This is a genomic window from Actinomadura sp. 1N219 (assembly GCF_044326405.1).
Lineage (GTDB): Bacteria > Actinomycetota > Actinomycetes > Streptosporangiales > Streptosporangiaceae > Spirillospora.
In genome coordinates, this window is sequence record NZ_JBIRAY010000020.1 from 57672 (window position 1) to 114062 (window position 56391).

A 56391-nucleotide genomic window follows, 5' to 3' on the forward strand; every position below is an offset into this window, starting at 1 on the left:
CACCGGACCCCGTCGCGGGCGGACGAGGTGGCGGCGGCCCAGGGCGTCCGGTCGGCGGACCTCCTCCGCGACGGGCTGGCCGACGTCCTCGTGGACGAGCGTCCCGACGCCGCCGACGAGCCGGAGCCGTTCTGCCGCCGCGCCTCGGCCGCCGTCGAGCGGGAGCTGTCCGGGCTCGCCCCCGGAACCTCGGCCGCCCGCCAGGCCCGGTACCGTCCAGCACCATGACCGAGGCCGCCACCCGATCCGCGTACGACTCCGTCGCCGTCCTCTACGCCGACACGTTCCGCGACTTCCTGGACGACATGCCGCTGGACCGCGCGCTGCTCGCCGCGTTCGCGGACCTGACCCGAGGCTCCGGCCCGGTCGCCGACCTGGGCTGCGGGCCCGGCCGCCTGACCGGGCACCTGGCGTCCCTGGGACTCCCCGTCTTCGGCGTCGACCTGTCACCCGAGATGATCGCCCAGGCCCGCAGGGAGCATCCCGGCCTCCGCTTCGACGAGGGCACCATCACGGCCCTCGACCTCGCGGACGAGAGCCTGGGCGGCGTCCTCGCCTGGTTCTCGACCATTCACACGCCCCCGGCGGAACTGCCGCGGGTGTTCTCCGAGTTCCACCGCGTCCTGGCCCCGGGCGGCCACCTGCTGATCGCCTTCCAGGCCTGCGAAGGCGACACCCCACAGCCCTTCGACCACAGGGTCGCCCTCGCCTATCGCTGGCCGCTGGACGCGCTTTCAGCCCTGCTCCGCAGCGCCCGCCTGACCGAGATCGCCCGCCTCCACCGCGAACCTTCGGAGCAGGAGCGCTTCCCCGCCGGCCACCTTTTGCTCCGCAAGCCGTGAGCGGGCAGGTCAGACCCTGCGCTCTTCGGCCTCGTCATCCCGGCGGCGCGCCGGGGCCTCGTCCCACACCCGATGCCAGGGCCGCTGACGGCGAATCCGGCGGGTGCCGCGACGGTGCCCGCCGCGCGGAAAGAACGAGGCGAGCACCCCGGCCGCCGCGACGGCGAAGAGCGCGGCGAGGACCCAGGCCAGGATCTTGGGGCCGATACATCCCTGCGTGCCCGCCCGGCCCCGCAGAGTTCGGATGATCAGGGGCGCGTCGCCCAGCACGGTGCTGTCCGCCATGTCGTTCGCTCTCTTTGTTCCGAGATGGCTAGCCCTTTATGGCCGTAACAGCATGTCATGAAACAACCACCCGCCGCATGACGGCAACCTGGAAGACCGAACACGTTCAGCCACCTGCGAACGCGGATTCGGGGTGACGTGCCGGGGCACGGGTCGGGCACGGGTTGGCGGCCGGTCGTTTGGGGTCTTACGATCTGGAGGTCGTCGTCGAGGAGGGGTTCCGTGCGAGCGCTCGTCATACAGCATGATCATGTCTCGCCGCCAGGGCCGGTGGGGGAGCGGCTGGAGGCGCGGGGGTTCGACATCACCGAGATGGTGGTGGTGCCCGAGGACCGGCACCTGACGCCGGACGTGCGGATCGAGTTCCCTGACCCGCGGGAGTGGGACCTCGTCGTCCCCATGGGGGCGCCCTGGTCGGTCGACGGGCCCGGTGTCGCTTCCTGGGTCGAGCCCGAACTGCGCATGCTCGCCGCGGCGCAGGACGCGGGAGTGCCCGTTCTCGGGGTCTGCTTCGGCGGGCAGGCGCTGGCGGCGGCCCTCGGAGGCGCGGTGGAGCGGGCTCCGCGCGCCGAGATGGGGTGGGTCGGGATCGAGACGGTCGATCCGTCGATCGTCGGGCCCGGCCCCTGGTTCCAGTTCCACTTCGACCGCTGGATCCTGCCGCCCGGCGCCGTGGAGGTCGCGCGGAGCGCGGTGTGCTCGCAGGCGTTCGTGCTGGGGCGGTCGATGGGCGTGCAGTTCCATCCGGAGATCACGGCCGAGCAGTTCGGGCTCTGGCTGGCGAACGGCGCCGCGAGCCACATGCGAGCCAAGGGCATCGACTCTGATCTGGTGATGGCGGAGGTCAAGTGGACGGAGGCGGAGTCGGCCCGGCGGACTCACGCCCTCGTGGACGCCTTCCTGGACCGGGTCGCTACCCGGACGCCCGAACCAGGGCGTTGAAAAGGGCTTGCTGAGCGGGGTCGGTCGCGGCCGTGTCCTCGGGATGCCATTGGACGGCCAGGAACCAGTGGTCCGGATTCGTCAGTTCCGCGGCCTCTAGAGTGCCGTCGGCGGCGTGGGCCGTGGGGGTCAGGGTGGGGGCCAGAGCCGCCGTCGACTGGTGGTGGTAGCAGGACGCGGTGACCTGCTCGGTCTCCAGGGTCTTGGCGAGAAGCGTGCCAGGGGTGACCGTCACGGGGTGGAGTTTGTGGCGGTGGTCTTCAGGCATGTGCTGCGTGAGGGTGCCGCCCAGGGCCGTGTTCACTACCTGGAAGCCGCGGCAGATGGCCAGGGTGGGGATGTTCGATTCCAGGGCGTGGACGGCCAGGGCCAGGTCGAAGGCGTCTTGCGCGTCGTCCACGTCGTAGAGGGCTTCGTGTTCGGTTTCCGCTCCGTAGTGGCGGGGGTGGATGTCGCCGCCGCCCGGCAGGAGGAGGCCGTCGCAGCGGCTCAGGCGGGACGGTTCGTAAGGGGCCGCCGGGTGCATGATGAACGGCTCGCCGCCCGCCCGGTAGACCGCCTCGACCAGGGCCTGGGCGGCCACCTCGGCCTTGTAGCGGAGGGCGGAGGCGGACGCGGAGAAGCGGGCCGGGAGCGCGATCAGCGGACGGGTCAAAGCTCGATCCAGGTGGTCTTGAGGTCGGTGTACTTGTCGAGGGCGTGGAGCGACTTGTCGCGTCCGTGGCCCGACTGCTTGACGCCGCCGAACGGGACGCTCATGTCGCCTTCCTCGTAGCAGTTGACCCAGACCGTCCCGGCGCGGAGGGAGCGCGAGACGCGGTGCGCGGTGGACAGGTCGGAGGTCCAGACGGCGGCGGCCAGGCCGTATTCGGTGTCGTTGGCCAGCGCGATCGCCTCGTCGACGTCGTCGAACTCCAGGACGGCGAGGACCGGGCCGAAGATCTCCTCGCGGGCGATCCGCATCTCCGGCTTGACCTGGTCGAACACTGTGGGGGCGATGTAGCGGCCGTCCGCCGCCGCGCCGGTGCGGAGGTGGGCGCCGTCCGACTTCGCGGCCTGGATGTGCGACATGACGCGGGCGTGGTGGGCGAGGGAGACCAGCGGGCCCATCTCGGTGGACGGGTCCAGCGGGTCGCCGGTGCGGAGGGACTCGGCGCGGGCGACGACGCGGTCGACCACCCGGGAGGCGATCGAGCGATGGACCAGGAGCCGGGACGGGGCCGTGCACATCTCGCCGGCGTTGAAGAAGATGCCCCAGGCGGCGGTGGCGGCGGCGGCGTCCAGGTCGGGGGCGTCCGGGAGGATGATGTTGGGGGACTTGCCGCCGAGTTCGAGCCAGACGCGCTTGAGGTTCGAGTCCGCCGCGTAGCGCAGGAAATGGCGTCCGACCTCGGTGGAGCCGGTGAAGGCGAGGACGTCGACGGACGGGTGCTCGCCCAGCGCGCGGCCGGCCACCTCGCCGGGGCCGTTGACGACGTTGAACACGCCGGGCGGCAGGCCCGCCTCGGCGGCCAGCGCGGCCAGGTGCAGGGCGGAGAGCGGCGATTCCTCGGCCGGTTTCAAGATGGCGGTGCAGCCGGAGGCGAGGGCGGGGGCGATCTTCCAGGCGGCCATCGTGAGCGGGAAGTTCCACGGGACGACCGCCGCGACCACACCCACGGGCTCGCGGGTGACCAGGGCGAGCGACGACGACGAGGTGCGGGGCGACTCGTCCAGTTGCTTGTCGGCGGCCTCGGCGTACCAGCGGACGCAGTTGATCACGGCGCGCAGCTCGATGCCGTACGACTCGCTGATCGGCTTGCCCATCTCCAGGCTGATCAGGAGGGCGATGGTCGAGCGGTCGCGTTCGATCAGGTCGGCCCAGCGCAGGAGGGCCGCCTTGCGTTCGGCGGGCGCGAGGCGGGGCCAGGGGCCCGTGTCGAAGGCCCGGCGGGCGGCGGCGACGGCGGCGTCCACCTCGGACGGCCCGGCCGACGCGATGCGGGCGATCGTCTTGCCGTCGCGGGGCGAGACGACGGGGACCGAGGCCGTGCCGGTGAACTCTCCGTCGATGTGGAGGCCGGTGTGCGGGACGAGCCCGGCGGCACGGGCGCGCCATTCCTCGTACGGGACGTCGGTCACGGACCCTCCTCTAGAGTCGTTTGTACCCGAACAGTAGCGTCGGCGGCTTGACCGCCGCCATCCCGGTTCCTAGATTATTTGGGACCAAACAAAATGGAGGTGGAGCGATGGCAACCGTCGCGGGCGTCGCCGTCGAGCCCGGACACTGGATCGGCGGGGAGCGCACCGGCTCCCACGCGACTTTCGCCAGCGTCTCGCCGATCGACGAGCGGCCGGTAGCGGAGGTAGCGCGGGGCGGGGCCGCAGAGGCGAACGCCGCGGTCGCCGCGGCTCGCCGTGCCTTCCCCGCCTGGGCCAGGACGAGCCGGGACGAGCGGGCGCGGCTGCTGCACGCCATCGCCGACGGCGTGGAGAAGCGGATCGAGGAGCTCGCCCAGGTCGAGACGGCCGACAACGGGGCGCTGATCCGCTCCCACCGGCGCGGGGTGATGCCCCGGGTCGCGCACAACTTCCGGTTCTTCGCCGACTGGCTGCTGAAACTCGGCCACGACGACTTCGAAACGCGGGGCCACACCAACCATGTGAGCTGGGACCCGGCGGGCGTCGCCGTGCTGATCACCCCGTGGAACGCGCCGCTGATGCTCGCCACGTGGAAAATCGCGCCCGCGCTGGCGGCCGGGAACACCGTCGTGCTCAAGCCCGCCGAGTGGACGCCGCTCACCGCGTCGCTGCTGGCCGACGTCACGGCACAGGCCGGGCTGCCGGACGGGGTGTTCAACGTCGTCCAGGGCTATGGCGCGGAGGTCGGCGGGCCGCTGACTGCGCATCCCGACGTCAACCGGATCAGCTTCACGGGCTCGGTCCCCACGGCCCGGACGATCGCGGCCGCGGCTGGCCCCAACCTGACGCCGCTGTCGCTGGAGCTGGGCGGCAAGTCGCCGCTGCTCGTGTTCGCCGACGCCGACCTCGATCTCGCGGTCGATCTGGCCGTCGAGCAGTACGACAACGCCGGGCAGGTCTGCCTGGCCGCGACCCGGCTGCTGGTCGAGTCGTCCATCGCGGACGAGTTCACCGCGCGTTTCGTGGAGAAGGCGTCCAGGATCAGGCAGGGCGATCCGCGCGAGGAGGCCACCGACGTCGGGCCGCAGGTCCATCGCCGCCATCTGGAGCGCGTGGACGGGTTCGTCCAGCGGGCCAAGGAGGCGGGGGCGCGCGCGCTCATCGGCGGCGGCCCGAACGAGGAACTGGGCGGTCTCTACTACCGGCCGACCCTTTTCACGGACGTTCCGGAAGGGGCCGAGATCCTCACGGAAGAGGTCTTCGGGCCCGTCCTGACGCTGCAGACGTTCGACACCGAGCAGCAGGCCGTCGCGATGGCGAACGGGACCCGGTTCGGGCTCGCCGCCACGCTGGCCACCGGTGATCCAGAGCGCGCGCGGCGCGTCACCGAGCAGCTCGTGGCGGGGACGGTGTGGGTCAACTGCTTCTTCGTCCGCGACCTGCAAGCCCCCTTCGGCGGGTCCCGGCAGTCCGGGGTCGGACGCGAGGGCGGCGACTGGAGTTTCGATTTCTACTGCGACCTGAAGAACACGGTGACGGCCCCATGGGTGAGATAGTCGGCGCGGGACTCCTCGCGCACGTTCCCACGATCGTCCTGCCCGAGGTCACTCGGCGCGAGCTGAACGGCGGTGAGGACACCACGCTCGTCCCCGGCCTGCAGAGGCTGCGCCAGGACGTGTTCGAGAGGGACGACTACGACACTGTCGTCGTCCTCGACTCGCACTGGGCGACGACGGTCGAGTTCGTCACCACCGCGCAGGAGCGCCGGGCGGGGCTCTACACGTCCGAGGAGCTGCCGCGCGGCATGTGCCGGATGCCGTACGACTTCCCCGGAGACCCCGAGCTGGCCCATGCGGTCGCGCGCTACGCCGGCAAGCACGGGACGTGGATCACCCCGATCGACGACCCGTACCTGCCGATCTACTACGCCACCGTCAACCTGTGGACGCACCTCGGCGTCCGCGACGACCCGTACCTCGGCGAGGCGGGGAAGCGGTGGATGTCGATCGGCGTGTGCCAGACCGCCGACACCGAGGACTTCCTGCGCCTCGGCCGCGCCCTCGGCGACGCCATCGCCGCGACGGACCGGCGCGTGCTGCTGATCGCGTCCGGCGCGCTGTCGCACACGTTCTGGTCACTGCGGGTGATCCGCGACCACGAGGCGTCCGGGCCCGAGCACATCTTCACGCCGGAGGCGCGGGCGGCGGACGAGCAGCGCATCGCGTGGCTGCAGAAGGGCGACCACGGCCGGGTGCTCGACACCATGCCGGAGTTCCTGACCTTCAAGCCGGAGGCCCGCTTCGGGCACTACCTCATGATGATCGGCGCCCTCGGGGAGCAGGCCTGCACGGCCCCCGGGCGCCTCTACAGCGAGTACGAGAACTCCGTCGGGACGGGCCAGGTGCACATCTGGTTCGACCGCCCTGAGACCGGATGGACCGCCTAATGCCCGAATACCGACGGATCCTCCTGGACGGCGCCGCCACCCAGGTCATCAGGGACGGCGACGCCCTCGTCAGCGCGGACGGCCGCTCCGTGCGCGCGGACGACGCCGTCCATCTGCCGCCGTGCGAGCCGTCCAAGGTCGTCGCGGTGCACCTCAACCACCGCAGCCGCGTCGAGGAGTTCCAGACGAGGCTGCCGCCCGCGCCGACGTTCTTCCACAAGCCGATCTCGGCGCTGAACGCGCACGGCGGCGCGGTCGTGCGCCCGGAGCGGTGCAAGTACCTCAACTACGAGGGCGAGATCGCGATCGTCATCGGGCGGACGGCCCGCAACGTCGCGCCGAAGGAGGCCGGCGACTACATCGCGGGCTACACGGTCGCCAACGACTACGGCCTGCACGACTTCCGCGACACCGACGCCGGGTCGATGCTGCGCGTGAAGGGCTCCGACACCCTCTGCCCGCTCGGCCCCGGCCTCGTCACCGACTGGGACTTCCACGGCAAGTACCTGCGGACGTACGTGAACGGCGAGCTGGTGCAGGACGGCAGCACCGACGAGATGGAGTGGGACATGCACTACCTCGTCGCCGACATCGCCCGCACCATCACGCTCTACCCCGGCGACGTGCTGCTGTCGGGGACGCCGGCGAACTCGCGTCCCGTCCAGCCGGGCGACGTCGTCGAGGTCGAGGCGGAGGGTCTCGGACGGCTCCGCAACCACATCGTCGCCGGGCCCGTGCCGATCCGGGATGACTGCGGCGCGCAGCCGACCGAGTCGGAGGAGGTCATCTCCACCGCGTTCGGCGGCGACTGGGAGTTCCGCGGCATCCGCGCTCCGCGCCGATAGCCGTCAGGGTCCGCGCGGGCGGCCAGCGGTAGCCCGCGCGGACAGCCCTCAGAACGTCAGGGCGCGCGTCAGGACGTCAGGGCGTCGGCGCGGCGGACGACCTCGCGGCAGAACGCGCCGACGCCGTCCGGGTCGTCGGTGAACTGGGACGGCTTGATGCAGAACGTCGTGAAGCCCTGTTCGAGCTGCGACGGGATGCTCTCCAGCGCCGGTTCGAGCGGGGACACCGAGTCGTCGTCGGGGAACACGGGACGGCAGCCGCCGATCATCTCCAGGTCGGCGGCGTCCCGTCCGGCGGCGGCCATCGCGGCGCCGAGGCGTTCCAGCTCTTCCGGCGTGGGGCGTCCCAGCGGGTGGAAGCCGTGCCCGTACTTCACGATCCGGTCGAGGAGCCGGTCGTGGAGGTGCTGCCCGCCGAGCCACATGCGCGGCCCGTCCGGACGGTACGCGCGGGGCTCGAAGTAGACGTCCTCGAAGGAGAAGTGCGCGCCGCTGTAGGAGACGGGGGAGCCGCGCCACAGCAGGTCCCAGATCTCCAGCTGCTCGTCGAGGATCCTGCCGCGCTTCCCGAACGGGACGCCCAGCGCCGCGTACTCGTCCCGGCTCCAGCTCACGGTCGGCTGGACGACGAGCCGCCCCTCCGACAGCAGGTCGAGCGTGCCGATGTCGCGGGCCAGCGCGAGGGGGTGCCGCAGCGGCGCGAGGACGGCCGCCGCCGCCAGCCTGATCCGCGTCGTGACGGACGCGATCGCGCCGAGCAGCATCAGCGAGCCTGGCCACGGGGTGAACGGGTCCTGGTTGCCGGGGTAGGCGTAGTCGCGCGGGTTGCCCATCACGCCCTTCTCGCCCGCGTCGGGGCCGAGCACGATGTGCTCGCTGACCATGACGGCGTCGAAGCCGGCGTCCTCGGCCTCGCGCGCCCACCGGACGAGGGTCGGCAGGTCGCGGCCGGTGGTGAGGGTCCAGTTCTCGCTGAGCACGAGCACGAAGCGCGGCGAGCGCGGCGTTGGCGTCATCCCGGCATCGTATGGGCCCAAACGAAACCCCGGCAAGGGGTCAGGTGCGGGAGCGGCGGCCCGAGCGGCGCGGCGGCGGGGGCGACTCGGCCCGCAGCGAGGCGCGCCGCCCGTCGCCCTCCTCCTCCAGGTGCTCGATGATCGACCGGAGCGTCTGCGCGAGGCCCCGGTTGTCGTCGCCGGTCAGCCCCTCCACCACGAACGCCTCCTCGGCGTTGAACGCCGGGAACAGGCTCCGCATCAGGTCCTGGCCCTTGACGGTGAGCCGGAGCAGGACGAGCCGCCCGTCCGTGGCGTGCGAGCCGCGCTCGATCAGGCCGCGCCCCTCCAGCGTCTTGACGACCCCGGTGAGCGTCCCCTTGGAGATCCCCGCCTCCTCGGCGACGTGGCGCGTCTCCATCTCGTCCCAGATCCACACCACCCACAGGACGACGAACGCGGTCCAGGTCAGGTCGGCGCCGCGCAGCACCGAGCTCTCGAAGTGCTGCCGGATCGCCGCGGCCGCCCGGTAGATGTTGGAGACCGCCATCATCGCGTCGTGCCGCAGCGGGACGTCGCCGAGCCGCCGCTGGATGGCCTGCTCGGTCTCTTGCAGTGTGTGGTGCCCGGTCACGGTGCGTCCTCCAAGGGGCCCGGCGCTGATGACCCTGTCACGGGCCGAAATGCGAATCTACCCTTGTCGGACGCCGTCCGACTCCGTACGATCCTCGCGACCCATTATTCGTGCGGACCCAAACGATACTCCGCGGGCCCGCTCCGGCAATGGAGCCGCGCATGGCGATCCCCGAAGACGTCGCGTCCACCCCGTCCGCCGGAACCGGCCGGCGCCGCATCGGCGCCCCCGAGATCGTGTTCTTCGTGGTCGCCGCGTCGGCCCCGCTGACCGTGGCCGCGGGCGGCCTCCCGACCTCGTTCGCCGTCACCGGCGTCGTCGGGATCCCGCTGCTGTACGTGGTGCTGGCGGTGCTCCTGACCGTCTTCACCGGCGGGTACGCGGCCATGAGCCGGTCCATCGCCAACGCCGGGGCCTTCTACTCCTACGTGACCAACGGGCTCGGGCGGGTCGCCGGGGTCGGCACCGCGTTCGTCGCCCTCATCTCCTACAACACGATGCAGATCGGGCTGTACGGGCTGTTCGGGTTCACCACGGCCGACTTCCTCAAGGCCAAGCTGAGCATCGACCTGCCCTGGTGGACGGTCGCGCTCGGCGGCGTCGCCGTCGTCTCCGTCCTCGGGTTCCGGCGCGTCGACCTGAACGCCCGCGTCCTCGGCGTGCTGCTGGCGGTCGAGTTCCTGACCGTCCTGGTCTTCGACCTCGCGCAGCTCGCGGACGCCCCGTCCGGCGTCTCGGCGACCTCGCTCGGCTGGGACGCCGCGACGTCCGGCGCGGTCGGCGCCGCGTTCTGCTTCGCGATGGCGAGCTTCATGGGCTTCGAGGCCGCCGCCCTCTACAGCGAGGAATGCCGCGACCCGCGCCGGACGGTCGGCCGCGCCACCTACGTGGCGGTCGCCGTCATCGGCGTGTTCTACGCGTTCACCGCCTGGGCGATGACGGTCGGCGCGGGGTCGTCCGAGATCGTCGGACGCGCGCAGAAGGACGGGCCCGCGCTCGTCTTCGTCCTGTCCGAGGAGCATGTCGGCGCGCTGTTCGCCGACCTGGCGCAGCTCTTCCTCGTGACGAGCCTGTTCGCGGCCCTGCTGTCGTTCCACAACGCGGTGGCGCGGTACTTCTTCTCGCTGGGACGCGAAGGCGTCCTGCCCTCGCCGTTGAGCCGGACGCACGACCGGCACGGCTCGCCGCACATCGGGTCGCTGACGCAGACCGCCCTCGCCGTCGTGGTCGTGATCGCCTTCGCCTTCTCCGGCAAGGATCCCGTCCTGACGCTCTTCAACTGGTTCACGAACCTGGGCGCGCTCGGCGTGATCCTGCTGCTGACGGTGACGTCGGCCGCCGTGGTGGCCTACTTCGCCCGCGACCGGCGGGGCGAGAACGCCTGGAACAGGCTGATCGCGCCCGCCATCGCGTGCCTGGGGCTGGGCGCCGTCTTCGTCACCAGCCTGCTCAACTTCGACGCCCTTCTCGGAGCGGAGAAGGGGTCGGCGCTGACGTGGGTGCTGCCCGGGCTCATCTTCGGGGCCGCGATTCTGGGCGTGGTGTTCGCCCTGTATCTGCGGAGTGCCCGTCCGGCCGCCTACGCCCGCATCGGCAGCGGCGGCTGAGTGCGCGGGGCGGGTCAGGCGAGGTGGCGGCCGCCGTTCCAGATGACGCCGACCTGGCGGTAGTAGGCGGCGATGGGCTCCTCGACCGTCAGCAGCGACAGCTCCTCGGTCGGGGCGTCGTAGAGCGTCAGGTCGGCCTCGCCCCGCCACGCCCGGCCCGCCTCGAAGCCGGCCGCGCCCGACTCGACCAGCTCGTCCAGCGCCGGGGCCCGGCCGGGCTCGATGGACGGCAGGTAGCGGTGGTGCGCCATGGGGTGCCCGTTGACGAAGCCGTTCGTCTCGGACGGCTCCCGCAACGTCACCACGGCCTCGGCGAGGCGGCGGTCGGCGGCGGCCAGCGTGGCCCCGAAGCGGCTTCCCGCGGCCAGGCGCGGGGCGGGGCCGTACGGGTGGGGACGCGTCTGGTGGATGGAGCCCAGCTTCTTCGGATAGCCCTGGTGCAGCCCGCGGGCGATCGCGAAGTCCTTGTCGACCCAGATGTAGACGCAGCGGGAGTACGTCCGTCCCTCGAAGGAGCAGCGGACGACGACGAAGCACTCCTTGTACTGCGCGCGGACCGGGTCGAGCAGTTCCTCGCCGGACTCCGAGCACGACTGCCAGTCGGCCCAGATGATCGCGACCGCGCCGGGGTCGTCGGCGGCGGGGGAGAGCGGCTCGGGGAGCAGCTCGGCGACGCGCGCGGGATCCGTGCGGTACTCGACGGTGAGCAGGTCGCCCGAGTAGTGCCACGGCGGGCTCGGGATCAGCGACGAGCGTCCCGTCGCGGTCTTGGGGTGCAGGAAGCCTCGGACGGTCGCCACCACGTTCCTCCCGGCGGATTGTTTGGGCCCGTACGATAGTGCCTCGCGTGCGGAATCGCCACTCCGACCCCTGGCGATCAGGGGGTTCCCGCGTGGAGTGTTGTCAGGAGTGTCCGTCCGCCATATGGTTTGAGGCCAAATGAGTTTGAGGGAGTGCGCGTGAGCCGACCGGTCGAGGACGTGGTGAGGGAACTGGCCGCCGACGGGATCGACGTGGTCCGGGTGTCCTACCCCGACCTGATCGGCGTCGAACGGGCGCGGGACGTGCTCGTCGAGCGGCTGCCCGCCGCCGTCGACCACGGCCTGTCGTTCTGCCGGGCCGTCTACCACACGACCCCGGGCGGTGAGACCGTCGAGGTCCCCGGCGGCATGGACGCCGGGCTCCCCGACATCTGCGTCCGCCCCGACCTGTCGACCCTGGCGAAGATCCCGTGGGAGGACGGCGTCGCGTCCTGCCTGGGCGAGGCGTACGAGCCCGCGAGCGACGACCTCTGCCCCGAAGGGCCCCGCGAGGTGCTGCGCCGCGCCATCGCCAAGCTGGGCGAGCTGGGGATCCAGGCCGTCGCCGGGCCCGAGTTCGAGTACTACCTGTGCGAACGCGACCCGTCCTCGCCCATGGGCTGGCGCCGGTACGCCGACGCGCCCGGCAACGTCTACACCTCCGGACGCAAGGGCGACCCAGACGGCCACGTCCTGCGGACCCTCCGGCACCTGCGCGACCTCGGCCTCGGCGTGACCATGGGCAACCACGAGTTCGGCGGCGGCCAGTTCGAGATCAACCTCGACCACTCGGCCGCGCTCGACGCCGCCGACCGCGCGTTCCGGTTCAAGTCGTCCGTCCAGGAGATCGCGCAGAGCGAGGGGCGGCTCGCCACGTTCATGGCCAAGCCGTTCAACGACCAGGACGGGTCCGGCTTCCACGTCCACCTGTCGTGCCTGGACGCCGAGGGCCGCAACGTCTTCGAGGGGTCCGAGGGCGACGGCCTGTCCGAGACCGCGCACCACGCCATCGCCGGGGTCCTGGAGCACGCGCCCGCGCTCGCCGCGCTGCTCAACCCGACGATCAACTCCTACAAGCGGTTCGGCCCCGACAGCCTCGCCCCCTGGCTGATCGACTGGGGGCTGGACAACCGCAGCGCGATGGTCCGGATCCCGCCGGAGCGCGGTGCCGCGTCCAGGCTCGAAGTCCGGCTCGGGGACGCCAGCGCCAACCCCTACCTGGGGATCGCGGGCCTGATCGCCGCCGTCTACCTGGGCCTGCGGGACAAGGCGTCCGCGCCGCCGCCGCTGGAGGGCTACGGCTACGACTCCGCCAAGTCCCCCGTCCTGCCCGGCGACCTGTCCGCCGCGCTCGACGCCCTCGCCGCCGACGAGGCGCTGAAAGACGTGCTCGGCGAGCAGTTCGTCACCGCCTTCCTCGCCTACAAGCGGGACGAGGTCGCGCGCTTCCGCCGCCACGTCACCGACTGGGAGTTCCGCGAGTACGCGTACCACCTCTGAAAGGCCCCCCGAAGGAGATCCGTTGCCGAACGAGACGCTGGCCGTCGACCTCGCCGACCTCGACAACTTCATGGACGACGAGACCCCCTGGCGGATGTTCGAGGCGCTGCGCGGCGCCGAGCCCGTCCACTGGAATCCCGAGCCGGACGGCGGCGGCGGCTTCTGGTCCCTCACCCGGCACGCCGACATCGTGGCCGCCGACCGCGACTCCGCGACGTTCACCTCCGAGAAGTTCGTCAACCTGGAGGAGGTGGACGAGCGCCAGGCCGGGATCCGCCGCTCCATGCTGGAGATGGACGGGCCCCGGCACCTCGCGATGCGGCGGCTGCTGTCACGCGAGTTCACGCCCCGCGCCATCGCCGGATACGCCACGTTCCTGCGCGGCCTGACCGCCCGCACCCTCGACGCCGCGCTCGCCGAGGGCGCGTTCGACTTCGTCGAGGAGATCGCCGCCGACTTCCCGATCAACGTGCTGGCCCGCATGCTGGACGTCCCGGACGGCGACACCCGCCGCCTCATCGACTGGGGCAACCGGATCATCGCCAACACCGACCCCGAGTACGCCGACGTCCTGCTGCACAGCGCGGAGAGCGAGCGGTACCGCGACCTGCCGTTCCGCAGCCCCGCGTCGCTGGAGGTCTTCGAGTACGGGCGCGAGCTCGCCGCCCGGCGGCGCGGCGGCGAGGGCACCGACCTCATCAGCCGCCTGGTCAACCAGACCCCGATGGACGGCGAGCCCCTCTCCGACCGCGACTTCGACAACTACTTCCTGCTGCTCGTCGTCGCCGGGAACGAGACCACCCGGCACGCCATCACCCACGCGATGCGCGCCCTGATCGACCATCCCGACCAGGCCGAACGCCTCCGCGCCGATCCCAGCCTGATGCCCACGGCCGTCGAGGAGTTCCTGCGCTGGGCCTCGCCCGTCTACCACTTCCGCCGCACCGCGACCCGCGACACGGAGGTGAACGGGACGCTGATCAGCGAGGGCGACAAGGTCGTGCTGTGGTTCGCGTCCGGCAACCGGGACGAGGCCGTCTTCGCCGACCCGCACCGCTTCGACGTCACCCGCAGCCCGAACGACCACATCTCGTTCGGCAAGGGCGGCCCCCACTACTGCCTGGGCGCCGCCCTCGCCCGCCTGGAGATGCGGATCATGTTCGAGGAACTGCTGCCGCGCCTCGCCGACATCCGTCTCGCCGGGGACGTCCGGCGCGTCCGCTCCAATTTCGTCAACGGCATCAAGCAGATGCCGGTGGCCGTCACCCTGGCCTAGGCGTAGGGGTCGGCCGACTCCAGCGCGAGCGAGCGGACCTGGACCAGGTCGGCGTCGGTGTAGCCGGCCGGAAGCTCGATGCCGAGCGCCTGGAAGAGGTCGCGGATCTCGTCCGGGGTCGGGACGCCGCTCAGCTGCATGCCCTTCACCGACTGCAGCGGCAGCCGCTTGGCCTGCTGGAAGCTGACGTGCAGCTCCGAGTCCCAGACCAGGTACGACGGCGTGCCGCTGTTGATCACGAGCGCGGGGAACTCCGGCCCCCGCTGGGTGAAGATCAGGCAGCTCGACGACAGCTCGTAGCGCAGCAGCGAGTAGGCGGAGGAGAGCCGGACGTCGATGTCGAGGAGCTCGTAGTCCTGCTGGTGCCAGCACGCGGCCAGGATCGTGGCGAACAGCTCGCGGCGCGTCTCCTCGACCGTCCACGACTGCTCCGGGCTGTCCGGGCCCGTCGCGAGCCGCTGGTGCAGGCGCACGAACTGGTGGCACAGGTCCGGGTTCATGGGGTCCAGGATCTCCAGCCGGAACTCCAGCCTGCGCCGCCGCGGCTTGGCCCACGACACGCACTCCGGCAGCGTGACCGCGCGGATGTAGGCGCCGGTGGCGCCGCGGAAGACCCAGCGGTCCGTCTCGCGCCGCGCCTCGGTCAGGACGCGGTTGCACTCGTGACCGCTGATGACGCGCACGTCCATCTGCTTCTGCAGCGCCTTCACCGACTGCTGGACCTCGTCGCCGCGGGTGTCGCTCCGGACGCGGTCGCGCAGCAGGACGAGGGCGACGACGGCCAGGGTCGCCATGGTGGCGCTCTGCACGACCTTCGTGGAGGCGACCCCCGCGACGTCCAGGCCGAGGATGGCGACCGCGAGGACGAACGCCACGGCGACGTCGACGTAGCCCATCAGCAACTTCCACACGCGCTGCATCCACCGCTCCCGTCACGCCCAGCGACCCCGCCGCGACGATCTTAGCCATGGCCGCGAGGAGGCCAGAAGCCTTTCAGGGAAGGGGTTCCGCTTCCGCGAGCACGAGAGGGAGGTCGAAGTAGGCGAACAGCTCCTCGTCGATGAAGCTCGAAATGTGGGTGATGCCGGAGCGGGTGACCGTGAGCACCTGAATGGAGTGCGCGCGCAGGACGCCGTCGTCGCGCCGGATGTACATGCCGAAGGCGGGCTGGCCGTTCGCGACGGCGGGCACGAGCCGGGTGCCGCCGGGGACGCGTGCCAACCGGTCGCCGAGGAGCCGGGCGATGGCGTCCCGTCCGGAGAACCAGTGCGGGACGGGCGGCATCTCCCAGGACGCCTGCTCGGTGAGCAGCCGGGTGATCGCCGGGATGTCGACCGCCTCGAAGGCCCTGGCGAACCGGTCGAGGAGCTCGCGCCGCACCGGGTCGTCCGGCTCGGTGATCTCGTCGCTGGCCGGGACGAGCCGCTCCAGCCGGGCGCGGGCGCGCAGCAGCGTGCTGTTCACCCCCGCGCCGGTCATGTCGAGCATCTCCGCGACGTCGGCCGCGGGCCAGGCCAGCACGTCGCGCAGGATCACCACGGCCCGCTGTTTGCCCGGCAGGTACTGCAGCGCGGCGATCAGCGCCAGCCGCAGCCCGGCCCGCGACGCCACGATCGCGGCCGGGTCGTCCGGCGCGCGGCCGGTCAGCCGTTCGGAGAACGGCTCCAGCCAGGTCACCTCGGGTGCGCGCATGCCGGGCGGCGGCGGATCGTCCGACGGCGAGGCGAGCCCGGACGGCATCACCCGCCGGCTGCTGTGCTGCAAGGCGTTCAGGCACGTGTTGGTCGCGATCCGGTACAGCCACGTCCGCAGCGACGCCCTGCCGTCGAACGCGCCGTACGAGCGCCACGCGCGCAGATAGACCTCCTGGACCAGGTCCTCGGCGTCGTGGACCGAGCCGAGCATGCGGTAGCAGTAGGCCAGCAGTTCGCGCCGGAACGGGTCGGTCAGCCGCGCGAACTCCTCGGCCCCGGTGTTTCTCTCATCGGTCTTCGTCAAGACGCACCTCCCCATGTACTGACAGCCGGCGGCTGCGGAAGTCGTCGGCCCTCCTCCGCTGAATTTCACGGCCTGGCCGGTTTGTACAGGTGACCGGTGAAACACGTTCACCCGAGAACCCGGAGGACCGCGCATGGCGCAGAGGACACGCGGCTGGCTGCTCGGCCTGACCGCGGCGGCGTCGCTGATGGTGGCGCTGGACGCGACGGTGGTGGCGACCGCGCTGACCAGCATCCGGCAGGACCTGTCCGCCACCCTCGAACAGCTCGAATGGACGGTGAACGCCTACAACCTGACCTTCGCCGCGCTGCTGATGACCGGGGCCGCGCTCGGCGACCGGCTCGGACGCAGGCGGATGTTCGCCGCCGGGCTGGGACTGTTCACGGTCGCGTCGGCGGCGTGCGCGCTGGCCCCCGGGATCGGCTGGCTGATCGCGGCCCGCGCCGTCCAGGGCGGCGGGGCGGCGCTGGTGATGCCGCTGGCGATGGCGCTGCTCAGCAACGGGTTCCCGCCCGAGCGGCGCGCCAAGGCGCTGGGGATCTTCGCCGGGCTGACCGGCCTGGCGGTGGTGGCCGGGCCCGTGGTCGGCGGGATCGTCACCGAGGGGCTGGCCTGGCAGTGGATCTTCTGGCTCAACGTGCCGATCGGCCTTGCCGTCATCCCGCTGGTGCTGCGGCGCGTCCCGGAGAGCCGGGGGGAGGGGGCTTCCTTCGACGTCGGCGGCGTCGTGCTGGTGACCGGCGGCGCGCTGGGGCTCGTCTGGGGCCTGATCCGCTCCGGCCCCGCCGGCTGGGACGCGTACGAGGTGGTCGGCTCGCTGGTGGCCGGGGCGGTGCTGCTGGCGGGGTTCGTGGCGTGGGAACTGCGCGTCCGGCAGCCGATGGTGCCGATGCGGCTGCTGCGCTCGCGCGGCTTCTCCGCGGGCAACGCGGCCGGGCTCTTCATGTACGCGTCGCTGTACGGGTCGCTGTTCTTCATGACCCAGTTCCTCCAGGCGGGCCTGGGGAAGGGACCGCTGGCCACCGGGCTGCACCTCGTCCCGTGGACGGCGACGGTGACCGTGGTGGCGCCGGTCGCGGGCGCGCTGGTGAACCGCGTCGGGTCCCGCGCCCTCACCTCCGCCGGGCTGGCGATGCAGGCCGCCGGGATGGGGTGGATCGGGCTCGTCGCCGATCCGTCGATGGCGTACTGGCAGCTCATCGCGCCGATGATCCTCGCGGGCGCCGGGGTCAGCATGGCGATGCCCGCCGCGCAGACGTCCGTCATCAACGCGGTCGCGCCGCCGGAGATCGGCAAGGCGTCGGGCGTCTTCAACACCGTGCGGCAGTTCGCCGGGGTGTTCGGGGTGGCGATCCTCGCGGCGGTGTTCGCCGCCGAGGGCGGCTACGGCACGGCGCAGACCTTCGCCGACGGCTTCGCCCCCGCCATCGCGGTGAGCGGCGCGCTGTCCCTGGCCGGTGCGCTCGCCGGGCTCCTCATCCCCCGGGCGGCAGGGACGGCCGGGGGCGGACGCTACGATCGCCGCAGCGCCCCCCGGAGGAAATATGCCGCGATTGAGTGAGATGGTGCCGCCCCCGGTCACGAAGGGCCTGCTGCGCGCGGTGTTCGGGTTGCCCGGGCCGGTCAAACGGCTGATCACCGGGGCCCCCGTGCGGCGGGACGGCCAGCGGCTCGACCTGGACGCCCAGCTCCTCCTGCTGATGACGCGGCTGGAGGGCGGGCGCCTGGGGGCGCCCACGGTGGAGGAGGCGCGGCGCGGTCTCCAGCGCGGGCAGAGCTATCTCGACCGGGTGCCCGCACGTCCGGTACGGACGCGGGACGTCGACGCGAACGGCGTCCCGGCGCGGCTCTACACCCCGAAGGGCCTGCCGGAAGGGTCGCCGCTGCTCGTCTTCTACCACGGCGGCGGATGGGTCATCGGCGACCTCGACACGCACGACACGGTGTGCCGCTACCTGGCCGTCCACGCCGAGGTGCGGGTGCTGTCGGCGGCCTACCGGCTCGCCCCCGAGCACCCATATCCAGCGGCGACGGACGACGCGCTGACCGCCTACGAGTACGCGGTGGCCAACGCCGGAAACCTGGACGCCGACCCGGCGGCCATCGCGGTCAGCGGCGACAGCGCGGGCGGCAACCTCGCGGCCGTCGTCGGAGTGCTCGCCGAGCGCAAGCCCGATTTCGCGCTGCTGTTCTATCCGGCCACCGACATGACGGCAAGGCGGCGGTCGCGGGAGCTGTTCGGGGACGGCTTCTACCTGACCGACGACGACATGACGTGGTTCAGCGGCCACTACTGCCCGGACGAGGAACGGCGCGCCGACCCGGCCGCGTCCCCGCTGCTCGCCGAAGACCTGACCGCGTTCCCGGCGACGTACCTGGTCACGGCCGGATTCGACCCGCTGCGGGACGAGGGCGAGGCGTTCGCGCGGCGGCTGGAGGAGGCCGGGGTGCCGGTCGCGCTGCGCCGCCAGGACGACCTCTTCCACGGCTTCACGAACATGTGGTCGCTGGGCGGACGGTTCCAGGAGGCGATGTCCGAAGCGGCCGGGGCCCTGCGCACCGGACTGTACGCAGGGCCCCGCCAGCGGAGTTAGAGCGCCGAGGCTAGAGCGGCAGACCCGTGAGGATCATGACCTTCTCCTCGGTGTAGTCGGCCATCGCGGAGCGCAGCCCCTCGCGTCCGACGCCCGAGTCCTTCACGCCGCCGTACGGCATCTGGTCGGCCCGGTAGGACGGGACGTCGCCGATCACGACGCCGCCGACCTCCAGCTCGCGGTGCGCGCGGAACGCGATGTCGAGGTTCCGCGTGAACACGCCCGCCTGGAGCCCGAACTTGGAGTCGTTGACCAGGGCGAACGCCTCGTCCACGCCGTCCACCGGCTGGACGAGCATGACCGGGCCGAAGACCTCCTCGCGGGACACCTTGGCGTCGGCGGGCACGTCCGCCAGCACCGTGGGCGCGTACGCGGCGCCCTCGCGGGTGCCGCCGGTCAGGACCTTCGCGCCCGCGGCGGCGGCCTCGTCCACCCAGGACTCGACGCGCTCGGCGGCCTCCTCGCTGACGAGCGGCCCGACCTGGGTCTTGTCGTCCCATGGGTCGCCGGTGACGAGGGAGCCGACGGTCTCGACGAGCTTCGGGACGAACTCGTCGTAGACGGAGCGGTCCACGTAGACGCGCTGGACGGCGATGCAGCTCTGCCCGGCCTGGTAGTTGGAGAACAGGCCGATCCGCTTGGCGGCCCAGTCGAGGTCGGCGTCCGGCAGGACGACCGCCGCGCCGTTCCCGCCCAGTTCGAGCGTGACGTGCTTGCGCGGCGCCCGGTCGTTGATCGCCCAGCCGACGGGCACGGACCCGGTGAACGACACGATCGGCAGGCGCGGGTCGTCCACCAGCGCGGACGCCCGGTCGTTCGGCACCGTCAGGACGGAGAACATCCCGGCGGGCAGGTCGGTCTCGGCGAGCAGCTCGCCGAGCAGCAGCGCGGACAGCGGCGTCGCCGGGGCGGGCTTGAGCACGATCGGCGTCCCGGCCGCGATCGCCGGGGCGATCTTGTGGGCGGCGAGGTTCAGCGGGAAGTTGAACGGCGAGATGCCGAGCACCGGGCCCTTCGGGACGCGGGTGATGTAGGCCATCCGGCCCTCGGCGGCCGGGTCGGTGTCGAGCCGCTGCGTGGTGGCGCTGAAGCGGCGGGCCTCCTCGGCGGCGAACCGGAACGTGGAGATCGCGCGGGTCACCTCGCCGCGCGCCCACAGCAGCGGCTTGCCGTTCTCGCCGGTGATCAGCCGGGCGACCTCCTCGGCCCGCGCGGCGAGCCGCGCGGACACGTGCGCGAGCGCCTCGGCCCGCACGTGCAGGGGCAGCGCCGCCGCCTTCGCGCGGATCGCGTGCGCCGCGGCGACGGCCTCCTCCACCTGCCCGGGGGTCGGGACGGCGGCCGTCCCGACCACGCGGCCGTCATAGGGATGCGTAACGGTCAGCTCGCCGTCACCGGTCTCGGGCCGGCCGGCCAGCCAGAATGGGGTCACGTTCATGACTTCACGCTATCCCCGGCGGGCGCGTATGCGAGTCTCCGCGGTGTCCAATCCGGTCGTCCGGATTGGACGTGATGGAGAGCGCGATCCACAGTTCGGCGCGGACGGCGGGGTCGTCCGGGTCACGTCCGAGGACCTCGGCGGCCTTGCGCATCCGCGACCGGAGCGTGTGCCGGTGGACGCCGAGCGCCCGCGCCGCCGCCTCGCCCTGCCCGTTGGCCGCCACATACGCCCGGACGGTCTCGACCAGATCCTCTTCCCGGAGCGGCGCGAGGAGCGTGTCGGCGAAGGCGTGCGCGAGGCCGGGCTCCAGGAGCCGCAGGACGCCCTGCCCGGGAAGCGCGGAGTAGTGGACGGCGTCCTGGTGCGACCGGACGGCCGCCGCCAGCGCCTCCTCGGCCTGCCGGAGCGCGGTTCCGAGATCGTTCGCGGCGGGATCGGACACCCCCACCGGGCCGAGGGCCGCGAGCAGCGGCTCGACGGCGCCGATCACCTCGTCCGGGACGATCACGGCGGCGTGCCCGTCGAGCGGCAGCGTCAGGCACCGCGCCCCGGCGGGGTCGGACTCCAGGACGTCGAGCACGGCGGGCCCGCCCGCGCAGGCCAGCACCCGCACCCGCCCGCGCGGCAGCGCGGGCGCGTCGCCGGGACGTCCGAGCAGTAGCGCCGCGAGCGAGGCCCGTAGGTCGCGGCCGGTCCGCGGCGTCTCCGACTGGAGGGTCAGCAGCGCGACGGCCGCGCCGACGATCGTGTGCGCGACGTGGGGGAGCGGCGCGCGTGTCCCGACGGCGAGGAAGCCGCGCGGGCGCCCGCCCAGCCCGATCCGCTGGACGACGATGTGATCGTCCGGCACGGCAAGCGCCACGCTCGCCGCCCCGCCCCCGTCCGCCGGACGGCCCCGCCGCAGCCGCGCCAGCTCAGGCGCGATGGCCTCGGCGCGGCCGCGGGCGGCGGCGGGCTCGGCGTGCTGGACGGCCCCCGACGCGTCCAGCAGCAGCGCCCACCCGCCGAGCAGCCGCGCCAGCCGCGCGACGAGCGCGCCGGGACCGGTGAGCGCGGCGCGGGTCAGCTCGCGCTGCGCCTGGAACGCGCGGGTCACGTCCTCGTACATCTCGGCGGCGAGCATCCGCGAGACGGCCTTGCCGATGGCGATGAACGGGGTCGGGCGCGGCACCTCCAGCAGGACGAGCCCCTGGTCCCGCGCCGCCGTGATCAGCTCGGGCGGGACGTCGTCGTGGATGACGCCGACCGCGAACCCGAGCCCGGCGACGCCCCGTCCGACCAGGCGGGACACGTAACCGGCGGCGTTCGCCCCGCTCAGCCGCATGCCCGTGGTGAGGACGAGCTCGCCGCCCTCCAGGAACGGCGTCGGGTCCTCCAGTTCGCTGACGGCGACCCACATGACCAGGGCGTCCGGCAGCGGTCCGGTGAGCGACCGGAGGCCGAGCTGCGGGAGGGCGGCCACGGAGGCCAGAGTGGGCGGCATCGCAATCCCTGTGCAAAGTGTCTATCCCAAGGGGCGGATTTCGCCGTCCCGTACGGTTCATCGTAGGCGGCGACCGGCCTATGTTCAGGCCATGACCAGCCAGGACCTTGCCCCGAACGCACCCGGCACGCGCCTCCCGCAGGAGCGACGCGTCGTGACCGAGATCCCCGGCCCGCGCTCCCGGGAGCTGCAGAAGCGCCGGACGGCGGCCGTCCCGCCGGGCGTCGGCAGCGTGCTGCCGGTGTACGTGACGGACGCGGACGGCGGCGTGGTCGTCGACGCGGACGGCAACTCGCTGATCGACTTCGGCTCCGGCATCGCGGTCACCGGCGTGGGCAACGCCAACCCGCGGGTCGCGGCGCGGGTGAAGGCGCAGGCGGACCGGTTCACCCACACCTGCTTCATGGTCGCGCCGTACGAGTCGTACGTCGCGGTGTGCGAGAACCTCAACCGGATCACGCCCGGCGACCACGAGAAGCGCTCGTTCCTGGTGAACAGCGGCGCGGAGGCGGTGGAGAACGCCGTCAAGATCGCCCGGTACGCCACCGGGCGGGACGCGGTCGTCGTGTTCGACCACGGCTACCACGGCCGGACACTGCTGACGATGACGCTGACCGCGAAGAACATGCCGTACAAGCACGGGTTCGGCCCGTACGCGCCCGAGGTCTACCGGATGCCGCTGGCGTACCCGTTCCGCTGGCCGACCGGCCCGGAGAACTGCGGGCCCGAGGCGGCGGCGCAGGCGATCGACCAGATCAGCAAGCAGATCGGCGCGACGAACGTCGCCGCCGTGCTGATCGAGCCGATCCAGGGCGAGGGCGGGTTCATCGAGCCCGCGCCGGGCTTCCTGCCCGCGCTCGCCGAGTTCTGCCGCGCGAACGGCATCCTGTTCATCGCCGACGAGGTCCAGACCGGCTTCGCCCGGACGGGCGACATGTTCGCCTGCGAGCACGAGGGCATCGTCCCGGACATCGTCACGACGGCGAAGGGCATCGCGGGCGGGCTGCCGCTCGCCGGGGTCACCGGCCGCGCCGACATCATGGACAAGGTGCACGGCGGCGGGCTCGGCGGCACCTACGGCGGCAACCCGCTGGCCTGCGAGGCGGCGCTGGCCGTGCTGGAGGAGATCGAGGACGGCAAGCTCACCGAGCGCGCCCGCCGGATCGGGGAGATCATGCTGCCCCGGCTGCGCGCCCTCGCCGCCGGGCGGCCCGCGATCGGGGACGTCCGCGGCCGCGGCGCGATGATCGCGATCGAGCTGGTGCGGCCGGGCACGAAGGAGCCCGATCCCGAGCTGACCGCGCGGATCGCGGCGCGCTGCCACGAGCGGGGGCTGCTCGTGTTGACGACGGGCACGTACGGGAACGTCCTGCGGTTCCTGCCTCCGCTCGTCATCTCCGAGGAACTGCTCGCCGAGGGCCTGGACGTCCTTGAGGAGGCGTTCGCGGGCTGACCTGCGCGAACAACGGCCGCCGGCCCCCGATGGGGGTCGGCGGCTCCGGCATGCCCGGGTACCTGTGAACGGCGTCACTCCGTTACGCGTCCGTTATTGACCCTTCGTTATCGGGCCCCGTACGTTCGCAATACGTTTGGGCCCAAATTTTCACCCCCGAGGGGCGAGGGACGGAGTGCGAGGGATGGCTATGGACGCGACCCCGGACCTGGTACTGCTGGACGGCGAGGTCCTCACGGCCGACGCGGAGTTCTCCACGGCGCGGGCGCTCGCGATCACCGCCGGGACGATCACCGCGGTCGGCGGCACCGACGAGATCCGCGCGCTGGCCGGCCCGCGCACGCAGCTCGTCGACCTGCGCGGCCGCACCGCGCTCCCCGGCATCAACGACTCGCACCTGCACGGCGCCGCGTTCGGCACGACCCGCCCGCCGCTGGCGCTGGACGTCGCGTTCCCCACCGTCCGGTCGATCGCCGACATCCAGGAGTCGGTGAAGGCGGCCGCGTCCGCGACCCCGGAGGGCGAGTGGATCCGCGGCTACGGCTGGGACCCCGGCTACCTGTCCGAATGCGGCGGATCCGAACAGGGCGGTGGCGGCCGGATGCCCGACCGCGCCGACCTCGACGCCGTCGCCCCGAACCACCCCGTCTACCTCCAGGATTTCACCGGTCACCTCACCTGGGTCAACTCCCGCGCCCTCGAACTGGCCGGCGTCACGCGCGACACCGCCGTCCCCGAGGGCGGCGTGATCCACGCCGACGGCGCGGGCAACCCGACCGGCCTCCTCGCGGAGGGCGCGCAGGAGCTGATCCAGGGACGCCTGCCCGCCTACACCCGCGAGGAGATCGAGCAGGCCATCCGCGAGAACGTCGCCGTCCTGCACCGGGAGGGCATCACCAGCTACACCGAGCCGGGACTCGGCCCCGGCGGCAAGAGCCTGTTCGCGGGCGCGTCCGACCAGCTCACCCTGGACGTCTACGGCGACCTCGCCCGCGCCGGGGACCTCGGTGCCCGGGTCAGCGTCCTGCTGATGCTCCACGGCATGGGCGGCTCGGTCGCCGAGATCACCGAGGGCCTCGCGAGCGCCCGCGTCCCGGACGACGTCGACCCGCGCCTCCTCCGCGTCATCGGCGTCAAGCTCTTCGCCGACGGCACCCCGCCCAACAAGACGGCCTGGATGCGCGACGAGTACGCCGGAGGCGGCGGGTTCGGCTGCCTCTGCGTCCACGGCGCGACCGACGCGCACCGCACCACCGAGCTGAACGAGATGATCCGCCTCGCCCACATCGCCGGGCACCAGCTCGGCGTGCACGTCACCGGCGACCGCTCCCTCGACGCCGTCGTGGACGCGCTGGAGGCCGCGCAGATCCAGCACCCCCGCGACGATCCGCGGCACTACGTCATCCACGCCGACCTCCCGGGGCCGCAGAGCCTCCGCAAACTCGCCGAGCACGGCTTCGGCGCGAACATGAACCCGGCGATCAAATGGACGATCGTCGACATGCTGGCAGAGATGCTCGGCCCCGAACGGGCCGCCTACCAGTACCCCGTCCGCTCGGCGCTGGAGGCGGGGATCCCCGTCACCGCCAGCTCCGACGCCCCCGTCACCTACCCCAACTGGCGGCAGGGCATCGCGGCGATGATGCTGCGCGAGTCGAAGGCCAGCGGCCGCGTGTACGGGCCGGAGGAGTGCGTCGGGCTGCCCGACGCCGTCCGCGCGTACACCAGCAACGCCGCCTGGCAGGACTTCGCCGAGGACTGGAAGGGCACCCTCGAACCCGGCAGGGCCGCCGACGTCACCGTCCTCGACGGCACCATCACCTCGCTCGACCCGCACGACCTCCCGGACGTCCCCGTCGCGATGACCGTCTTCGACGGCGGGGTCGTCCACAGCACCGAAGGTCTCTGACATGCGAACTGCACATATCGCACGCATCCTCGCCGCCGCCGTCCTCGCCCTGCCCGTGGCCGCCTGCGGCTCCGGTTCCGGCGCCGGGTCCGACGGGCCGATCAACATCGGGTCGGTGTCGACGCTGAGCGGCCCGGTCACCTTCCCCGAGGCGTCGGCCGCGGCCAAGGCCGTGTTCGACGACGTCAACACCAAGGGCGGCATCAACGGGCGCAAGATCGCCTACACCGCCGCCGACGACAAGGGCGACCCGGCCAGCGCCGCGCTCGCCGCCCGCGACGTCATCCAGAACAAGAAGGCCGTCGCCCTCGCCGGCGGCGCCAGCCTGGTCGACTGCCAGGTCAACGGCCCGCTGTACCAGCAGAACAAGATCACCGACGTGCGCGGGATCGGGGTGGACCCGGGCTGCTTCAGCTCGCCGAACATCTCGCCGGTCAACACCGGCCCGTTCTTCGGCTCGACGGTGTCGCTGTACTACGCGTCCGAGACGCTGAAGCTGAACAAGATCTGCGCGTTCTTCGTCATCATCGGCAGCACCGCGAACGCCTACAAGGAGGGCGTCGACCGCTGGTCCAAGATCACCGGCAAGAAACTGCTGATCACCGACCTGAGCCTGTCGGCGAACACCACCGACTTCACCCCCTACATCCTGCGGGCGCGGGACGCGGGCTGCCAAGCGGTCCTGTTCAACGGCGTCGAGCCCATGGTGATCGGCTGGGTGAAGGCCGCGCAGGCGCAGAAGGTCAAGGGCATGAAGTGGCTGTTCCTCGCGCCCGCCTACAGCGTGGAGGTGGCGAAGGCGCTCGGTGGCGCCGGCAAGGACATCAACGCGCTGTCGGAGTTCGAGCCGTACACCGACGAGCAGTCCCCGGTCAACAAGGACTGGCGGGACACCATGACCCGGCACAAGCTGCCGCTCACCGCGTTCGCGCAGGGCGGGTACCTGTCCGCCCAGCACATGGTCACGGTGCTGCGCTCGATCAAGGGCGACATCACCCGCGAGTCCGTCACCGAGGCGATGAAGAACCTCAAGCCGCTGCCCTCGGAGATGACCGGCCTGCCGTTCGCGTTCGGCTCCGGCGACGCCCACGCCTCCAACCTCGCCGCCAAGTTCGTCCAGCCGGACGGCAAGGGCGGCTGGACCGTGCTCACCGACGACTGGATCAAACTGCCCAATGGTTGAGGGAGCGATCGCAGGACTCGCCGGCGGCGGCGCGTACGCCGCGCTCGGCCTCTGCCTGACGCTGATGTTCCGGCTGGTCAGGGTCGTCAACTTCGCGCAGGTCGCGATCGGCGTGATCGGCGTCTACACGATGGCGGCCCTGGCCGAGCACGGCTGGCCCTACGGCCTCGCCGCGCTCGCCGGGCTGCTCGCCGCGACGCTCTGCGCCGCCGTGCTCGGCTGGGTGATGGGCAGATGGTTCGGTGAGGCGGGCCCCGACCAGCGTTCCGCGATCTCGATCGCGTTCCTGGTCAGCCTGCTCGCCGTGTCCTACCTGGCGTTCGGGACGGACCCGCGCCGCATGCCCGGCCAGTTCGGCGGCTCGCTCTTCACCGTCAACGACATCACGATCACGCAGGCCGCGGCCGTGTGCACGGTCGGGTCGGTCGTGGTGGCGGCGGGGGCGTGGCTCGTCCTCACCCGGACGGTCCTCGGGCTGCGGCTCCGCGCGCTGTCGGAACGTCCGACGACCGCGGAGCTGCACGCCATCCCGTCCCGGCGGCTCGGCGTGCTGATGTGGGCGGTCACCGGGCTGCTGTCGGCGGCGGTGCTGCTGGTCATCGCGCCGCAGCAGACCAGCGACCAGACCTCGCTGGCCCTGATGATCATCCCCGCGGGGGCCGCCGCGCTCGTCGGCGGCTTCCGCAGCCTCGGCCTCACGGTCGCGGGCGGGCTCGGGCTCGGCGCGCTGCAGGGCGCGCTGGCGCACGTGTCCGAGCTGCAGCAGTACCGCGACACGGTGCCGTTCCTGGCGATCCTCGCCATCCTGATCTGGTCCCAGCGACGGGAGGTGTGGGATGTCGCGCGTTGATCTCACTGTTCTGAGGCAACCGGGCGCGGCCCTGCTGGTCGTCGTGGTCGCGGCGGTCGCCGTCCCGCAGTACTGGCTGTTCCTCGCGACGTCCGCGCTGGTGTCGGCGGTCGCGCTGCTCGGCCTCGGCATCGTCGGGCGCGCCGGCATGAACTCGCTGTGCCAGCTGTCGTTCGCCGCGGTCGGCGCCTGGACGGTCGCCCAGCTCAACGTGTGGCAGGCCCCCGGGACGCTCATCCTCTGGACGATCGCGGGCGGCGTCGTCGCGATGCCGTTCGGGATCCTGATCGGGCTTCCGGCGCTGCGGCTGCGCGGCGTGCACCTCGCCGTCGTCACGCTCGGGTTCGCCGCGGCGGCGGCCGTCGTCGTCTCCGCGGTCAACTTCCCCGGCGTCGACACCTACCAGCAGGTGCTGCGGCCCGCGTTCATCGCCACCGACCGGCAGTATTTCGTCTACGCGGGCCTGCTGTTCGTCGTGCTCGCGCTCGGCGTCGAATGGGTCGGACGCACCCGGATGGGCGCGGCGTGGCGGGCCGTCCGGTTCTCCGAGCGCGCCACCGCCGCCGCCGGGACGAGCGTCGCCCGCGCCAAGCTGTCGGCGTTCGCGCTCAGCGCGTTCGCGGCGGGCCTCGCGGGCGGGCTGCTCGCCGGGCAGGTCGGCATGATCACCGCGCAGAACTTCGGGGTGATCGCGTCGCTGGCGCTGTTCGTCGTCGCGGTGATGGCGGGCAGCGAGTACGTCTTCGGCGCGATGTTCGGCGGCTTCCTGATCATGTTCGTGCCGGAGTTCTTCCGCCGCGCCGGGATCTCGCAGGACTGGGCGAACGTGCTGTTCGGCGTCGGGGCCGTCCAGGCGCTGTCGCAGGGCAGCAGCATCATGGAGGGGCTGGCCCGGCGGCTGCGCGCGCGCCGTCCCGCCCCGGTGCCGCCGCCACGAGATCCGGCGGACGGAGGCACGCCGCCGCTCGGCACCGAGCCGCTGCTGAAGGCCGAAGGGCTCATCGTCCGGTTCGGGCAGGTCGCCGCGCTGCAGGACGTCGACCTCACCGTCCCCGAGGGCACCGTCATGGGCCTCATCGGGCCGAACGGCGCGGGCAAGTCGACCCTCACCGACGCGCTGTCCGGGTTCATCAGGGACGCCGCCGGGACCGTCGCGCTCGACGGCCGCAGCCTGGACGGGCTGCCCGTCCACCGCCGCGCCGCCGCCGGGCTGCGCCGCACCTTCCAGCAGGACCGCGTCCCGACCGGCCTCACCGTCGGCGCCTACCTGCGCTTTGCCGCGCACCGCACGGTCACCCGGGACGAGCTGGAGGACGTCCGCGACTTCCTCGGCTGCCCGTCGATGGAAGCGCACGTCCTCGACCTGGACGTCGGCAGCCGCCGCCTGCTGGAGGTGGCCGCGGCGATCCTCGCCCGGCCCAAGCTCATCGTGCTGGACGAGCCCGCCGCCGGACTAGCCCACGCCGAGTCGCTCGCGCTCGCCGACCGGCTCATCGAGGTCCCGGCCAGGTACGGCGCGTCCGTGCTGCTCATCGAGCACGACCTGGACATGGTCCGGCACGCCTGCGCGACGATCGTCGTCCTCGACGCGGGCGCCGTCATCGCCGCCGGGCCGCCCGCCGAGGTCCTCGCGAGACCCGAGGTGGCGCGCGCCTACCTGGGAGACGAGGTGGCCCTCACATGAAAGAGCTGAAACTGGAGGACGTGTCGGTCGGCCGGGGCGGCGCCCCGATCGTCCGGGACGTGACCCTGACCGTCACCGCCGGGGAGGTCACCGTCCTGCTCGGCCCGAACGGCGCCGGGAAGACGACCCTGCTCGAAGCGATCGCGGGCGTCCTGCCCATCACCGCCGGGAAGCTGACCGGGGACGGCGCCGACCTCACCGGCCTCGACCGGGTCACGCGGGCCAAGCGCGGCATCGCGCTCGTCGAGCAGGGCCGGACGGTCTTCAGCGGCCTCACCGTCGCGGAGAACCTGCGCGTCGCGCGGCGCGGCACCGGAGGCGACCGCGCCCTCGAGCTGTTCCCCGAGCTGACCAAGCGCATGGACGTCCAGGCCGGGCTGCTCTCCGGCGGCGAGCAGCAGATGGTGGTGCTGGCCCGCGCGCTGTCGATGTCGCCGTCCGTGCTGCTGGTCGACGAGATGTCCCTCGGCCTCGCGCCGGTGATCGTGAAGCGGCTGCTGCCCGCCGTCCGCGCCCTCGCGGACGGGGGCGCCGCGGTCCTGCTGGTCGAGCAGTTCGCGACGCTCGCCCTGGAGATCGGCGACACCGCGCACGTGCTGGCCGGCGGGCGGCTCACCCACAGCGGCCCGGCGGGCCCGCTGCGCAAGGCCCCCGACGTCCTGCACGCCGCCTATCTTGGTGAGCCTGCGGGCCACAGCTGAGGAGATGGAATGCAACGGGTTCTGATCGTCACCGGCGGGGGCAGCGGGATCGGCGCCGCCGTCGCCGCGGACGCGGCCGGACGCGGCGACGCGGTCGTGATCTGCGGGCGCCGCAAGGACGCGCTGGAGCGGGTCGCCGCCGCGACCGGGGCCGAGCCCCGCGCCTGCGACGTGTCCGACCCCGAGGCCGTCGCGGACCTGGTGTCCGGCGTCGTCGCCGCGCACGGCCGCCTCGACGGGATCGTCGCCAACGCGGGCGTCCTGCGCAACGGCGGCGTCCTCGACCTGTCGCCCGAGGACTGGGACATCACCGTCCAGACCAACCTGACCTCGGTGTTCCTGCTGGCCAAGGCCGCGCTGCCGCACCTGATCGAGACGAAGGGCTCGATCGTCGCGGTGTCGTCGGTGGCGTCGCTGCGCGTCCCGCTCGGCTGCGCCGCGTACGCCACGTCCAAGGCCGGTCTGACCATGCTGACCCAGACGATCGCGGTGGACTACGGGCCCCAGGGCGTTCGCGCCAACGTCGTGTGCCCCGGCTGGATCCGCACCGAGATGTCCGACATGGAGATGGGCTACTTCGGCGAGCCGCACGGCCTCGGCCCGGAAGAGGCCTACGACGAGGTCACGCGGCTCGTCCCGCAGGGCAGGGCCGGGACGTCCGAGGAGGCAGCGGCGGCGGTCATGTGGCTGCTCGGCCCGGAGGCGTCCTACGTGAACGGCGCCGTGCTGAGCGTGGACGGCGGCACCGCCCTGCCCGACCCCGGCACCATCCCGTTCAACTTCCAGGTCACACCCCGCTAGCCGCGAAACTCTCCTTGTAGAGGTCGGCGAGGATGTCGTAGGAGCGCAGCCGGTCGGCGTGGTCGTAGACCTGCGTCACCACCATGACCTCGTCCACGCCCGACCGTTCGATCAGCGCGTCCATCTGCGCCCGGACGGTCTCCGGCCCGCCGATGACCTGGTCGGCGAGCCGCGCGTCGATCATCTGCCGGTCCAGCGCCGTGTACGGGTAGGCCGCCGTCTCCGCCGGCGTCGGCAGCGGGCCGGGCGCGCCCCGCCGCAGCCGCAGGAAGGCCAGCGCCTGCGGCCGCGCCAGCTCCAGCGCCCGCACGTCGGTGCCGGCCGCCGTGACCGACACGCCGATCATCGAGTACGGCTCGTCCAGCGCGCCCGGACGGAACGACTCCCGGTACAGGTTCAGCGCGGGCACCGTGTTCTGCGCGCTGAAATGGTGCGCGAACGCGAACGGCAACCCGAGCAGCCCCGCCAGCCGCGCGCTGTATCCGCTGGACCCGAGCAGCCACACCGGCGGCTCGTTGCCCGCCGCCGGAGTCACCTTGCTGTCCGCGCTGAAATAGCCGCGCAGCTCTGCGACCTGCTCCGGGAAGTCGTCCACCGACAGGGCCTCGGGGGAGCGCCGCAGCGCCAGCGCGGTCGCCTGGTCGGTGCCTGGCGCGCGGCCGAGACCGAGGTCGATGCGTCCCGGATACAGCGCCTCCAGCGTCCCGAACTGCTCGGCGACCACCATCGGCGCGTGGTTCGGCAGCATCACCCCGCCCGACCCGACCCGCATCGCGGACGTCGCCGCCGCGACCTGCCCGATCAGCACGGCCGTCGCCGAACTCGCGATGCCGGGCATCGCGTGGTGCTCGGCCAGCCAGTACCGGTGGAACCCGAGCCGCTCGGCGTGCCGGGCCAGGTCGAGGGTGTTGCGCAGCGCCTGGCCGGACGTGGAGCCGCTGACGACGGGCGCGAGATCGAGGACGGAGAAGGAAACGCTCATAACGAGCGTCAACCCCCGACGTCCCTGTCCTCTTCCCGCCGCCCGGTCAACGCGCTACCTGAGCAGCGCGCCGAGCCCGACCACGGCCAAGGCGATGAGGGCGAGGCAGCCGGGAACAGCGATGCTGATCCACGACCAGTTCACCATCCTGCGCGCCCGCGCGGGATCTTCGGCGAACACGGTCTCGGACCGCGTGTAGAGCATCGCGGCGACCACGAGCAGCGGCAGGAAGGCGAACATGGTGAGGACGCCGAGGACGAACGCGGCCACCTGGCCGAACCGGGTGTAGGTCCCGTCCGCGCCGATGCCGAACGCGGTGCCGGGGGCGGGCGCGGGGACGGAGGCGGCGGAGACTGCTTCTGTCATGCGAGCACACCGATCACTAGCGAAAGTGATGTAGATCATACGCTTCGTGATCGTCCCGCGCGAGGGTCCCGCCGCCCTTTTCTTGGACGACCGGCCAACAGATTCAACGCAGCCGCAGCCCCAGCAGGACGGGGTCGTGGTCGGACGACCGGAACGCGTCCGGGCGGTAGAACCGGGCGGGGTTGAACTCGGTGTTGTAGTCGAGGAACACCGGCTCGTCGCTGTTGACGTGCCAGATCGTCGCGCCCGTCACGCGCCGCGAAAGCGCCCGTCCGGCCAGCACGTGATCCAGCTCGCCCGCCTGCCCCTCGAACACGTAGGAGTACCGCTCGCCCGGACGGACGAACCGTTCCGTCTGCCCGACGAGACCGGAGTCCGTCAGCACCTTCACCGGGTCCTCGGACGCGTAGGCGTTGAGGTCGCCGACGACCAGCGGGTTCTGCGCGCCGCCCGCGATCGCGCCGATCGCCTTGGCCTGCGCGACGCGCCGGGCGTTGTAGCAGCCCTGCCCGTCGCCCTGGTCCTTGTCCGGCCCCTGCGCGCCGTCGCAGCCCTTCGACTTGAAGTGGTTCACGATCACCGTGAAGGGCGTCGTGACGGGCGTCGTGCCGCGCGCGGGCCGGAACGTCTGCACCAGCGGAGGACGGTCGAAGACCGGGTCCTCCGAGGAGCGCGCCGCGCCCGCCGGTGTCACTTTCGCTGGCTTGTAGATGAGCGCGACATGGATCTCGTCCGTCCCGGGGAACGGGTGCCGCACCCAGGCATACGTCCCTGCACCCACGGCTTGGTTCAGCCGGTCGACGAGGGCCTTGACGGCGGTGTCGCCGTTGTTCTCGACCTCCATCAGCCCGACGACGTCGGCGTCCAGGCCCTTCAAGGCGGCGGTCAGCTTGGCGAGCTGCCGCTCCTGCTCCTCCGCCGTGTCCGCGCCGCGCTTGTTCAGCGTCGTGAACCAGTTCAGCGTGTTGAAGCTCGCGACGCGCACATCGCCGCCGACGTGCCGCGGCCTTGCCGGGCGCGGATTGGTGTTGGCGAAATGCGCGGTCCGGGTCGGCTCCAGCCGGTACTTGCCGAACCCGTAATTGAGGACGCCGGTCAGCCCGTACGTCGAGTCGCCGATCCGCAGGACGCGCGGGTCCGTGTACGGGATCGTCTCCGGGTTCTGGACGCTCGACGCGTCGTCCACGAGCAGCCTCGACGCGTCGTTGCGCTCCTGCGTCGAGCCGTGCCCGTCCGTCGGCTGGAAGAGGCGGCCGTCGGCGGAGACGGTGACCTCTCCGTACCGTCCGAGCGTGTAGGTCTCGGTCGCGGTGAGCCTCTGCTCGAACCGCAGCAGCATGCCCTCGTACCGTTCCAAGGTCGCGCCGTCCCGCAGCGGGAGCCGGACGCGCGCCGGAGCGATCCGGCTCCCTGCGCCGCACACGTCCACGGCGGAGACGGGCGACAGCTCGGTGAGCCCGTTGTACTCGACGGCCTTGCCCGTCACGAGCACCCGGTCGCCCACCGCGACCTCAGCGGTCGAGTAGACGAAGATCCCGTCGGACGTCGCCGGGTCCCGGTCGGGCGCCGGGTCCTGGACGAAGAAGCCCCTGAGCTGGTCGGAGCGCTGGAAGTCCGCGGTGACGACGCCCTCGACCCGGACGGTCCGGCCGTTCACCGGGCTCGCGTCACCGCCGCCCTGGACGTCGGCGATCCGATGATCGGCGGGGGTGTCGCAGGCGGACGGCTCCGCCGCGGCGGCCGCCGGAGCCCCGGCGGCGAGGCCGGCGGTCAGGACGGCCGCGAGTGCTGCTGCTGTTCGGCGCATGGCCGGAGAGTACGGTCGCGCACTCGGCGTCCCGCGAATCGTTAATGAAGACTCCACCAATTTGCAATGGATTGTCGGATTCTTGAAACTCGCTTGATCAAGGCGTAAAGAAACGCCGTCCGGCCGGGCCTCGATATCCGGCAGAACCCGGACGCGCGAGAACGACAGAGGGAGAGCCGTGGCGGAGTCGCCGGTCGGATCCGAGTACGCCCGCACCCGTGACATCGTCGTCGTGTTCGCCGTGCTGATGGCCCTCACGGCGGTGCTGGTGATCGTCCTCGTCCAGGCGTGGCCGCCGGGGCCGCGGACCGGGCCGGACGGGCGCACCGAGATCGTGCCGGTGTCCAAGACCCTGCACCTGGCCGGGTGGTCGCCGACGATGTCCCGCGAGACGAGCCTGTTCGTGATCGTCATGGCCGCGGGCGCGCTCGGCGCGGTCGCGCACGTCCTGCGGTCGTTCTACTGGTACGTCGGGAACCGCGCGCTGCGCCGGAGCTGGCTGATGATGTACCTGCTGCTCCCGTTCGTCGGGGCGCTGTTCGGGCTGGTCGTCTACCTCGTCGTGCGGGGCGGGCTGACCTCGCCGCTGGGCGGGCCGTCCGACGTCAACCCGTACGGGGTCGCCGCCATCGCCGCGCTCGTCGGGCAGTTCTCCCGCGAGACGGCCGAGAAGTTCCGCGCGGTGTTCGCGACCCTGCTGGCGCCCGCGCGGCCGGGCCGCGACCACGCGCCCGCGCCGGCGATCAGCGGGCTGGAGCCGGTCAGCGGGCCGGTCGGCGCCGCGGTCACCCTGCACGGCAGCGGGCTGGCGTCCGCGACGGCGGTCCGGTTCGGCGGGGTGCGGGCGTCGGTCACCGACGCGACGGACACGCTCGTCCGGGCGACCGTCCCCGCGGGCGCGACCTCGGGGCACCCGATCGTGAACACGCCGGACGGCGCCGCCACCAGCCCGGAGCCGTTCACGGTCGAGTGACCCGCCCGCCGGACGACCTCTACTTGGGGTCCTGCCAGTGCTCGTGCCAGACGTCGTACGCCGCGCCCGGGAAGACGCGGGGCAGCTCGGACGTGGGCAGCCGTCCCAGTTCGGCGCCCGTCCTGGACACGCCGAACTGGCGCTCGGTCACGTACGCGGTGCGGTGCAGGGTCCTCGGACCGGCGACGAGGCAGGTGTAGCGGGTGCCGGGGAGGTCCTCGTCCGGGATGGCGGCGCCGACAGCGAGGCTGTTGGACACCGTCACCCACGTGCCGAGGCCCGCGACCTGCCGCTCGGCGCCCTGGTCCTCCCAGCGGTGCTCCAGGATCGGCTTGGAGAAGATCGGGACGAGCAGGTGCGACACGCCGCACGACTCCAGCTCGCGCTCCCAGCCGATCGAGCGTCCGAGGTCCTCGCAAATCAGGACGGCGAGGCGGCCGAGCGAGGAGTCGAGCACGCCGATCCGCGTGCCGGGCCTGGCGTACTCCACGGCCGTGCCGGACGGCGGCGCGTCCGGCAGCCGCCACAGCCGCATCTGCCCGGCGTCCAGCGTGAAGCCGGACAGCTTGTCCTGGACGAGCAGCTCCTGCCCCGTCCAGCGGTCGAGCAGGACGGAGCGGTTCGGCGGCGGGTCCTCGTCGCCGAGCGGGCCGCTGCCGAGCAGCAGGAACCGCAGCGGGCGCCGGTCGCGGTCGCGTCCGGCGGTATCGAACGCGACCTCTTTCCAGAGTTCGAGCAGCGAGTCCGACAGCGACGCCTCCGGCATGACGGCGAGCTGCGCGCCGGACTCGTCGAGCCGCCGGACGATCGCCTTGACACGGCTGCGGATCCCGGACGAGTCCATCGGCCGGAGCCGGTACACGGTCATCCCGTGCCGCTCCTCGAATTCGATGTCCACGTCGTCGAAGGTCTCCAGCACCGGCGCGCACCCGACCGCGACCGGCTCGTCCCGGCTGAAGTGCGGGTCGTTCACGGCGGGCAGGACGCGGTGGTCGATCTTGTCCCACTGCTGCGGCGGGACGCGGTGGACGCCGAAGAACTCCGCCTTGGTGCGCAGGCCGCGGGGCCGTCCGGGGAACGCGCAGCGGGGGAGCAGCGCGCCCGTCGTGCGGGGCCCGTTCAGCTTCCCCTCGGTCAGGTAGTTGACCAGCACGGCGGCCAGCGCTGGAGCGCCGTGGTAGGGCCCGTACGGGCTGGCATGGGCGAGCGCGATGTCGAGCCCGAGCATGATCGTGAACCGGCCGAGGTCGCCGCGCGCGGCGATGAGCTCCGCCGTCTCGGCGGGGTCGAGGACGCCGTCGTCCAGGACGGTCTCGGCGATCTCGTTCGCCCGCCGCCGGACCTGTTCGTCGGCGTACCAGCGCGTGGCCGTCCAGTCCTGGAAGACGCCGTCCGCGATCGAGTCGTAGAGCCGGACGAAGAGATCAGCTGGTTCGGCCGGATGGTCGGCTGCGGCCAACTGATCCGTCATAAGCGCCCCCGGGGGTTGACACGCGTGGTTACGGGTGGTGGATCGATGCTAACTCTCGTGGCCGTCTGTTTCAGTGTCGTCGGCAACAGAGGCCGGTACCCCCATCACTTGACAATCACTTGGCATCCACTCATGCTGGAGGGATCCCGGCGGTGCTCGTCAACCTTTTGGAGAGTGACCATGAGCGCTGTGCCCGCCCCCGCTCCCGCCCGCGACCGCGACCGCCGGACAGAGGTCCGGCGCCTCATCGACTCGATGGAACACGCCAAGGTCATCAGCGACGGCCACTTCAGCGCGCTCGGCATGCTGATCACCGACGCCTCGCTCAGCGCCGACGAGCCCGCCCTGGTGGAATGCCAGGACGGGCTCCAGTGGCTGCACCGCCACTACCTCGACGTCAACGCCCTCGACGGCCCGCAGCGCGAGCAGCGCGGGCGCATCCTCGGGCTGATCGACGTCGTCCACTGGGCGCTCAAGCGGCTCCCGTCCGGCCTCCAGCTCGCGCTGCAGCCCGACGGCCACGCCGCCCGCTTCCTCCTCGCCGTGTACCGCCGCCAGGGCCTGTCCAACAAGGAGCTCGCCGCGGAGCTCCGCACCGACGAGACGGAGATCAGCCGGGTGGGCCGCAGGCTGCTGTCCGCGGGCGTCGTGTGGCGCAGGAAGGAGTGGCGCCACAACGCGTGGGACCTGACGCCCCGCGGCCACCAGTACCTGGAGACCTCCGGCCTCCTCACCGAGGACCTCGCCGAGGACGAGCCGTCCGGCCGCGCCGCCCGCCGCGCCGGGCCCGCCCGCTCCGCCGCCGAGCCCGCGCCGCGCTCGCCGGACGCCGTCCCGCAGCGGCAGGACGTGGGCCTGCCGGACATGGACCACCCGTCCCCGTCACCGTCGCCGGAACCGCCGCCCCGCTCCGCGCACGGCTGACACGCCGGGCTAGGGCGCGGGACGCGCCAGCACCGTGACCAGGCGGGCCAGTCCGTCGTCGCCGTGCCCCTCGGCCACGGCGCGGTCGAGCAGGTCGCGCAGCGCGACCAGGTAGGACGGGTCCACGCCCTGGTCACGGCTGGTGTCCAGCAGCCCGGGGAACGCGACCTGGCTGGTGGACACGCTGGAGACGTCCGTGCCGAACTCGCCCTCGTCCACCGCCCGCGCGTACTCGGGGAACGATCCCATCATCGCGGTCAGCCACGCGGTGACCATCGGCGTGAACGTCGCCGCCCGCACCTTCTCCGACCGGACGAGCGCGACCGCGTGGAAATACCCGGCGAGCATGCCGTACATGGCGTCCAGCAGCGCGAGGTCGAACAGCGGCGCCAGACCTGGGTCACCGCCGAGGAACTGGGGTCTGGCGAGCGCGTCGAGAAGCGCCCGGTTCTCCTCGAACGCGGCCTCGTCGCCGCTGTAGAGGACGAGCGCGCCGGGCCCTCCGATCATCGGCGGGACGGCCATGATCCCGCCGTCGACGTACCGTCCGCCGCTGCCCGTGACGCGCTCGGCCAGCGCCCGCGCCTGCTTCGGCGTCCCGTTGGTGAGCTGGACGATCGTGCGCCCCGCCAGCACATCCGCGGTGAGGACGTCGTCCGCGTTGGCGTACACCGACAGGCAGACGATCACCAGCGGGCTCGCCGCGACCGCCGCGGCGGCCGTCGCTGCCCGCCGGGCGCCCTTGGCAGCCAGCGGCTCCGCCTTGCCGGGCGAACGGTTCCAGACCGTGACGGAATGCCCGTTCTTCAGCAGCGCCTCAGCGAGCGCCGTCCCCATCAGCCCCAGGCCGAGGACGGTCACCGATGTCTGTTCGGTCATCGCAATTCCCCTTTCCATTAGGAGAATGAGCATGGCGCCCGCGGCTTCGGGAACCCTTCGGGCCGCATTACGGTGGCGGTATGCGCTTCGGGGTGCTCGGCCCGCTGGACGTGCGGACGGGGGACGGCACGCCGGTCAAGGTCGCCGACCGCAAGGTCCGCGCCCTCCTCGCGGACCTGCTGGCGCACGCGGGGCAGGCCGTCCCGTCTGATCGCCTGATCGACGATCTGTGGGGCGACGACCTGCCGGCCAACCCGTCCGCGACCCTCCAGGCCCGCGTCTCCCAGCTCCGCCGCACCCTGGACGACGCCGAACCCGGCGCCCGCGCCCTGGTCGAGAAGGCCCCACCCGGCTACCGCCTGAACGCCCGCCCCGGCGACGCCGCACGGTTCGAGGAACTCCTCACCGAAGCACGGGCGTCCGAGGGCCCGGTGACCCGCGCCGCGCTCCTGACGGACGCGCTGTCCCTATGGCGCGGCCCCGCCTACGCCGATTTCGCCGACACGCCATTCACCGCGCCCGAAATCACACGCCTGGACGAATTGCGCCTAGCGGCCGTGGAAGCGCAAGCCGAGGCGCGCCTGGAACTAGGCGACCACGAAGCGCTGGCGGCCGAACTCCGCGCCCTCGTAAACAGACATCCTCTCCGGGAACGGTTCCGCGCGTCCTACATGCGCGCCCTCTACGGCGCGGGCCGTCCTGCCGAAGCGCTCACAACGTACGAGGACCTGCGTCGTCGGCTCAGCGAAGACCTGGGCGCCGACCCCGGACCGGACCTGGCCGACCTGCACCTCTCCATCCTCCGGCGCACGCTTCCCGCGTCCGGGAACCTGCCCGCCGACGTCACCCCGCTGATCGGACGGGACGCCGCGACGGACGAGCTCGCGCACGCCCTGACCACCGCCCGGATGGTGACGCTGACCGGGCCGGGCGGCGTCGGGAAGACACGGCTGGCGGTCGCCGTCGCGCGGCGCGCACGCGAGCGGCACCCCGACGGCGTGTGGCTGGTCGCGCTGGACGAGGGCCTGAAGGCGGGCGCGTCCGCCGACGAGGTGGCGTCGTTCGTGGCCGGCGTCCTCGGGCTGCGCGACGACGCGGGCATTCCGGGAGGCCCGGCGGGCAGGCTCGGCGAAGCGCTGCGCGGGAAGCGGGTGCTGCTCGTCCTGGACAACTGCGAGCACGTCGTCGAACCGGTCGCCCGCCTGGTCGCGGGGCTGCTGCGCGACGCCGCCGAGCCGCGCGTCCTCGCCACGAGCCGCGAGCCGATCGGGATCTCCGGGGAGCGGCTGTGGAACGTCCCGCCGCTGGACGCCCGCGACGCCGCCGAGCTGTTCGCCGAACGGGCGGGCATCGCGCCCGGCCCGGCGTCCGAGGCCGGTCATCGAGCGGCCATCGCCGACACCTGCGCCAGGCTGGACGGCATTCCGCTCGCGCTCGAACTGGCCGCCACCCGCGTCCGCGCGCTCGGCGTCGAGGAGCTGGCGGCGCGATTGGACGACCGGTTCCGGCTGCTGTCGTCCGGCGCGCGGGACGCCCCGGCCAGGCAGCGGACGCTCCGCGCCCTCATCGACTGGAGCTGGGAGCCGCTGGGCGAACCCGAGCGGACAGTGCTGCGACGGCTCGCCGCGCATTCAGGCGGCTGCACCCTAGAAGCGGCCGAAGAAGTCTGCGGCGCGGACGTCGGTGTGCTGGCAAGCCTCGTCGACCGATCGTTGGTCGTCGTCGGCGACGGCCCTCGCTACCGCCTCCTGGAGTCGATCGCCGCGTACGGCGTCGAACGCCTCCGCGAAGCGGGGGAGTACAAGGCGGTCCGCCGGGCTCATGCCGAGTACTACACGGCGCTCGCCGAACGCGCCGACCTGCGCGGTCCCGGCCAGCGGGAGGCATTGCGCGCGCTGCGGACCGAATCCGGGAACCTGCGGCGTGCGCTCGACGCCGCCGTCGAGGACGGAGCGCCCGACCTTGCGTTGCGGCTGGTCAACGCGATGGGCTGGGCCTGGTTCCTGTGGGGGCGTCCCGGCGAGGCGCGCCGCGCGTTCGGACGGGCCCTCGCCATCCCCGGCGGCGACCCCGCGCGAACGGCCGTGGCCGGCACCTGGCACACCGGTTTCGCGATGCTCGAAGGCGACGGCCGCGACCGCGACGAGCGCTGCCGCGACGCCCTGGCCGCCTACGACGAGAAGGACCCGTGGGCCGCATGGTTCCTCGGCTTCGTCCGCGCCGGGTTCGGCGACCTCGACGCGATCGAGGAGCTCACCGCCCGCGCCCTGGAGGGTTTCCGCGCCGCGGGCGATGCGTGGGGTGAGGCGGCGACGCTCGCCACCCGCGCCGCTCAGGCGCTCTCAGCAGGGGACCTGCCGAGGGCGGGACGCGACGGCGACCGGGCCATGAAGCTGTTCCGGACGGCCGGCGACCGCTGGGGACGCCTCCAGGCCACCGAAACCCTGGGCGTCCTCGCGGAGGTGACCGGCGACTACGCCCGCGCCGCCGAGCTCCACGAGAGCGGCCTGCGCGACGCCGAAGAGCTCGGGCTCTGGACGGAGGCGTCCGGCGTCCTGTCCCGCCTCGGCCGCATCGCGCTGCTAACCGGCGACCTCGACCGCGCCGACGAGCTGCACGAGCGCGGCAGGCGCCTGGCCGTCCGCGAGTCGCATCGCCGGATGGAGAACTTCGCCGAGCTCGGGCTGGCGCTGGCGGCGCGCCGCCGCGGCCGGCTGGACGAGGCGGAGACGATCCTGCGCCGCTGGCTGGACTGGTGCCGCGACATCGACGGCGCGCCCGGCATCGCGTTCCTGCTCGCCGAGCTCGGCTTCGTCGCCGAACTGCGCGGAGACGCGGACCAGGCCCTCGGCTTGCATGCCGAGGGCCTGGCCGCCGCCCGCGCAACCGGGAATCCGCGGGCGATCGCGTTGGCTCTGGAAGGGACGGCGGGAGCGCTGTCCCTGGCGGGCCGCCATCACGAGGCGGCGGCTTCGCTGGACGCCGCGTCCGCGGCCCGGGACGCCGCCGGTGCGCCGCTCCCCGCGGCGGAACGCGGCGACGTCGACCGGATCGAGGCCCGCCTCAGACGCGGCCCGCCTCAGACGCGGTCGGCGGCGATGAGCAGGTACTGGAAGCTGCCTCCCTTGTAGGCGTCCAGGAACGCCGCCTCGATGCCGGTGGCCAGCGTGGACTTCGCGCGCAGCTCCCAGTACGGGATCGTCGCGGAGGTGAGGTCGACCACGCTCACCGGGACGAGCCGGTTCGCCGCCATCTCCTTGAAGTAGGTGCTGCGCGGGTGGATGTCGCAGATGTAGTGGGCGTTGATCTCGCTGACGGCCCGCGACGGCAGCCCGTAGGCGTCGTTGTAGCAGCCGGTGATGCACACGTACCGGCCGCCGCGCCGCAGCAGCCGGGCGTGCGCGGCGAACAGCAGGCCCAGCTCGACGTACATCGTGCTCTCGTTGTTCCAGATGGCCTGGTAAGCGCCAGGCTCGAAGCCGGTGTCGAGCATGTTCTTGAAGTGGAAGCGCACCTTGCCGTTGACGCCCCGCCGCTCGGCCTGCGCGTTGGCGAACGCGACCTGGGACTCGGAGATCGACACCCCGTCCACCCGGCAGCCGAACCGCTGGTGCGCGATCAGGCTGGACCCGCCGCGCCCCGACCCCGCGTCCAGCAGCCGGTCGGACGGCTGGACGGCGCCGAGATGGCTCATCAGCAGGTCGGCCTGCGCGGTCTCCAGCCGGTGCAGCTCGGCGATCGTCCGCTCCTCGCGGGTCTCGGACGGGCCGTCGAGGACGGTCCAGTCCACGGCGCCGATGCCGTAGTGGTGGTGGTAGATCCCGTCCACTTCGCCCAGGCGGAGGTTGACCGGGTTCTTCTCGGCGTTCCAGTAGTCGGCGACCGAGTGCTGGTAAAGGCTGTTGAGAACCGCGGCGCCCTGGGTGGAGCCCATATCCGATGATCCTTTCTCGACGGTCGTCACTTGTAGCGGCCGGTGGATCCGTGCCATTCGAAGCCCCCGGCCATCCAGCCCTGCACACCGAGCAGGAACCGCTGGAGCTCGGGGGACGGGACCGCGGCCAGCTCCTTCTGGCTCGCCTCGAACCCCCGGACGAAGTGGTTGTGCATCTCGACGGCGGTCTCGACCGCCTCGCGCAGCGGGCAGCCCTCCTCCTCCGCGATCAGCAGGACGACGTTGCAGTCGGGCAGGTCGTCGGCCGCCTCCCGCTCCGCCGAGTGCAGGTCGTTGACGATCACGGACGCGGTGCCGGCCTGCATCACCGCGCGGTGGACGCGCGGCTCGTAGAAGAGGTTCGCGTCCAGCTGGTAGCCGCCGACGATGTCGATCAGCGTCATCGACGTGTAGAAGCTGTCGTGCTGCCGCGCCGCGAGGTACCGCCACACCGGCGGCAGCTCGCCCAGGTGCCGCCAGGCGGCGTAGGCGGTCCAGCTCACGTACATCTGGAACGTGATGCCGCAGATCCGCCCGACCTGGGACGGCCCGGCGAGCCGCCGCAGGTGCTGGGCGGCCGAGCGGAACGCGACCAGCACGGGATCGGCGCGCAGCGCCTCTTCGAGCTGCTCGGTGTACCTCCCCGCGGAGGGCGGCGGGTCCATCGCGGACATCACCAGCGCGAGCCGCGGCGGCAGCTTCGTCGGGGTGGCGCCGAGGTCGCTCTCGTCGGCGTAGTAGTCGTCGGAGGCCCACCACGCGGCGTTCATCTTTGCCGCGAACAGCAGCGGGTCGACGTCGTCGGTCTCGGGATGGGCGAGGACGGCGAGGCGCCCGAACCCGGTGTCGCGGAACTTGTCGAGCTGGTCGGCGTAGATCCCGACCTCCTCCGCCCACGCGACCAGGCGGTCGTTGACCTCGCAGGCGAGGTCGTCGTCGACGCGCGCCGTCAGCGGGCAGTAGAGCGGGGGGAACGAGCCGTCGCCCCATTCCCGCTCCGCGTACCCCGGCGAGAAATGGCCGCCTTTGCGCGTGGGACTCGGAAGGTGGGACGCGGGCGGCACCACCGCGTCCTGCGCGGGCGGGACGGCCGCCTCGGGCTCGGCGGCCAGCGCGTCCATGACGCGCGCCGCCGACGTGCCCAGACCGCTGGGGCCGGACAGGAGCCGGTTCACCCTCTCCGCCAGCAGTTCGTCCATCGTCGGTCTCCTCGCTGATCAAGGTGTGACGCGGTGTCTCTCCGGAGAGCCGTGCGGCTCCGGGGAACAGTTACTCACAGCTTTGCCTCAGCTACAACCGGCTATGACCTTGCCTCATGGTGACAGGATGTAACCGCCTTCGGCGTGGCGGGATCGGCCTCAGACGGGCACGGCGAGGAGCACGACAGCGGTCCCGGCGCACACGGGCCCAACCGTTCTTCATGCGCCTTCGTGGGATGCTTGCCGGACAGCGCGGAACCCGGAGGTCGCGTCATGGATCGTGAAGCGCCGCCCGCCGACGGGCGGCGGCGGATCGCCCGCACCGACGTGCTGCTCGCAGATCCGCGGCTCGCCGAGGCGGCGGGACGGATCGGCCGCGGCGTCGTGAAGGCGGCCGTCGTCGCGGCGCAGCGCCGGGCGAGGGCGGGGGAGATCCCGCCGGACGCGGTCGCCGACGCGGCGGTGGAGTCGCTGCCGCCGACCGCGTCCGGGCTGCGTCCCGTGATCAACGCGACCGGCGTCCTGCTGCACACCAACCTCGGGCGGGCGCCGCTGTCGGACGCCGCGCGGGACGCCGTGGCGGTGGCGTCCGGCGCCACCGACGTCGAGCTCGACCTGGAGACCGGCCACCGGGCGCGGCGCGGACGGTCGGCGCTGGCCGCCCTGCTGGAGCGGGTGCCGCGCGCGGAGGCGGCGCACGTCGTCAACAACGGCGCGGCGGCGCTCGTGCTGGCCGCGACCACGCTCGCCGCCGGACGCGAGATCGTGATCAGCCGCGGCGAGATGGTGGAGATCGGGGACGGCTTCCGCATCCCCGAACTGCTCGCCGCGACCGGCGCGCGGCTGCGCGAGGTCGGCACGACCAACCGCACCTCGCCGGACGACTACGCGGCGGCCGTCGGCGCCGAGACGGGCTTCATCCTCAAGGTCCATCCGTCCAACTTCCGCATGACCGGCTTCACGCGCGGCGCGGACGTCGCCGAGCTGGCCCCCCTCGGCGTCCCGGTCGTCGCCGACATCGGCTCCGGCCTCCTCGCCCCCGAACCGCTCCTGCCGGACGAGCCCGACGCCGCGTCCATGCTCAAGGCGGGCGCGCATCTCGTCACGGCCAGCGGCGACAAGCTGCTCGGCGGGCCGCAGTGCGGGATCGTCCTCGGCGAGGAGGACCTCGTCCGGCGGCTCGCGCGGCATCCGCTGGCCCGCGCGCTGCGGGTCGGCAAGATGACGCTCGCCGCGCTGGAGGCCACCGTCCGCGGCCCGCGCACCCCGACCGAGCAGGCCCTCCACGCGGATCTCGAAGCGCTGCGCGAGCGCGCCGAACGCCTGGCCGCCCGGCTCCGGGACGCCGGGCTGGACGCGCGGGCCGTCGAGAGCGAGGCGGCGGTCGGCGGGGGCGGCGCGCCCGGCGTCGTCCTGCCGAGCGCGGCCGTTTCGCTGCCCGAGCCGTACGCGCCCCGGCTGCGGCGGGGGACGCCCGCCGTGATGGGACGCGTCGAGGACGGCCGCTGCCTCCTCGACCTCCGCTCCGTCCCGCCGCACCAGGACGGCGATCTGGCCGAGACCGTCCTCCGGATCGCTCGTTGAGCCGGAGCTCTCGCTAGACCTCGGTGCCGGTCTGGTCGGTGATCCCGGCCCGTTCGCGGTACTCGCGGACGAGCGCCGCGGCGGCGGGCCCGCGCGGGCGCCGCCCCGGCCGGATGTCGCACGCCAGGGCCTTCGCCTCCTGGATGTGGGTGTTCGGGTCCAGGGAGAGGTGCAGCAGCTCGTTTGCCGCGTCCCCCCGGCTGTAGCCGTTGGGGCCCCAGTGGTAGGGGAGGCCGACCTGGTGCAGCGTCTGGCCGTCCACGGTGAGGGTCGGCATCCGCTCGGTCACCATGACCCGCGCCTCGACGACGGCGCGCGGGCTGACGATCGTCGCCCAGCCGCCGTGCTCCAGGCTCCGCTCCGCCGCCAGCTCCGGCGACACCTCGCAGAAGAACTCGGGCTGCAGCTCGGCCAGGTACGGCTGCCAGCGCGACATGCCGCCCGCCGTGTGGTGCTCGGTCAGCCGGTAGGTCGTCGCGACGAACGGGTACACGTCCGCGCCCGGCTCCCCGTCGACCGGCGCGTACCGGTTGTCGGGATGCGGCGCCGGCAGATGCCGGACGGGATTGCGCTGCTGCCCGTACAGCGGGTTCGAGAACGGCGACTCCTGCGGCTCGTAGTGCGTCGGCAGCGGGCCGTCGGTCAGCCCGGCCGGGACGTAGAGCCACGCTTTCCCGTCCGCCTGCATGATGAACGGATCGTTGCCGGCGAGCGCGTCCGGGCCGGTCGCGTCCGGGGGCGGCCGGTAGTCGGGCGGCCGGTCGCGGATGAAGTCCGGGACGTCGTGGCCCGTCCATTCGCCCCGGTCGGCGTCCCACCAGACGAGCGCCTTGCGTTCGCTCCACGGGTTGCCGTCCGGGTCGGCGGACGCGCGGTTGTAGATGATGCGGCGGTTCGCGGGCCATGCCCAGCCCCATTCGGGCGCGACCCAGTGCTGCTCATGGCCGGGCTTGCGGCGGGCGGGCTGGTTGACGCCGTCCGCGTGGCAGCCGCAGTAGATCCAGCAGCCGCATCTGGTGGACCCGTCGTCCTTGAGCTGCGTGTACGACGACAGCGGATTTCCGTCGCCGTCGAACCCGTTGATCTCCGCCAGCACCGCTTCGGCGTCGGGCTCGTCCAGGGGGCCCTCGGTCGGGTAGTCCCACGTCAGGTCGAGCACCGGACGGTCCATCTCGTCGGACGACCCGGCCAGTTTCTCCCTGATGATCCGGCCGAGGTGGTACATGAACCACAGATCGCTGCGCGCGTCCCCGGCGGGCTCCACGGCCTTGTGGTGCCACTGCAGCATCCGCTGCGTGTTGGTGAAGCTGCCGTCCTTCTCGGTGTGCGCGGCGGCGGGCAGGAAGAACACCTCGGTGCCGATGTCCTCGGTGCGCATCTCGCCCGTCTCGATCTCCGGGCCGTCCTTCCACCACGTCGCCGACTCGATCAGCGAGAAGTCGCGGACGACGAGCCAATCCAGGTTCGCCATTCCCAGCCGCTGGATCTTGGCGTTCGCCGACCCGACCGCCGGGTTCTCGCCCATCAGGAAATAGCCCTTGCACACTCCATTGATCTGCGCCAGCGCCGTCTCGTAGGTGCTGTGCGAGCCGGTCAGCCGCGGCAGGTAGTCGAAGCAGTAGTCGTTGTCCTCCGTCGCCGCGTCGCCCCAGTACGACTTCAGCAGGCTGACGAGATAGGCGCGCATGTTGCCCCAGAAACCCTTGCGCGCCGACTCGGCCTGGACGAACGCGTCCAGGTTCTCGTTGGTGTGCGCGTGCGGCATCGGGATATAGCCGGGCAGCAGGTTGAACAGCGTCGGGATGTCCGTCGAACCCTGAATGGACGCGTGGCCGCGCAGCGCCAGAATGCCGCCGCCCGGACGTCCGATGTTGCCGAGAAGCGACTGCAGGATCGCGGCCGTCCGGATGTACTGGACGCCGACCGTGTGCTGTGTCCAGCCGACGGCGTAGGCGAACGCGGTCGTCCGGTCCCTGCCGGAATTCTCCGTGACCATTTCGCAGACCCTCAGGAACTGGTCCTGCGGGACGCCGCAGATCCGCTCCACCATTTCCGGCGTGTACCGCGCGTAATGCCGCTTGAGCACCTGGAACACGCAGTTCGGATGCTCCAGCGACGGGTCGTGCTCCGGGTCGCCCTCGCCGATCGCCGCGCCGCCGGACCCGTGCGCCTCCCCGCGTCCCGCCTCCTCCACGGACCCGACGCGCTCGTCCCACTGCATGTCCCGCTCCCCGGCCGCGGACTGGACGTTCATGCCCGCGTACTGCCAGGTCGTGTGGTCGTAGCCGCGCTGGACCGGATTCAGGCCGGAGAAGACCCCGTCCAGATCTTCGGTGTCGCGGAACTCGTCCGACACGATCACCGAGGCATTCGTGTACGACAGCACGTACTCACGGAAGTACTTCTCGTTCTGCAGGACGTAATTGACGATCCCGCCGAGGAACGCGATATCGCTACCGGCCCGCAGCGGCACATGCGCGTCCGCGAGCGCGCTCGTCCGCGTGAACCGCGGATCGACATGAATCAGCTTCGCCCCGCGCGCCTTCGCCTCCATCACCCACTGGAACCCGACCGGATGGCATTCCGCCATGTTCGAGCCCTGAATGACGATGCAGTCCGCGTTCTGCAGATCCTGCTGGAAGGTGGTCGCGCCGCCGCGTCCGAACGAGGTTCCCAGACCGGGAACGGTCGAGGAGTGTCAAACGCGCGCCTGATTCTCGATCTGCACCGCGCCGAGCGCGGTGAACAGCTTCTTGATCAGGTAGTTCTCCTCGTTGTCGAGGGTGGCGCCGCCGAGGCTCGCGACGCCGAGCGTCCGGCGGACGGGGACGCCCTCGTCCTCCCACTGCCAGCCGCTCCGCCGCGCCTCGATCACCCGGTCCGCGATCATCTCCATCGCGTCGCCGAGGTCGAGCCGCTCCCACCCGGCGCCGTGCGGCCGCCGGTACAGCACCTCGTACTCGCGGGCCGACCCGGTGGTCAGCTGGAGGCTGGCCGAGCCCTTAGGGCACAGCCGCCCCCGGCTGACCGGCGAGTCCGGGTCTCCCTCGATCTGGGTGACCTTGCCGTCCTGGACGTACACGTCCTGCCCGCAGCCGACCGCGCAGTACGGGCAGACGGACTTCACGACCCGGTCGGCCGCACTCACCCGCGCCTCGATCCGCCCGGTCCCCGCGCTCTTCGCCGCGGCCCCCCGTCCGAGCGGGTCGTCGCCGGTGAGCTGGCGGTAGACGGGCCACGACCCGATCCAAGTGCGAACGCCCACGTCACACCACCCCTCACCATCGGCGCGCGGGTGCACTTACCCGACGTCCGTCCCACAAAACACCCCGGAACGTCCGGCACCGGCGGGCGACGGCGAACCAGACGAGGTGAGCGTGCGTACGAGCGAGTGGGGTGGTCCGGGCGGACCCCAGAGACCGGTGGGACTGTGCATGGACAGGGACCGCAGGGCGGATGACGCGGCCGACCATTGGATGCGGCTCCTCGAGGCGCTCGAATGCGACTGCGCCGGGTGCGACGGCACCGGCTGGACGCTCAACGCGCAATGGCGCGAATGGCAGCAGCGCGCCACGGAACTGGTCGCCGTCGCCCACGCCGCGCGCCGCGCCCACGAGTTACGCCCCGCCCAGGTCCCCGGCCCCGTCCCGGACGGTCTCGCGGGCGAGCCCGCCATCTTCGCCGTGGTGGAGCGTGCCATCGCCGACCACATGAGGTCCCGTCCTGCGGAACCCGAGGAGACCGTCTGCGGCGCGTGCGGGGGCACCGGCAGGCAGCTCACCCCCGCCGGCCACTTCGTCACCGACCTCCTGGCCCGCCACGGCTTCGTCCGCAACCGATGACCCTCGCTCGGTCCTTCACTTCGAGGATCGCACCCAGTCGGCGAACCGGACGCCGCCGATGACGGCGCCATCGGCCGGAACCAGGCTCGTCTCCTTCAGCCGCGCGCCGAAATACCGGGCCTCCGGGTCGGCGACCACCGTGCGGTCGTCGTCCCGGGCCTGGAGGAACCGGCGGACCAGCTCCTCGAAACTGAAGCGCTCCGGCCCCGCCACCTCGGTGATGCCCTGGGTGGGCGTGCCGAGGGCGGCCCGCGTCACCGCGTCGGCGACGTCGTCGGCCGCGATCGGCTGGATCAGCGCGTCCGGCACGCGAACGGTGGCCCCGTCGGTGGCCGAGTCGGCGACGGCGCCGGTGAACTCGAAGAACTGGGTCGCGTGGACGATCGAGTAAGGCACCGGCGAACCGGCGATGAGCTCCTCCTGCGCCACCTTCGCCCGGAAATATCCGCTGTCGGGCAGCCGCGACGTCCCCACGACCGACAGCGCGACATGGTGCCCCACGCCCGCCCCGGCCTCCGCCGCCAGCACATTGCGGCTGGACGTGGTGAAGAACTCCATCACGGCCGCGTCCTCGAACGACGGCGAGTTCGACACGTCGACGACCACCGACGCGCCCTTGAGCACGTCCGTCAGCCCCTCACCGGTGACGGTGTTCACGCCGGTCTTGGGTGTGGCGACGACCGCCTCATGCCCCTGGTCGCCCAGCCTGCCGACGACCTTGCCCCCGATGAGCCCGCTGCCGCCGATGACCACGATCTTCATGACCCGCACCTCCACAGGACGACCCCGAACCTCCGACACCTGACGTGCCCCAGCAAATCCCCCCAAACCCCCAAACCTCCAAAACTGTCCAAGCCATCCGCATGTGGTGATCCTGCTCACGGGACCGATCCATGGACAGAACGAATGCGACCGTTTCCGGCCATTCCCAGATTCACGTCGTGCCTGCTCACGGCCCCGCCCAACGCGCGGAACGCGGGTTGGAACGGTTCTTTGTCAAATAACCGCTATTGACGATCGAAGATCGATGATCAAGGTCGCCAAACTCCGGTCACTTGTCAATTGAAGTGATCGAAAAGTTGAAAACCATTGATTGACAGTACTTAACTGTTGAGGTTAGCCTTTGCTTAGATCCGGATCTATTGCCATTGATGGCGTCTGTCCAATCCAGCCATCGGGCGCCGCCTCTTCGACTGCCGAAGGATCGGCTGCGCCAACTTCCGAGCAGAGGAAACGCATGCGTAAAGGGATCGCCATTTCTGCTGCCGCCGCGGCGCTCACCATGACCGCGGTGTCCGTCACCCCCGCCGCCGCGGCCGAGGAATTTCTCGGCCGCGGCCCCGACGGCGTCACCATCGAGGTCGCGACCATCAACGGCTCCGGATGCCCGATCGGTACCGCCGCGATCGCCCTGAATGAGACCAACGACGCGTTCACCGTCACCTACAGCGAGTACATCGCTCAGGCGGGCGGCTCGTCCAAGCCCACCGACGGCCGTAAGAACTGCCAGATCAACATGAGGGTGCACGTCCCGCAGGGCTTCACCTACGCCGTCTCCTCGACGGACTACCGCGGCTACGCCTCATTGCAGACCGGCGCGAACGCGTCCCAACTCGCCAGCTACTACTTCCAAGGCGATTCGCGCACCAGGGAGTTCACGCACGATCTGGCCGGCCCTTACAAGAAGAACTGGCAGACGACCGACGTCGTGGACGTGTCCCAGCTCGTATGGTCACCGTGCGGCGAGCAGCGGAACTTCAACGTCAACACCGAACTGCGAGCCGAGGTGGGAACGGACGCCTCGAAGGTCAGCTTCATCGCCATGGACTCCACCGACGGCAGCATCAAGACGACCTACCACTACTCCTGGAAGCGCTGCCAGTAATCCCCCTGAGAACCACGATCCCAACACCGCCCGACATGGAAGAAGCACCCGGACGCTGACCCGTCCCGACCGGGCCCTGCTCTTAATGGGAAGGGCACGGCCCGGTCCCGCTCGAAACGGCAGAGCGGGCACTCGACAGTCGACATCGGGTCGGCAGGGTGGAACGACCGAGAAGACGGTCGTCGTCGACACCGTCGACGCCCGGGCATGGACGGCACTCGCGCCGGTGGGGGAGCCGCAGCGCGGCCCGCGTCGCCGACGTCCTCCACCGCGAGGGGCAGGTCAACGCGAGGGGCAGGTCAAGGGGAAGGGGGCTTGGCGGCGAGGCCGTCGAGGAGGACGTCGAGGGCGTGGGCGGCCTGGTCGGCGGCCTGGGGGCGGTCGGGGGCCGAGATGACGACCTCGCCCGCCCTGCGGACGGCGCCGTAGAGGGCGGCCGCCATCACCTCCGGCTGGAAGGCGCGGACCTCGCCGGTCGCGGTGGCCTCCTTGAGCTGGGCGTGGAGCAGCGCGTAGGAGCTGCCGCGGTCGGCCTCGCCGGGGAAGATCTCGGGGGCGTCGATCAGGATGATCCGAGCGAAGTCGTCCTCGAGGCACAGCTCGAGGAACAGCCGGATGCCGGCCCGGATCCGCGCGAGGGGCGAGTCGAGCTCGAACAGGGCGTCGCGGCGGTCGTGGAACGCCTCGTCCACCATCTCGAAGACGGCGGCGAAGATCTCGCGCTTGCCGCCGGGGAAGTAGTGGTAGAGGGCGCCGCGCGCCATGCCGGCCCGGTCGAGGATCGCCGACACCGTGGTGGCCTCGTAGCCCTGCTCGGTGAAGCACCGCCGGGCCGCCTCCAGGAGGCCCGCCCGCGATGCCTCCGCCTGTTCCTTGCGCCGCACAGCGCCAGGATAGACCCACCCAGTTCGTTGACCGACTGTCGGTCAGTGTTCTAGCCTGCTCCCATGCTGTCCGTCGAGGACCTCTGGTTCGGCTACCCGGGCGGGGCGCCCGTCCTGCGCGGAGCTTCGCTGCGGCTGGAGCCCGGGCTGGCGGTGGGGTTGCTCGGCGCCAACGGCAGCGGCAAGTCCACGCTGCTCGGCGCAGTCACCGACTCGATCGAAGGGAAGCGGGAGGGCCTGATCAAGGCCGATCTGGATGCGGCGGGGCCCATCGGCTACGCCACCCAGGACGTCGCCCTCTACCAGCACCTGACCGTCGCCGAGAACCTGACGCACGCGGCCCGGCTCGCGACGCGCCGATGGCGGATCGCGGATCTCGTGGAGCGGGCGGTCGACGACTTCGACCTCGGCGCGCTCCGGGAGCGGCCCGCCCGGTTCCTGTCGGGCGGGCAGCGGCGGCTCGCCCACCTGGCGTGCGCGTTCGTCCACCGTCCCGCGGTCCGGCTGCTGGACGAGCCCACGACCGCCCTCGACTTCGAGACCCGGCAGAAACTCATCGGCCTGGTCGGCGAATGGCGTGCGCAGGACGTCGCGATCCTGGTGACCGCGCACTACCCGGAGGACGTCGAGGAGCTGTGCTCGTCCATCACCGTCCTCAGCGACGGGCGGACGTACGACCTCGGCCCGCTCGGCGGCTACCTGGCCCGGCAGCGGCGCCTCGGCTACGTCGAGCACGTGACCGACGACGGCGCCGTCAAGCTGACCGAGCTGCACAGCCCGCTCGGCTCCATCGACGACCTCCAGCGCGCCGCCGCGGAGGCCGGGATCGGCGGCGCCGACGCGCTGCACTCCGTCCAGGTCAAGGCGCCCTCGCTGCGCGACCTGCTGCGGCGCGACCCGTCGCTGCGCGCCGCCGTCGGGGAGGAGCCCCGGTGATCGCCGTCATCGGCAGCTTCGCGCAGATCGAGTACCGCGCCCTCGTCCGGGCCAAGTTCCCCTTCGTGTGGTTCGTGCTGCTGCCGGCCGTGTCCAGCGCCATCCTCGGACCGGCGGTCGCCGGGCTCAGCCAGGCCGGTGCGACCGGACGCGTCACCGTCGGGTTCGGCGTCATGTTCTCCTACATGACGGTCAACTACGTCGGACGGGCGCTCTACCGCGAGTTCGACTCCCACACGTGGCGGCGCACCGCCACGGCCGCGCCGCGGAAGGTCGCGTACCTGCTCGGGAAGTGCCTCCCGGTGCTCACCATCGGGATCGGCCAGCTCACCGTGTTCGCGGCCTTCGCCGTCACCGTGCTCGACCTGCCGCTTCGGGCGGGCGCCTGGACCGGGACGGCCCAGCTCGTCATCGTCCTGGTGCCGTTCACGATCACGGGCGTCGCGACCGGCGCTCTCCTCTACACGATGATCAGGCGGGCCGAGCTGTTCTTCTCGCTGACGTACCTGATCCTCATGGTCCTCGGGGCGCTGGGCGGCGCGATCGTCGCCTCGCCGCAGCTCCCGGAATGGTCGCAGACCGCCGGCTACGCGACCCCGCACTACTGGGCGATGCGGGCCGTCGACGAGGCGACCCTCGGAGCGGGACGGTGGAGCGTCGTGCTGGAGAGCTCGGCGCTGCTCGTCCTGTTCGGGACGGTGTTCACCGCCATCGCCGTCGCCCGGCTCGACCCGCGCAAGGAACGCTACTCCATCTAGTCACTCCATCTAGACGACGCTCCCGGGAGAGAGGCCGATGTTCGAGCGGTTGGGAAGGTGGGTGCACCGCCACCGGAGACTCGTGCTCGGCTGCGCCCTCGGGGCGGTGCTGTTCGCGGGCGTGTGGGGGACCCGCGTCTTCCCGGCCCTGGCCGGCGGCGGCTTCGACGCCCCGCACAGCGACAGCGTCCGCGCCGCCCAGGCGATCGAGGACCGGCTCGGCCGCGATGACGCCGACGTGCTCGTCCTGTACCGCAGCGACCGCGTCACCGTCGACGATCCCGGGTTCCGGAGCGCGGTCGTCTCCGCCGTCGGCGCGCTGCCGCCGGACGCCGTCCAGCGCGCGGTCACCTACTGGAACAGCGGCTCCGCCGACCTCGTGAGCGCCGACCGCCGCGCGACCTACGCGGCGATCACGCTGCGCGGGGACGAGGAGCGGCGCGAGGACGAGTTCGAGCGCATCGAGGCCGGCCTGCGCGTGCCCGGCCTCGACACGCAGATCGGCGGGCTCGAAGCCATCGACCGCGACATCAACGACCAGGTCGCCGAGGACATCGCGCGGTCCGAGCTGCTGTCGGCGCCGGTGCTGCTGGTGTTGCTCGTCCTGATCTTCCGGGGCCTCGTCTCGGCCGCGCTGCCGCTGGTCATCGGGGCGGCCGCGATCCTCGGCGCGTTCAGCGCGCTGCACGCGCTCACCTACGTGACGTCCGTCTCGGTGTACTCCGTGCAGATCGTCACCATCCTCGGGCTCGGCCTCGCGATCGACTACGCGCTCTTCATGGTCAGCCGGTTCCGGGAGGAACTGGGGAGAGGTCTGTCCGTCGAGGAGGCCGTGGCCCGCACGTCGGCGACCGCGGGGCGGACGATCGCGGTCTCCGGGGTCACGGTGGCGATCTCGCTGTCCGGCCTGCTCATCTTCCCGGAGGCATTCCTCCGGTCGATGGGCTTCGGCGGGCTGGCGGCGGTGCTGATCGCCGTCCTCGCCGCGGTCGTCGTGCTGCCCGCGCTGCTCGGGACGCTCGGACACCGGGTCGACGCGCTCGCCGTCCGCCTCCCGTTCGCCGCCCGCCGCGGCACCGGACGCGGGCGCGGAGGCGAGGCGCGGAAGGCCGGAGGTGAAGCTGGCGGCCCGGCCGGCATCCCGGCCGGTGACGGCGTCGGCGACGGCGCAGCGGACGGCATCGAGGACGGCAGGTGGTACCGGCTCGCGCGGGGCGTGATGCGACGGCCGGTGCTGTTCGCCGTGGCCATCACCGCCGTGCTGATCGCGCTCGGGCTGCCGTTCCTGCGCGTCGAGTTCGGCGGCGTCGACTACCGGGCGCTCCCCGCGTCCACCGAGAGCAGGCAGGTCGCCGAGCGCATCGACCGCGACTTCGGCGGCGGCGCGTCCGCCCCGATCCAGGCGGTCGTCAGGCTCCCCGGAGACGCCGCCGCCCCGGCCGGGAAGGCCGCGCTCGCCGCGTACACCGCCTCGATCGCCGGTCTGCCGGACGTCCGGGAGGCGGAGGTCAGCGGGGCGGCCGGCGACACGGCCCGGATCACCGTCGAGTACCGGAGCGACCAGCTGTCGGCGCGCTCGCGGGATCTGGTGCGGCAGGTCCGTGCGGTGGAGCCGCCGCCGGGAGCCGACGTGCTGGTCGGCGGCAAACCGGCGGAGCTGGCCGACATGCTGGACGATCTCGGCGCCCGGCTGCCCTGGATGCTGCTGATCATCGCCGGGGTGACGTTCGTGCTGCTCTTCCTGGCCTTCGGGGCGCCGCTGCTGCCCGTGAAGGCGCTGGCGCTGAACGTGGTCTCGCTCGGCGCGTCCTTCGGCGCGGTCGTCTGGATCTTCCAGGACGGCCACCTGTCCGGGCTCCTGGACTTCACGGCGACGGGGACGCTCGACGCCACGCAGCCGATCCTCGTGCTGGCCATCGTCTTCGGCCTGTCCATGGACTACGAGGTGTTCCTGCTGTCGCGGATCCGCGAGCGGTACCTCGCCACCGGCGACCCGGAGGACGCCGTCGCGACCGGTCTCCAGCACACCGGGCGGATCATCACCGGTGCCGCGCTGCTGCTCATCGTCGTGATCGCGGCCTTCTCGGCGTCCGGGATCGCGTTCGTGAAGCTGATCGGCATCGCCATGATCATCGCCGTGCTGCTGGACGCGACCGTCGTCCGGGCGCTGCTGGTGCCCGCGACGATGCGGCTCCTCGGCCGGGCCGCGTGGTGGACGCCCCGCCGGCTCCGCCGGGTGCGCCTTCCGATGGAGGACGCGTCCCCGCCCGCGGCGCTCTCGGCAGCGGCGCGCTCCGCCGGCGAGACGTCCGCGGGGCCGTCCGCGCCGCCGCCCGAGCCGTCGCGCAACGCCAATCCGTGACGGCTCTGACCGTCCCGCCGCGTCACCGCGCGGCCGCATTCCGTACAGGGCTGCTCAATTCGTCGATTGTTGACGAGTATTGAAATTTCTGTTGACGTTCGAAATGCGGGCTTCGGCCAGGAGGATTTCGGGCAGAGTAATCATGTCGCCACAATTTGCGCGGCGGCAGTCCTGGGCATGTGGTTGCCAGAGTGCGCTACTTTTCGGCTGGTAATTATGGCGGCAATCGTTCCGCTGTTCTCCGGAAGCTCGGCAAAACGCCTGGACAGAGCCCTGAATATTCTTCGCATTCGGGTCTGAGCGGCCTCTTTTTGGTCATCGAATCGAGTCCGAAACGAATGAAAGTCAAGATCTTGGCAGGATGTGGTCAACCAAAATCTTGACGCAAAGTTTCGGAGAAGTTAGCTTGCCAGACACGAAGAGTTGCAGGCGGTCGGAGCCAGGGGGCCCGAGATGATCGAATCGAGTACCGGAGTACGCACTCCGCACGAGCCTTTCGTGGCGCGGACGCCGGCCGAGGAAAGGCTGCACCGAAAGCAGCGGCTCGCCGTGGCTTTTCGTGTCTTCGCGCACTATGGGTTCGACGAAGGCGCCGCCGGATACATCACGGTACGCGACCCCGAACGCACCGACTGCTTCTGGGTGAACCCATTCCCGATGAGCTTCAGGCTGGTCCGCGTCCGCGATCTCCAGCTGGTCGACTCGGACGGGAACGTGCTGGTCGGGGACTGGCCGGTGAGCCGCTCCGCCCTCATGATCCACTCGCAGGTGCACGCGGCGCGCAGCGATGTCCTGTGCGTCGCCCACGCCCACTCGATGTACGGGAAGACGTTCGCCTCACTGCATCGCCCGCTCCGTCCGATCACGCAGGACGCGTGCATATTCTTCGAGGACCACGGCGTCGGCACCGACGACGCCGGACGCGTCGCGAACAACGAAGAAGTGGGCAAGCGGATCACCGAGGCGATCGGCGGCAACAAAGCCGCGCTCGTCGGCAACCACGGAATCTTCACCGTCGGCCAATCCGTCGACGAGGCGGCGTTCTGGTTCATCAGCATGGAGCATTCGTGCCAGGCGGAGTTGACCGCCTCGGCCGCGGGGGAGCCCGAGCTGATCCCGCCGGAGACCGCCCGGATCATTCGCGGTCACGTCGGATTCCCACTGGCCGGCTGGTACAGCGCACAGCCCATATTCGACTACATCATCGCCACTCAG

Annotated in this window: 48 protein-coding genes (2 of these 48 running past the window's edge); 28 read left to right on the forward strand and 20 right to left on the reverse strand. The window is 72.0% G+C overall.

Annotated elements, in window-relative coordinates; genetic code table 11:
• Together ACH35V_RS38260 and ACH35V_RS38265 are read left to right on the forward strand one after the other, a co-directional pair.
• Positions 1-228, forward strand: partial view of a carboxyl transferase domain-containing protein gene (locus ACH35V_RS38260; RefSeq protein WP_395979773.1) — the final stretch only. Its footprint begins 1248 nt before the window's first position; the window shows 228 of its 1476 coding nt (coding positions 1249-1476); the start codon falls outside the window, past its left edge; its stop codon occupies positions 226-228.
• Entirely contained in the window at positions 225-842 is a 618-nt protein-coding gene (locus ACH35V_RS38265; RefSeq protein WP_395979774.1) for a class I SAM-dependent methyltransferase, read from the forward strand. Before ACH35V_RS38260 ends, ACH35V_RS38265 begins: the two co-directional genes overlap by 4 nt.
• A 9-nt stretch (positions 843-851) precedes the next feature.
• On the opposite strand, the gene ACH35V_RS38270 is transcribed toward ACH35V_RS38265, so the two are convergent.
• A complete protein-coding gene (locus ACH35V_RS38270) occupies positions 852-1127 on the reverse strand; it encodes a hypothetical protein (protein WP_395979775.1) in 276 nt (91 codons plus the stop codon).
• Between the two features lie 222 nt (positions 1128-1349).
• Here ACH35V_RS38270 and ACH35V_RS38275 point away from each other — a divergent pair, with 222 nt between their 5' ends.
• On the forward strand, positions 1350-2069 hold the full coding sequence (locus ACH35V_RS38275; RefSeq protein ID WP_395979776.1) for a type 1 glutamine amidotransferase: 720 nt from the start codon (positions 1350-1352) through the stop codon (positions 2067-2069).
• On the opposite strand, the gene ACH35V_RS38280 is transcribed toward ACH35V_RS38275, so the two are convergent.
• Both ACH35V_RS38280 and ACH35V_RS38285 read right to left on the reverse strand, forming a co-directional pair.
• Positions 2041-2724 carry a gamma-glutamyl-gamma-aminobutyrate hydrolase family protein gene (locus tag ACH35V_RS38280; protein ID WP_395979777.1) on the reverse strand — a complete coding sequence of 228 codons (684 nt, stop codon included), beginning with the start codon at positions 2722-2724 and terminating at the stop codon, positions 2041-2043. The two genes, ACH35V_RS38275 and ACH35V_RS38280, sit on opposite strands and share 29 nt — an antisense overlap.
• Positions 2721-4190 (reverse strand): aldehyde dehydrogenase family protein, encoded by a 1470-nt coding sequence (locus ACH35V_RS38285; RefSeq protein WP_395979778.1) that lies wholly within the window; start codon positions 4188-4190, stop codon positions 2721-2723. Before ACH35V_RS38285 ends, ACH35V_RS38280 begins: the two co-directional genes overlap by 4 nt.
• A gap of 107 nt (positions 4191-4297) precedes the next feature.
• On the opposite strand from ACH35V_RS38285, the gene ACH35V_RS38290 reads away from it, so the two are divergent.
• Genes ACH35V_RS38290 through ACH35V_RS38300 form a run of 3 tightly spaced genes read left to right on the forward strand, consistent with a single transcriptional unit; the run spans position 4298 to position 7481 of the window.
• Complete coding sequence (locus tag ACH35V_RS38290) at positions 4298-5746, forward strand: aldehyde dehydrogenase (RefSeq protein ID WP_395979779.1); 1449 nt, start codon at positions 4298-4300, stop codon at positions 5744-5746.
• A complete protein-coding gene (locus ACH35V_RS38295) occupies positions 5734-6636 on the forward strand; it encodes a 3,4-dihydroxyphenylacetate 2,3-dioxygenase (protein ID WP_395979780.1) in 903 nt (300 codons plus the stop codon). The genes ACH35V_RS38290 and ACH35V_RS38295 overlap by 13 nt, the downstream gene beginning before the upstream one ends.
• Positions 6636-7481 carry a fumarylacetoacetate hydrolase family protein gene (locus ACH35V_RS38300; RefSeq protein ID WP_395979781.1) on the forward strand — a complete coding sequence of 282 codons (846 nt, stop codon included), beginning with the start codon at positions 6636-6638 and terminating at the stop codon, positions 7479-7481. Before ACH35V_RS38295 ends, ACH35V_RS38300 begins: the two co-directional genes overlap by 1 nt.
• 68 nt (positions 7482-7549) lie before the next feature.
• Here the strand turns inward: ACH35V_RS38300 and ACH35V_RS38305 are convergent, their stop codons facing one another.
• Positions 7550-8497 carry a TIGR03619 family F420-dependent LLM class oxidoreductase gene (locus ACH35V_RS38305; RefSeq protein ID WP_395979782.1) on the reverse strand — a complete coding sequence of 316 codons (948 nt, stop codon included), beginning with the start codon at positions 8495-8497 and terminating at the stop codon, positions 7550-7552.
• Positions 8498-8537: 40 nt separating this feature from the next.
• Positions 8538-9110: a MarR family winged helix-turn-helix transcriptional regulator gene (locus ACH35V_RS38310; protein ID WP_395979783.1), complete on the reverse strand. Its 573-nt coding sequence runs from the start codon at positions 9108-9110 to the stop codon at positions 8538-8540.
• A gap of 161 nt (positions 9111-9271) precedes the next feature.
• On the opposite strand from ACH35V_RS38310, the gene ACH35V_RS38315 reads away from it, so the two are divergent.
• A complete protein-coding gene (locus ACH35V_RS38315) occupies positions 9272-10717 on the forward strand; it encodes an APC family permease (RefSeq protein WP_395979784.1) in 1446 nt (481 codons plus the stop codon).
• A gap of 14 nt (positions 10718-10731) precedes the next feature.
• Here ACH35V_RS38315 and ACH35V_RS38320 read toward each other — a convergent pair whose 3' ends face one another.
• Entirely contained in the window at positions 10732-11517 is a 786-nt protein-coding gene (locus ACH35V_RS38320; RefSeq protein WP_395979785.1) for an acetoacetate decarboxylase family protein, read from the reverse strand.
• 159 nt (positions 11518-11676) lie between these two features.
• Here ACH35V_RS38320 and ACH35V_RS38325 point away from each other — a divergent pair, with 159 nt between their 5' ends.
• Both ACH35V_RS38325 and ACH35V_RS38330 read left to right on the forward strand, forming a co-directional pair.
• On the forward strand, positions 11677-13017 hold the full coding sequence (locus ACH35V_RS38325; protein ID WP_395979786.1) for a glutamine synthetase family protein: 1341 nt from the start codon (positions 11677-11679) through the stop codon (positions 13015-13017).
• Positions 13018-13039: 22 nt separating this feature from the next.
• Positions 13040-14293 carry a cytochrome P450 gene (locus tag ACH35V_RS38330; protein ID WP_395979787.1) on the forward strand — a complete coding sequence of 418 codons (1254 nt, stop codon included), beginning with the start codon at positions 13040-13042 and terminating at the stop codon, positions 14291-14293.
• On the opposite strand, the gene ACH35V_RS38335 is transcribed toward ACH35V_RS38330, so the two are convergent.
• Positions 14290-15204: a hypothetical protein gene (locus ACH35V_RS38335; protein WP_395979788.1), complete on the reverse strand. Its 915-nt coding sequence runs from the start codon at positions 15202-15204 to the stop codon at positions 14290-14292. The two genes, ACH35V_RS38330 and ACH35V_RS38335, sit on opposite strands and share 4 nt — an antisense overlap.
• 82 nt (positions 15205-15286) lie before the next feature.
• A complete protein-coding gene (locus tag ACH35V_RS38340; RefSeq protein ID WP_395979789.1) occupies positions 15287-16291 on the reverse strand; it encodes a sigma-70 family RNA polymerase sigma factor in 1005 nt (334 codons plus the stop codon).
• Positions 16292-16424: 133 nt separating this feature from the next.
• On the opposite strand from ACH35V_RS38340, the gene ACH35V_RS38345 reads away from it, so the two are divergent.
• Positions 16425-17852 carry an MFS transporter gene (locus tag ACH35V_RS38345; protein WP_395979790.1) on the forward strand — a complete coding sequence of 476 codons (1428 nt, stop codon included), beginning with the start codon at positions 16425-16427 and terminating at the stop codon, positions 17850-17852.
• Positions 17836-18885, forward strand: a complete 1050-nt coding sequence (locus tag ACH35V_RS38350; protein ID WP_395979791.1) for an alpha/beta hydrolase — start codon at positions 17836-17838, stop codon at positions 18883-18885. Before ACH35V_RS38345 ends, ACH35V_RS38350 begins: the two co-directional genes overlap by 17 nt.
• A gap of 10 nt (positions 18886-18895) precedes the next feature.
• Here ACH35V_RS38350 and ACH35V_RS38355 read toward each other — a convergent pair whose 3' ends face one another.
• Positions 18896-20323, reverse strand: coding sequence for an aldehyde dehydrogenase family protein (locus tag ACH35V_RS38355; RefSeq protein ID WP_395979792.1), 1428 nt, complete (start codon positions 20321-20323; stop codon positions 18896-18898).
• 4 nt (positions 20324-20327) lie between these two features.
• Positions 20328-21809, reverse strand: a complete 1482-nt coding sequence (locus ACH35V_RS38360) for a PucR family transcriptional regulator (protein WP_395979793.1) — start codon at positions 21807-21809, stop codon at positions 20328-20330.
• A 91-nt stretch (positions 21810-21900) separates the two neighbouring features.
• Between ACH35V_RS38360 and gabT the strand changes: the two genes are divergently transcribed.
• The 7 genes from gabT to ACH35V_RS38395 all read left to right on the forward strand — a co-directional run bounded on the left by gabT (position 21901) and on the right by ACH35V_RS38395 (position 30390).
• A complete protein-coding gene (gabT, locus tag ACH35V_RS38365) occupies positions 21901-23262 on the forward strand; it encodes a 4-aminobutyrate--2-oxoglutarate transaminase (protein WP_395979794.1) in 1362 nt (453 codons plus the stop codon).
• A 184-nt stretch (positions 23263-23446) separates the two neighbouring features.
• Positions 23447-25171 carry an amidohydrolase gene (locus tag ACH35V_RS38370; RefSeq protein WP_395979795.1) on the forward strand — a complete coding sequence of 575 codons (1725 nt, stop codon included), beginning with the start codon at positions 23447-23449 and terminating at the stop codon, positions 25169-25171.
• Between the two features lies 1 nt (position 25172).
• On the forward strand, positions 25173-26354 hold the full coding sequence (locus ACH35V_RS38375) for an ABC transporter substrate-binding protein (RefSeq protein ID WP_395979796.1): 1182 nt from the start codon (positions 25173-25175) through the stop codon (positions 26352-26354).
• Positions 26347-27204 (forward strand): branched-chain amino acid ABC transporter permease, encoded by an 858-nt coding sequence (locus ACH35V_RS38380; protein ID WP_395979797.1) that lies wholly within the window; start codon positions 26347-26349, stop codon positions 27202-27204. Before ACH35V_RS38375 ends, ACH35V_RS38380 begins: the two co-directional genes overlap by 8 nt.
• The gene (locus ACH35V_RS38385) at positions 27191-28888 is read left to right on the forward strand and encodes an ATP-binding cassette domain-containing protein (RefSeq protein WP_395979798.1); all 1698 of its coding nucleotides are present in this window, start codon (positions 27191-27193) and stop codon (positions 28886-28888) included. Before ACH35V_RS38380 ends, ACH35V_RS38385 begins: the two co-directional genes overlap by 14 nt.
• A complete protein-coding gene (locus ACH35V_RS38390) occupies positions 28885-29589 on the forward strand; it encodes an ABC transporter ATP-binding protein (RefSeq protein WP_395979799.1) in 705 nt (234 codons plus the stop codon). The genes ACH35V_RS38385 and ACH35V_RS38390 overlap by 4 nt, the downstream gene beginning before the upstream one ends.
• A 9-nt stretch (positions 29590-29598) precedes the next feature.
• Positions 29599-30390, forward strand: a complete 792-nt coding sequence (locus tag ACH35V_RS38395) for an SDR family NAD(P)-dependent oxidoreductase (RefSeq protein WP_395979800.1) — start codon at positions 29599-29601, stop codon at positions 30388-30390.
• Here ACH35V_RS38395 and ACH35V_RS38400 read toward each other — a convergent pair.
• The 3 genes from ACH35V_RS38400 to ACH35V_RS38410 all read right to left on the reverse strand — a co-directional run bounded on the left by ACH35V_RS38400 (position 30377) and on the right by ACH35V_RS38410 (position 33545).
• Positions 30377-31372 carry an LLM class flavin-dependent oxidoreductase gene (locus ACH35V_RS38400; protein ID WP_395979801.1) on the reverse strand — a complete coding sequence of 332 codons (996 nt, stop codon included), beginning with the start codon at positions 31370-31372 and terminating at the stop codon, positions 30377-30379. The genes ACH35V_RS38395 and ACH35V_RS38400 overlap by 14 nt on opposite strands.
• A 54-nt stretch (positions 31373-31426) precedes the next feature.
• Complete coding sequence (locus ACH35V_RS38405; RefSeq protein WP_395979802.1) at positions 31427-31738, reverse strand: hypothetical protein; 312 nt, start codon at positions 31736-31738, stop codon at positions 31427-31429.
• Between the two features lie 103 nt (positions 31739-31841).
• The gene (locus ACH35V_RS38410; RefSeq protein WP_395979803.1) at positions 31842-33545 is read right to left on the reverse strand and encodes an ExeM/NucH family extracellular endonuclease; all 1704 of its coding nucleotides are present in this window, start codon (positions 33543-33545) and stop codon (positions 31842-31844) included.
• A gap of 178 nt (positions 33546-33723) precedes the next feature.
• Between ACH35V_RS38410 and ACH35V_RS38415 the strand changes: the two genes are divergently transcribed.
• A complete protein-coding gene (locus ACH35V_RS38415; RefSeq protein WP_395979804.1) occupies positions 33724-34518 on the forward strand; it encodes an IPT/TIG domain-containing protein in 795 nt (264 codons plus the stop codon).
• A gap of 19 nt (positions 34519-34537) precedes the next feature.
• Here the strand turns inward: ACH35V_RS38415 and ACH35V_RS38420 are convergent, their stop codons facing one another.
• The gene (locus ACH35V_RS38420) at positions 34538-35989 is read right to left on the reverse strand and encodes a hypothetical protein (RefSeq protein ID WP_395979805.1); all 1452 of its coding nucleotides are present in this window, start codon (positions 35987-35989) and stop codon (positions 34538-34540) included.
• A 180-nt stretch (positions 35990-36169) separates the two neighbouring features.
• Between ACH35V_RS38420 and ACH35V_RS38425 the strand changes: the two genes are divergently transcribed.
• Positions 36170-36913, forward strand: a complete 744-nt coding sequence (locus tag ACH35V_RS38425) for a hypothetical protein (RefSeq protein ID WP_395979806.1) — start codon at positions 36170-36172, stop codon at positions 36911-36913.
• A gap of 9 nt (positions 36914-36922) precedes the next feature.
• On the opposite strand, the gene ACH35V_RS38430 is transcribed toward ACH35V_RS38425, so the two are convergent.
• Complete coding sequence (locus ACH35V_RS38430) at positions 36923-37792, reverse strand: NAD(P)-dependent oxidoreductase (protein WP_395979807.1); 870 nt, start codon at positions 37790-37792, stop codon at positions 36923-36925.
• A gap of 80 nt (positions 37793-37872) precedes the next feature.
• Between ACH35V_RS38430 and ACH35V_RS38435 the strand changes: the two genes are divergently transcribed.
• Entirely contained in the window at positions 37873-40923 is a 3051-nt protein-coding gene (locus ACH35V_RS38435; protein WP_395979808.1) for a BTAD domain-containing putative transcriptional regulator, read from the forward strand.
• Here ACH35V_RS38435 and ACH35V_RS38440 read toward each other — a convergent pair.
• Together ACH35V_RS38440 and ACH35V_RS38445 are read right to left on the reverse strand one after the other, a co-directional pair.
• Positions 40872-41726, reverse strand: coding sequence for a geranyl diphosphate 2-C-methyltransferase (locus ACH35V_RS38440; RefSeq protein WP_395979809.1), 855 nt, complete (start codon positions 41724-41726; stop codon positions 40872-40874). The genes ACH35V_RS38435 and ACH35V_RS38440 overlap by 52 nt on opposite strands.
• Positions 41727-41752: 26 nt before the next feature.
• Positions 41753-42925, reverse strand: a complete 1173-nt coding sequence (locus tag ACH35V_RS38445; protein ID WP_395979810.1) for a family 2 encapsulin nanocompartment cargo protein terpene cyclase — start codon at positions 42923-42925, stop codon at positions 41753-41755.
• Positions 42926-43198: 273 nt separating this feature from the next.
• Between ACH35V_RS38445 and selA the strand changes: the two genes are divergently transcribed.
• Complete coding sequence (selA, locus tag ACH35V_RS38450; protein WP_395979811.1) at positions 43199-44509, forward strand: L-seryl-tRNA(Sec) selenium transferase; 1311 nt, start codon at positions 43199-43201, stop codon at positions 44507-44509.
• Between the two features lie 13 nt (positions 44510-44522).
• Here the strand turns inward: selA and fdh are convergent, their stop codons facing one another.
• A complete protein-coding gene (gene fdh, locus ACH35V_RS38455; protein WP_395979812.1) occupies positions 44523-47774 on the reverse strand; it encodes a formate dehydrogenase in 3252 nt (1083 codons plus the stop codon).
• A 169-nt stretch (positions 47775-47943) separates the two neighbouring features.
• Between fdh and ACH35V_RS38460 the strand changes: the two genes are divergently transcribed.
• Positions 47944-48351 (forward strand): hypothetical protein, encoded by a 408-nt coding sequence (locus tag ACH35V_RS38460; protein WP_395979813.1) that lies wholly within the window; start codon positions 47944-47946, stop codon positions 48349-48351.
• 15 nt (positions 48352-48366) lie between these two features.
• Here the strand turns inward: ACH35V_RS38460 and ACH35V_RS38465 are convergent, their stop codons facing one another.
• Positions 48367-49113, reverse strand: coding sequence for an SDR family oxidoreductase (locus ACH35V_RS38465; protein WP_395979814.1), 747 nt, complete (start codon positions 49111-49113; stop codon positions 48367-48369).
• Positions 49114-49588: 475 nt separating this feature from the next.
• Here ACH35V_RS38465 and ACH35V_RS38470 point away from each other — a divergent pair, with 475 nt between their 5' ends.
• On the forward strand, positions 49589-50236 hold the full coding sequence (locus ACH35V_RS38470) for a DUF4360 domain-containing protein (RefSeq protein WP_395979815.1): 648 nt from the start codon (positions 49589-49591) through the stop codon (positions 50234-50236).
• Between the two features lie 299 nt (positions 50237-50535).
• Here the strand turns inward: ACH35V_RS38470 and ACH35V_RS38475 are convergent, their stop codons facing one another.
• Positions 50536-51120: a TetR/AcrR family transcriptional regulator gene (locus ACH35V_RS38475; RefSeq protein WP_395979816.1), complete on the reverse strand. Its 585-nt coding sequence runs from the start codon at positions 51118-51120 to the stop codon at positions 50536-50538.
• A 63-nt stretch (positions 51121-51183) separates the two neighbouring features.
• Here ACH35V_RS38475 and ACH35V_RS38480 point away from each other — a divergent pair, with 63 nt between their 5' ends.
• The 4 genes from ACH35V_RS38480 to ACH35V_RS38495 all read left to right on the forward strand — a co-directional run.
• The gene (locus tag ACH35V_RS38480) at positions 51184-52056 is read left to right on the forward strand and encodes an ATP-binding cassette domain-containing protein (protein ID WP_395979817.1); all 873 of its coding nucleotides are present in this window, start codon (positions 51184-51186) and stop codon (positions 52054-52056) included.
• Positions 52053-52814, forward strand: a complete 762-nt coding sequence (locus tag ACH35V_RS38485; protein ID WP_395979818.1) for an ABC transporter permease — start codon at positions 52053-52055, stop codon at positions 52812-52814. Before ACH35V_RS38480 ends, ACH35V_RS38485 begins: the two co-directional genes overlap by 4 nt.
• Before the next feature lie 37 nt (positions 52815-52851).
• Entirely contained in the window at positions 52852-55176 is a 2325-nt protein-coding gene (locus ACH35V_RS38490; protein WP_395979819.1) for an MMPL family transporter, read from the forward strand.
• Positions 55177-55629: 453 nt separating this feature from the next.
• Positions 55630-56391, forward strand: partial view of a class II aldolase/adducin family protein gene (locus ACH35V_RS38495; protein WP_395979820.1) — the 5' portion only. 24 nt of this gene lie beyond the right edge of the window; 762 of the gene's 786 nt are visible here — the first part of the coding sequence; it begins with the start codon at positions 55630-55632; the stop codon falls past the right edge of the window.

Excerpts from the sequence above, each read along its gene's own strand:
- ACH35V_RS38265 (WP_395979774.1), top strand. The coding sequence starts at position 225 with ATGACCGAGGCCGCCACCCGATCCGCGTACGACTCCGTCGCCGTCCTC.
- ACH35V_RS38270 (WP_395979775.1), bottom strand. The coding sequence starts at position 1,127 with ATGGCGGACAGCACCGTGCTGGGCGACGCGCCCCTGATCATCCGAACT.
- ACH35V_RS38290 (WP_395979779.1), top strand. The coding sequence starts at position 4,298 with ATGGCAACCGTCGCGGGCGTCGCCGTCGAGCCCGGACACTGGATCGGC.
- ACH35V_RS38295 (WP_395979780.1), top strand. The coding sequence starts at position 5,734 with ATGGGTGAGATAGTCGGCGCGGGACTCCTCGCGCACGTTCCCACGATC.
- ACH35V_RS38300 (WP_395979781.1), top strand. The coding sequence starts at position 6,636 with ATGCCCGAATACCGACGGATCCTCCTGGACGGCGCCGCCACCCAGGTC.
- ACH35V_RS38305 (WP_395979782.1), bottom strand. The coding sequence starts at position 8,497 with ATGACGCCAACGCCGCGCTCGCCGCGCTTCGTGCTCGTGCTCAGCGAG.
- ACH35V_RS38315 (WP_395979784.1), top strand. The coding sequence starts at position 9,272 with ATGGCGATCCCCGAAGACGTCGCGTCCACCCCGTCCGCCGGAACCGGC.
- ACH35V_RS38345 (WP_395979790.1), top strand. The coding sequence starts at position 16,425 with ATGGCGCAGAGGACACGCGGCTGGCTGCTCGGCCTGACCGCGGCGGCG.
- ACH35V_RS38350 (WP_395979791.1), top strand. The coding sequence starts at position 17,836 with ATGCCGCGATTGAGTGAGATGGTGCCGCCCCCGGTCACGAAGGGCCTG.
- ACH35V_RS38355 (WP_395979792.1), bottom strand. The coding sequence starts at position 20,323 with ATGAACGTGACCCCATTCTGGCTGGCCGGCCGGCCCGAGACCGGTGAC.
- ACH35V_RS38360 (WP_395979793.1), bottom strand. The coding sequence starts at position 21,809 with ATGCCGCCCACTCTGGCCTCCGTGGCCGCCCTCCCGCAGCTCGGCCTC.
- gabT (WP_395979794.1), top strand. The coding sequence starts at position 21,901 with ATGACCAGCCAGGACCTTGCCCCGAACGCACCCGGCACGCGCCTCCCG.
- ACH35V_RS38370 (WP_395979795.1), top strand. The coding sequence starts at position 23,447 with ATGGCTATGGACGCGACCCCGGACCTGGTACTGCTGGACGGCGAGGTC.
- ACH35V_RS38375 (WP_395979796.1), top strand. The coding sequence starts at position 25,173 with ATGCGAACTGCACATATCGCACGCATCCTCGCCGCCGCCGTCCTCGCC.
- ACH35V_RS38380 (WP_395979797.1), top strand. The coding sequence starts at position 26,347 with ATGGTTGAGGGAGCGATCGCAGGACTCGCCGGCGGCGGCGCGTACGCC.
- ACH35V_RS38385 (WP_395979798.1), top strand. The coding sequence starts at position 27,191 with ATGTCGCGCGTTGATCTCACTGTTCTGAGGCAACCGGGCGCGGCCCTG.
- ACH35V_RS38390 (WP_395979799.1), top strand. The coding sequence starts at position 28,885 with ATGAAAGAGCTGAAACTGGAGGACGTGTCGGTCGGCCGGGGCGGCGCC.
- ACH35V_RS38395 (WP_395979800.1), top strand. The coding sequence starts at position 29,599 with ATGCAACGGGTTCTGATCGTCACCGGCGGGGGCAGCGGGATCGGCGCC.
- ACH35V_RS38400 (WP_395979801.1), bottom strand. The coding sequence starts at position 31,372 with ATGAGCGTTTCCTTCTCCGTCCTCGATCTCGCGCCCGTCGTCAGCGGC.
- ACH35V_RS38405 (WP_395979802.1), bottom strand. The coding sequence starts at position 31,738 with ATGACAGAAGCAGTCTCCGCCGCCTCCGTCCCCGCGCCCGCCCCCGGC.
- ACH35V_RS38410 (WP_395979803.1), bottom strand. The coding sequence starts at position 33,545 with ATGCGCCGAACAGCAGCAGCACTCGCGGCCGTCCTGACCGCCGGCCTC.
- ACH35V_RS38420 (WP_395979805.1), bottom strand. The coding sequence starts at position 35,989 with ATGACGGATCAGTTGGCCGCAGCCGACCATCCGGCCGAACCAGCTGAT.
- ACH35V_RS38425 (WP_395979806.1), top strand. The coding sequence starts at position 36,170 with ATGAGCGCTGTGCCCGCCCCCGCTCCCGCCCGCGACCGCGACCGCCGG.
- ACH35V_RS38430 (WP_395979807.1), bottom strand. The coding sequence starts at position 37,792 with ATGACCGAACAGACATCGGTGACCGTCCTCGGCCTGGGGCTGATGGGG.
- ACH35V_RS38435 (WP_395979808.1), top strand. The coding sequence starts at position 37,873 with ATGCGCTTCGGGGTGCTCGGCCCGCTGGACGTGCGGACGGGGGACGGC.
- ACH35V_RS38440 (WP_395979809.1), bottom strand. The coding sequence starts at position 41,726 with ATGGGCTCCACCCAGGGCGCCGCGGTTCTCAACAGCCTTTACCAGCAC.
- ACH35V_RS38445 (WP_395979810.1), bottom strand. The coding sequence starts at position 42,925 with ATGGACGAACTGCTGGCGGAGAGGGTGAACCGGCTCCTGTCCGGCCCC.
- selA (WP_395979811.1), top strand. The coding sequence starts at position 43,199 with ATGGATCGTGAAGCGCCGCCCGCCGACGGGCGGCGGCGGATCGCCCGC.
- ACH35V_RS38460 (WP_395979813.1), top strand. The coding sequence starts at position 47,944 with ATGGACAGGGACCGCAGGGCGGATGACGCGGCCGACCATTGGATGCGG.
- ACH35V_RS38465 (WP_395979814.1), bottom strand. The coding sequence starts at position 49,113 with ATGAAGATCGTGGTCATCGGCGGCAGCGGGCTCATCGGGGGCAAGGTC.
- ACH35V_RS38470 (WP_395979815.1), top strand. The coding sequence starts at position 49,589 with ATGCGTAAAGGGATCGCCATTTCTGCTGCCGCCGCGGCGCTCACCATG.
- ACH35V_RS38480 (WP_395979817.1), top strand. The coding sequence starts at position 51,184 with ATGCTGTCCGTCGAGGACCTCTGGTTCGGCTACCCGGGCGGGGCGCCC.
- ACH35V_RS38490 (WP_395979819.1), top strand. The coding sequence starts at position 52,852 with ATGTTCGAGCGGTTGGGAAGGTGGGTGCACCGCCACCGGAGACTCGTG.